Source organism: Frigidibacter sp. (assembly GCF_030695035.1).
GTDB lineage: Bacteria > Pseudomonadota > Alphaproteobacteria > Rhodobacterales > Rhodobacteraceae > Frigidibacter.
Genome location: NZ_JAUYTT010000002.1, coordinates 52,405 through 105,674 on the forward strand (window position 1 = coordinate 52,405; position 53,270 = coordinate 105,674).

At 67.1% G+C, this 53,270-nt stretch carries 58 protein-coding genes (1 of these 58 running past the window's edge); 24 read left to right on the forward strand and 34 right to left on the reverse strand.

All coding sequences use genetic code 11. The features are described from left to right. The 5 genes from Q8S30_RS01375 to Q8S30_RS01395 all read right to left on the reverse strand — a co-directional run. On the reverse strand, window positions 1–177 hold the 5' portion of the coding sequence (locus Q8S30_RS01375; protein ID WP_161344640.1) for a chorismate mutase. 120 nt of this gene lie to the left of the window's left edge; the window shows 177 of its 297 coding nt (coding positions 1–177); the start codon lies at window positions 175–177; the stop codon falls past the left edge of the window. 55 nt (window positions 178–232) lie between these two features. Next, window positions 233–772 (reverse strand): GNAT family N-acetyltransferase, encoded by a 540-nt coding sequence (locus tag Q8S30_RS01380; RefSeq protein WP_305664242.1) that lies wholly within the window; start codon window positions 770–772, stop codon window positions 233–235. Next, window positions 769–1,275: a GNAT family N-acetyltransferase gene (locus Q8S30_RS01385; RefSeq protein WP_305664243.1), complete on the reverse strand. Its 507-nt coding sequence runs from the start codon at window positions 1,273–1,275 to the stop codon at window positions 769–771. Before Q8S30_RS01385 ends, Q8S30_RS01380 begins: the two co-directional genes overlap by 4 nt. Next, complete coding sequence (ffh, locus tag Q8S30_RS01390) at window positions 1,272–2,792, reverse strand: signal recognition particle protein (protein WP_305664244.1); 1,521 nt, start codon at window positions 2,790–2,792, stop codon at window positions 1,272–1,274. The genes Q8S30_RS01385 and ffh overlap by 4 nt, the downstream gene beginning before the upstream one ends. A gap of 495 nt (window positions 2,793–3,287) precedes the next feature. Next, window positions 3,288–3,878 carry an FMN-dependent NADH-azoreductase gene (locus tag Q8S30_RS01395; protein ID WP_305664245.1) on the reverse strand — a complete coding sequence of 197 codons (591 nt, stop codon included), beginning with the start codon at window positions 3,876–3,878 and terminating at the stop codon, window positions 3,288–3,290. Window positions 3,879–3,996: 118 nt separating this feature from the next. Between Q8S30_RS01395 and Q8S30_RS01400 the strand changes: the two genes are divergently transcribed. Beyond that, the gene (locus Q8S30_RS01400; RefSeq protein WP_305664246.1) at window positions 3,997–4,905 is read left to right on the forward strand and encodes a LysR family transcriptional regulator; all 909 of its coding nucleotides are present in this window, start codon (window positions 3,997–3,999) and stop codon (window positions 4,903–4,905) included. Between the two features lies 1 nt (window position 4,906). Here the strand turns inward: Q8S30_RS01400 and Q8S30_RS01405 are convergent, their stop codons facing one another. Continuing rightward, window positions 4,907–5,281 carry a helix-turn-helix transcriptional regulator gene (locus Q8S30_RS01405; protein WP_305664247.1) on the reverse strand — a complete coding sequence of 125 codons (375 nt, stop codon included), beginning with the start codon at window positions 5,279–5,281 and terminating at the stop codon, window positions 4,907–4,909. A gap of 231 nt (window positions 5,282–5,512) precedes the next feature. On the opposite strand from Q8S30_RS01405, the gene Q8S30_RS01410 reads away from it, so the two are divergent. From Q8S30_RS01410 to Q8S30_RS01430, 5 genes are all read left to right on the forward strand, one after another. After that, on the forward strand, window positions 5,513–5,842 hold the full coding sequence (locus Q8S30_RS01410; protein ID WP_161344630.1) for an AtpZ/AtpI family protein: 330 nt from the start codon (window positions 5,513–5,515) through the stop codon (window positions 5,840–5,842). A gap of 44 nt (window positions 5,843–5,886) precedes the next feature. After that, a complete protein-coding gene (locus tag Q8S30_RS01415) occupies window positions 5,887–6,594 on the forward strand; it encodes a F0F1 ATP synthase subunit A (RefSeq protein WP_305664248.1) in 708 nt (235 codons plus the stop codon). A gap of 54 nt (window positions 6,595–6,648) precedes the next feature. Then, entirely contained in the window at window positions 6,649–6,882 is a 234-nt protein-coding gene (locus Q8S30_RS01420; RefSeq protein ID WP_066809443.1) for a F0F1 ATP synthase subunit C, read from the forward strand. Between the two features lie 86 nt (window positions 6,883–6,968). After that, window positions 6,969–7,544 (forward strand): F0F1 ATP synthase subunit B', encoded by a 576-nt coding sequence (locus Q8S30_RS01425; RefSeq protein WP_305664249.1) that lies wholly within the window; start codon window positions 6,969–6,971, stop codon window positions 7,542–7,544. 5 nt (window positions 7,545–7,549) lie between these two features. Further along, on the forward strand, window positions 7,550–8,104 hold the full coding sequence (locus tag Q8S30_RS01430; RefSeq protein WP_305664250.1) for a F0F1 ATP synthase subunit B: 555 nt from the start codon (window positions 7,550–7,552) through the stop codon (window positions 8,102–8,104). Between the two features lie 62 nt (window positions 8,105–8,166). On the opposite strand, the gene Q8S30_RS01435 is transcribed toward Q8S30_RS01430, so the two are convergent. The 3 genes from Q8S30_RS01435 to Q8S30_RS01445 all read right to left on the reverse strand — a co-directional run bounded on the left by Q8S30_RS01435 (window position 8,167) and on the right by Q8S30_RS01445 (window position 10,664). Beyond that, window positions 8,167–8,937, reverse strand: a complete 771-nt coding sequence (locus tag Q8S30_RS01435) for a FadR/GntR family transcriptional regulator (protein WP_305664361.1) — start codon at window positions 8,935–8,937, stop codon at window positions 8,167–8,169. A gap of 121 nt (window positions 8,938–9,058) precedes the next feature. Then, complete coding sequence (locus tag Q8S30_RS01440; RefSeq protein WP_305664251.1) at window positions 9,059–9,718, reverse strand: OmpA family protein; 660 nt, start codon at window positions 9,716–9,718, stop codon at window positions 9,059–9,061. 145 nt (window positions 9,719–9,863) lie between these two features. Then, a complete protein-coding gene (locus tag Q8S30_RS01445; RefSeq protein ID WP_305664362.1) occupies window positions 9,864–10,664 on the reverse strand; it encodes a bifunctional helix-turn-helix domain-containing protein/methylated-DNA--[protein]-cysteine S-methyltransferase in 801 nt (266 codons plus the stop codon). Window positions 10,665–11,073: 409 nt separating this feature from the next. On the opposite strand from Q8S30_RS01445, the gene nth reads away from it, so the two are divergent. Both nth and Q8S30_RS01455 read left to right on the forward strand, forming a co-directional pair. After that, window positions 11,074–11,718, forward strand: a complete 645-nt coding sequence (gene nth, locus Q8S30_RS01450) for an endonuclease III (RefSeq protein WP_305664252.1) — start codon at window positions 11,074–11,076, stop codon at window positions 11,716–11,718. Beyond that, entirely contained in the window at window positions 11,715–12,704 is a 990-nt protein-coding gene (locus Q8S30_RS01455; RefSeq protein ID WP_305664253.1) for an adenosine kinase, read from the forward strand. The genes nth and Q8S30_RS01455 overlap by 4 nt, the downstream gene beginning before the upstream one ends. Window positions 12,705–12,792: 88 nt before the next feature. Here Q8S30_RS01455 and Q8S30_RS01460 read toward each other — a convergent pair whose 3' ends face one another. Next, window positions 12,793–13,536 (reverse strand): phosphatase PAP2 family protein, encoded by a 744-nt coding sequence (locus Q8S30_RS01460; protein WP_305664254.1) that lies wholly within the window; start codon window positions 13,534–13,536, stop codon window positions 12,793–12,795. 15 nt (window positions 13,537–13,551) lie between these two features. Then, complete coding sequence (locus Q8S30_RS01465) at window positions 13,552–14,370, reverse strand: sulfotransferase family protein (RefSeq protein ID WP_305664255.1); 819 nt, start codon at window positions 14,368–14,370, stop codon at window positions 13,552–13,554. A 148-nt stretch (window positions 14,371–14,518) separates the two neighbouring features. Between Q8S30_RS01465 and Q8S30_RS01470 the strand changes: the two genes are divergently transcribed. Together Q8S30_RS01470 and Q8S30_RS01475 are read left to right on the forward strand one after the other, a co-directional pair. After that, window positions 14,519–16,096 (forward strand): DUF5928 domain-containing protein, encoded by a 1,578-nt coding sequence (locus tag Q8S30_RS01470; protein ID WP_305664256.1) that lies wholly within the window; start codon window positions 14,519–14,521, stop codon window positions 16,094–16,096. A 22-nt stretch (window positions 16,097–16,118) separates the two neighbouring features. Continuing rightward, window positions 16,119–16,499, forward strand: coding sequence for an HIT domain-containing protein (locus Q8S30_RS01475; RefSeq protein ID WP_305664257.1), 381 nt, complete (start codon window positions 16,119–16,121; stop codon window positions 16,497–16,499). 81 nt (window positions 16,500–16,580) lie between these two features. Here Q8S30_RS01475 and Q8S30_RS01480 read toward each other — a convergent pair whose 3' ends face one another. After that, window positions 16,581–17,987: a glutamine synthetase family protein gene (locus tag Q8S30_RS01480; protein WP_305664258.1), complete on the reverse strand. Its 1,407-nt coding sequence runs from the start codon at window positions 17,985–17,987 to the stop codon at window positions 16,581–16,583. Window positions 17,988–17,997: 10 nt separating this feature from the next. Continuing rightward, the gene (locus Q8S30_RS01485) at window positions 17,998–19,371 is read right to left on the reverse strand and encodes an aspartate aminotransferase family protein (RefSeq protein ID WP_305664259.1); all 1,374 of its coding nucleotides are present in this window, start codon (window positions 19,369–19,371) and stop codon (window positions 17,998–18,000) included. A 251-nt stretch (window positions 19,372–19,622) separates the two neighbouring features. Between Q8S30_RS01485 and Q8S30_RS01490 the strand changes: the two genes are divergently transcribed. From Q8S30_RS01490 to Q8S30_RS01500, 3 genes are all read left to right on the forward strand, one after another. Then, window positions 19,623–20,159, forward strand: coding sequence for a hypothetical protein (locus Q8S30_RS01490; RefSeq protein ID WP_305664260.1), 537 nt, complete (start codon window positions 19,623–19,625; stop codon window positions 20,157–20,159). Window positions 20,160–20,324: 165 nt separating this feature from the next. Continuing rightward, window positions 20,325–21,431 (forward strand): carboxynorspermidine decarboxylase, encoded by a 1,107-nt coding sequence (nspC, locus tag Q8S30_RS01495; RefSeq protein ID WP_305664261.1) that lies wholly within the window; start codon window positions 20,325–20,327, stop codon window positions 21,429–21,431. Between the two features lie 63 nt (window positions 21,432–21,494). Then, window positions 21,495–22,730: a saccharopine dehydrogenase family protein gene (locus Q8S30_RS01500; protein WP_305664262.1), complete on the forward strand. Its 1,236-nt coding sequence runs from the start codon at window positions 21,495–21,497 to the stop codon at window positions 22,728–22,730. 113 nt (window positions 22,731–22,843) lie between these two features. Here Q8S30_RS01500 and Q8S30_RS01505 read toward each other — a convergent pair whose 3' ends face one another. Next, window positions 22,844–23,350, reverse strand: a complete 507-nt coding sequence (locus tag Q8S30_RS01505; RefSeq protein WP_305664263.1) for a GNAT family N-acetyltransferase — start codon at window positions 23,348–23,350, stop codon at window positions 22,844–22,846. A gap of 481 nt (window positions 23,351–23,831) precedes the next feature. Here Q8S30_RS01505 and ugpB point away from each other — a divergent pair, with 481 nt between their 5' ends. The 4 genes from ugpB to ugpC all read left to right on the forward strand — a co-directional run bounded on the left by ugpB (window position 23,832) and on the right by ugpC (window position 28,068). After that, complete coding sequence (ugpB, locus tag Q8S30_RS01510; RefSeq protein WP_305664264.1) at window positions 23,832–25,151, forward strand: sn-glycerol-3-phosphate ABC transporter substrate-binding protein UgpB; 1,320 nt, start codon at window positions 23,832–23,834, stop codon at window positions 25,149–25,151. Window positions 25,152–25,246: 95 nt separating this feature from the next. After that, window positions 25,247–26,125 carry a sn-glycerol-3-phosphate ABC transporter permease UgpA gene (gene ugpA, locus Q8S30_RS01515; protein WP_305664265.1) on the forward strand — a complete coding sequence of 293 codons (879 nt, stop codon included), beginning with the start codon at window positions 25,247–25,249 and terminating at the stop codon, window positions 26,123–26,125. A 1-nt stretch (window position 26,126) separates the two neighbouring features. After that, window positions 26,127–26,975, forward strand: a complete 849-nt coding sequence (gene ugpE, locus Q8S30_RS01520; protein WP_305664266.1) for a sn-glycerol-3-phosphate ABC transporter permease UgpE — start codon at window positions 26,127–26,129, stop codon at window positions 26,973–26,975. Window positions 26,976–26,991: 16 nt separating this feature from the next. Continuing rightward, window positions 26,992–28,068 carry a sn-glycerol-3-phosphate ABC transporter ATP-binding protein UgpC gene (gene ugpC, locus Q8S30_RS01525; protein ID WP_305664267.1) on the forward strand — a complete coding sequence of 359 codons (1,077 nt, stop codon included), beginning with the start codon at window positions 26,992–26,994 and terminating at the stop codon, window positions 28,066–28,068. 89 nt (window positions 28,069–28,157) lie between these two features. Here the strand turns inward: ugpC and Q8S30_RS01530 are convergent, their stop codons facing one another. The 9 genes from Q8S30_RS01530 to Q8S30_RS01570 all read right to left on the reverse strand — a co-directional run bounded on the left by Q8S30_RS01530 (window position 28,158) and on the right by Q8S30_RS01570 (window position 35,170). Next, window positions 28,158–29,237, reverse strand: a complete 1,080-nt coding sequence (locus Q8S30_RS01530; protein ID WP_305664268.1) for a DUF1513 domain-containing protein — start codon at window positions 29,235–29,237, stop codon at window positions 28,158–28,160. A gap of 13 nt (window positions 29,238–29,250) precedes the next feature. Next, entirely contained in the window at window positions 29,251–30,249 is a 999-nt protein-coding gene (locus Q8S30_RS01535) for an imelysin family protein (RefSeq protein WP_305664269.1), read from the reverse strand. Beyond that, the gene (locus Q8S30_RS01540) at window positions 30,246–31,760 is read right to left on the reverse strand and encodes a di-heme oxidoredictase family protein (RefSeq protein ID WP_305664270.1); all 1,515 of its coding nucleotides are present in this window, start codon (window positions 31,758–31,760) and stop codon (window positions 30,246–30,248) included. The genes Q8S30_RS01535 and Q8S30_RS01540 overlap by 4 nt, the downstream gene beginning before the upstream one ends. Window positions 31,761–31,970: 210 nt before the next feature. Then, on the reverse strand, window positions 31,971–32,456 hold the full coding sequence (gene bfr, locus Q8S30_RS01545; protein WP_305664271.1) for a bacterioferritin: 486 nt from the start codon (window positions 32,454–32,456) through the stop codon (window positions 31,971–31,973). Further along, window positions 32,404–32,697 carry a bacterioferritin-associated ferredoxin gene (locus Q8S30_RS01550; RefSeq protein ID WP_305664272.1) on the reverse strand — a complete coding sequence of 98 codons (294 nt, stop codon included), beginning with the start codon at window positions 32,695–32,697 and terminating at the stop codon, window positions 32,404–32,406. The genes bfr and Q8S30_RS01550 overlap by 53 nt, the downstream gene beginning before the upstream one ends. A gap of 83 nt (window positions 32,698–32,780) precedes the next feature. Continuing rightward, the gene (locus tag Q8S30_RS01555; protein ID WP_305664273.1) at window positions 32,781–34,046 is read right to left on the reverse strand and encodes an imelysin family protein; all 1,266 of its coding nucleotides are present in this window, start codon (window positions 34,044–34,046) and stop codon (window positions 32,781–32,783) included. An 86-nt stretch (window positions 34,047–34,132) separates the two neighbouring features. Then, on the reverse strand, window positions 34,133–34,294 hold the full coding sequence (gene hemP / locus Q8S30_RS01560) for a hemin uptake protein HemP (protein WP_161344570.1): 162 nt from the start codon (window positions 34,292–34,294) through the stop codon (window positions 34,133–34,135). Beyond that, window positions 34,291–34,452, reverse strand: a complete 162-nt coding sequence (locus Q8S30_RS01565; RefSeq protein WP_305664274.1) for a hypothetical protein — start codon at window positions 34,450–34,452, stop codon at window positions 34,291–34,293. Before Q8S30_RS01565 ends, hemP begins: the two co-directional genes overlap by 4 nt. Window positions 34,453–34,645: 193 nt before the next feature. After that, window positions 34,646–35,170, reverse strand: a complete 525-nt coding sequence (locus tag Q8S30_RS01570; protein ID WP_305664275.1) for a GbsR/MarR family transcriptional regulator — start codon at window positions 35,168–35,170, stop codon at window positions 34,646–34,648. Window positions 35,171–35,269: 99 nt separating this feature from the next. Here Q8S30_RS01570 and Q8S30_RS01575 point away from each other — a divergent pair, with 99 nt between their 5' ends. Continuing rightward, window positions 35,270–36,391 carry a DSD1 family PLP-dependent enzyme gene (locus tag Q8S30_RS01575; protein WP_305664276.1) on the forward strand — a complete coding sequence of 374 codons (1,122 nt, stop codon included), beginning with the start codon at window positions 35,270–35,272 and terminating at the stop codon, window positions 36,389–36,391. Between the two features lie 3 nt (window positions 36,392–36,394). On the opposite strand, the gene Q8S30_RS01580 is transcribed toward Q8S30_RS01575, so the two are convergent. The 3 genes from Q8S30_RS01580 to puuE all read right to left on the reverse strand — a co-directional run bounded on the left by Q8S30_RS01580 (window position 36,395) and on the right by puuE (window position 39,269). Beyond that, window positions 36,395–36,886, reverse strand: a complete 492-nt coding sequence (locus Q8S30_RS01580; RefSeq protein ID WP_305664277.1) for an ureidoglycolate lyase — start codon at window positions 36,884–36,886, stop codon at window positions 36,395–36,397. 126 nt (window positions 36,887–37,012) lie between these two features. Further along, window positions 37,013–37,843 (reverse strand): bifunctional allantoicase/(S)-ureidoglycine aminohydrolase, encoded by an 831-nt coding sequence (locus tag Q8S30_RS01585; RefSeq protein ID WP_305664278.1) that lies wholly within the window; start codon window positions 37,841–37,843, stop codon window positions 37,013–37,015. 10 nt (window positions 37,844–37,853) lie between these two features. After that, the gene (gene puuE, locus Q8S30_RS01590; RefSeq protein ID WP_305664279.1) at window positions 37,854–39,269 is read right to left on the reverse strand and encodes an allantoinase PuuE; all 1,416 of its coding nucleotides are present in this window, start codon (window positions 39,267–39,269) and stop codon (window positions 37,854–37,856) included. A gap of 72 nt (window positions 39,270–39,341) precedes the next feature. Here puuE and uraH point away from each other — a divergent pair, with 72 nt between their 5' ends. Together uraH and Q8S30_RS01600 are read left to right on the forward strand one after the other, a co-directional pair. Beyond that, on the forward strand, window positions 39,342–39,701 hold the full coding sequence (gene uraH / locus Q8S30_RS01595) for a hydroxyisourate hydrolase (RefSeq protein ID WP_305664280.1): 360 nt from the start codon (window positions 39,342–39,344) through the stop codon (window positions 39,699–39,701). A 139-nt stretch (window positions 39,702–39,840) separates the two neighbouring features. Continuing rightward, window positions 39,841–41,067 carry a urate hydroxylase PuuD gene (locus Q8S30_RS01600; RefSeq protein WP_305664281.1) on the forward strand — a complete coding sequence of 409 codons (1,227 nt, stop codon included), beginning with the start codon at window positions 39,841–39,843 and terminating at the stop codon, window positions 41,065–41,067. On the opposite strand, the gene Q8S30_RS01605 is transcribed toward Q8S30_RS01600, so the two are convergent. After that, entirely contained in the window at window positions 41,068–42,096 is a 1,029-nt protein-coding gene (locus tag Q8S30_RS01605; RefSeq protein ID WP_305664282.1) for a zinc ABC transporter substrate-binding protein, read from the reverse strand. 85 nt (window positions 42,097–42,181) lie between these two features. Between Q8S30_RS01605 and Q8S30_RS01610 the strand changes: the two genes are divergently transcribed. The 3 genes from Q8S30_RS01610 to Q8S30_RS01620 are packed head-to-tail and all read left to right on the forward strand — an operon-like array spanning window position 42,182 to window position 44,257. Beyond that, entirely contained in the window at window positions 42,182–42,682 is a 501-nt protein-coding gene (locus tag Q8S30_RS01610) for a Fur family transcriptional regulator (RefSeq protein ID WP_305664283.1), read from the forward strand. Then, the gene (locus Q8S30_RS01615; RefSeq protein WP_305664284.1) at window positions 42,679–43,476 is read left to right on the forward strand and encodes a metal ABC transporter ATP-binding protein; all 798 of its coding nucleotides are present in this window, start codon (window positions 42,679–42,681) and stop codon (window positions 43,474–43,476) included. The genes Q8S30_RS01610 and Q8S30_RS01615 overlap by 4 nt, the downstream gene beginning before the upstream one ends. Further along, window positions 43,466–44,257: a metal ABC transporter permease gene (locus Q8S30_RS01620; RefSeq protein ID WP_305664363.1), complete on the forward strand. Its 792-nt coding sequence runs from the start codon at window positions 43,466–43,468 to the stop codon at window positions 44,255–44,257. The genes Q8S30_RS01615 and Q8S30_RS01620 overlap by 11 nt, the downstream gene beginning before the upstream one ends. On the opposite strand, the gene Q8S30_RS01625 is transcribed toward Q8S30_RS01620, so the two are convergent. The 7 genes from Q8S30_RS01625 to Q8S30_RS01655 all read right to left on the reverse strand — a co-directional run bounded on the left by Q8S30_RS01625 (window position 44,254) and on the right by Q8S30_RS01655 (window position 52,102). Further along, window positions 44,254–45,498 carry an FAD-binding oxidoreductase gene (locus Q8S30_RS01625; RefSeq protein WP_305664285.1) on the reverse strand — a complete coding sequence of 415 codons (1,245 nt, stop codon included), beginning with the start codon at window positions 45,496–45,498 and terminating at the stop codon, window positions 44,254–44,256. The genes Q8S30_RS01620 and Q8S30_RS01625 overlap by 4 nt on opposite strands. Next, window positions 45,498–46,652: an iron-containing alcohol dehydrogenase gene (locus Q8S30_RS01630; RefSeq protein WP_305664286.1), complete on the reverse strand. Its 1,155-nt coding sequence runs from the start codon at window positions 46,650–46,652 to the stop codon at window positions 45,498–45,500. The genes Q8S30_RS01625 and Q8S30_RS01630 overlap by 1 nt, the downstream gene beginning before the upstream one ends. Then, window positions 46,649–48,037, reverse strand: a complete 1,389-nt coding sequence (locus Q8S30_RS01635; RefSeq protein WP_305664287.1) for an aldehyde dehydrogenase family protein — start codon at window positions 48,035–48,037, stop codon at window positions 46,649–46,651. Before Q8S30_RS01635 ends, Q8S30_RS01630 begins: the two co-directional genes overlap by 4 nt. 65 nt (window positions 48,038–48,102) lie before the next feature. Beyond that, the gene (locus Q8S30_RS01640; protein ID WP_305664288.1) at window positions 48,103–49,467 is read right to left on the reverse strand and encodes a glutamine synthetase family protein; all 1,365 of its coding nucleotides are present in this window, start codon (window positions 49,465–49,467) and stop codon (window positions 48,103–48,105) included. Between the two features lie 31 nt (window positions 49,468–49,498). After that, on the reverse strand, window positions 49,499–50,824 hold the full coding sequence (locus tag Q8S30_RS01645; RefSeq protein ID WP_305664289.1) for a TRAP transporter large permease subunit: 1,326 nt from the start codon (window positions 50,822–50,824) through the stop codon (window positions 49,499–49,501). Then, window positions 50,824–51,330, reverse strand: coding sequence for a TRAP transporter small permease subunit (locus tag Q8S30_RS01650; RefSeq protein ID WP_305664290.1), 507 nt, complete (start codon window positions 51,328–51,330; stop codon window positions 50,824–50,826). Before Q8S30_RS01650 ends, Q8S30_RS01645 begins: the two co-directional genes overlap by 1 nt. Before the next feature lies 1 nt (window position 51,331). After that, window positions 51,332–52,102, reverse strand: a complete 771-nt coding sequence (locus Q8S30_RS01655) for an N-formylglutamate amidohydrolase (protein WP_305664291.1) — start codon at window positions 52,100–52,102, stop codon at window positions 51,332–51,334. A 169-nt stretch (window positions 52,103–52,271) separates the two neighbouring features. Between Q8S30_RS01655 and Q8S30_RS01660 the strand changes: the two genes are divergently transcribed. Then, complete coding sequence (locus tag Q8S30_RS01660) at window positions 52,272–53,129, forward strand: MurR/RpiR family transcriptional regulator (RefSeq protein WP_305664292.1); 858 nt, start codon at window positions 52,272–52,274, stop codon at window positions 53,127–53,129. Window positions 53,130–53,270: the final 141 nt, after the last annotated feature.

A 53,270-nucleotide genomic window follows, 5' to 3' on the forward strand; every position in this document is an offset into this window, starting at 1 on the left:
GGCCGCTTCCCGGGTAGGATCCGAGGGCGGCAGGTTGTGTTCGGCCTTCAGGCGGCCGACGGATTGGGTGTGCTTGAACCGTTCGGCAAGCGTGTAGAGCAGGATCGCGTCGAGCCGGTCGATGGACTCGCGATGCTCATGCAGCAGGGCTGCGGCGCGGGTGGCGGCGTCGGTCATGCGCTCCTCCGGCATGTGGAAAGCATACAGAACCCATATGCATAGTATGCGCATGTCATAGGACATACTCCGCGCCCGGGACCGGGTGGCGGAACACGAGGCAGGGGTCGGTTCCGGGATGCGCCGCGCTGTCATCGCGCTGCGCGCCGAGGCGTTCGGCCAGCGCGATGGAGCGCGAATTGGCCGGGTCGATGTAGCTGACGGCAGTGTCCCAGCCGAGCGGCCCGAAGGCGTGGCGGGTGGCGGCGCGGGCAGCCTCGAAGGCATAGCCCTTGCCCTCGGCTTCGGGCGACCAGAGGGTCCAGCCGATCTCGCGTTCCGGCCAGCCCTCGGGATACCAGGGGCCGCACATGCCAAGCGCGCTGCCTCCCGCCTTGGGGGCGAAGACGAAGGTGCCAAAGCCGCGCAGCACCCACATGCCGATGACGTGGCCAAAGGCGCGCCAGGCCTTTTCCCGGTCCAGCGGCCCGCCGACGAAGCGCGAGCGCCCGTCCATGGCGAACGCGGCCCATGGCTCCCAGTCGCCCGCTTGCGGCGCGCGCAGGATCAGGCGTTCGGTTTCGATCACCGGAGTGGGGGAGAGGGTCACGGTCATGCGGCCATCCTCGGGTGGCGCCAGACAAGGTCTTCGGGGTCTTGCCGCGGCGCCTCGGGATCAAGGAGCGCGCCAAGCCGCCGGGCGACCGCGATGGAGGCGTGATTGTCCGGATCGGTGTAGGACACGAGGCTGCCGAGCGGCAGGGTTTCGAACGCCCAGTCCCGCAGCCGCGCCGCGGCCTCGGTGGCAAAGCCCTGGCCTTCGCTGCCGTCATAGAGCAGCCAGCCGAGTTCGGGTTCGGGAAACAGCGGGCCCGCATTCAGCCCGACCTGGCCGATGGTTGCCCCGGTGTCGTTGCGTTCGATCATCAGGCCGCCATGCCCGTAGAGCGCCCAACAGGCGACGTCATGGCAAAACACGCCCCAGGCGCGGAAGGTGTCAAACGGCCCGCCCATTCCGGCCGCGCGCGACGACCCCATCAGCGCCGCATAGGCCGGGAAATCGGCCGCGACGATCGGGCGAAGCGTCAGGCGCGCTGTATGGAGGGTGGGTGCGGTCATTTCTTCTTGCCGAATCCCGAAAGCCCGCCGGGCAGGTTCAGGCCGCCGAGGCCGGGAAGGCCGCCGGGCATCTTGCCGCCGATCTGGCCCTGCAGGGCCTTGGCAGCCTCTTCCATCTGCGCCGGGTCCATCTTCGACGGGTCCATGCCGCCCATGCCGCCGGGCATCTTGCCGCCGAACATCTGCATGGCCTGCTTGAGCATCCCGCCTTTGCCCATCTTGCCGATCTTCTTCATCGTGTCGGCCATCTGGCGGTGCATCTTCAGCAGGCGGTTCACCTCGGCAACCTCCAGCCCCGCGCCGGCGGCGATGCGCTTCTTGCGGCTGGCCTGCAGCAGGTCGGGATTGGCCCGTTCCTTCTTGGTCATCGAGTTGATGAGGGCGATCTGGCGGCGCAGGGCCTTGTCGTCAAAGCCCGCGGCCTCGGCCTGTTTGGCCATCTTGCCCATGCCGGGCATCATGCCCATCACGCCCTGCATCCCGCCCATCTTCAGCATCTGGTCAAGCTGGCCCTTCAGGTCGTTCATGTTGAACAGACCCTTCTGGAAGCGCTTCATCATCCGCTCGGCCTGTTCGGCCTCGAAGGTTTCCTGCGCCTTTTCCACCAGGGCAACGATGTCGCCCATGCCCAGGATGCGGCCGGCGACACGTTCTGCCTCGAACGTTTCAAGCGCGTCCATCTTCTCGCCAAGGCCGACGAAGCGGATCGGCTTGCCGGTGATCGCGCGCATCGACAGCGCAGCGCCGCCGCGGCCGTCGCCATCCATCCGGGTGAGCACGACGCCGGTGATGCCGACCTTGCCGTCAAATTCGGTGGCGACGTTGACCGCATCCTGCCCGGTGAGGCCATCGACGACCAGCAGGGTTTCGCGCGGCTGGGCCACGTCACGTACCGCCTGAACCTCGGCCATCAGGGCTTCGTCGATATGGAGCCGGCCGGCGGTGTCGAGCATGTAGACATCGTAGCCGCCAAGCGTCGCCTGTTGCTTGGCGCGTTTGGCGATCTGGACGGCATTCTCGCCCTTGACGATCGGCAGTGTATCGACGCCGATCTGGGTGCCGAGGATCGCCAGCTGTTCCATGGCAGCGGGGCGGTTGGTATCGAGCGAGGCCATCAGCACGCGCTTGCCCTGACGCTCGGTCAGGCGCTTGGCGAGCTTCGCGGTGGTGGTGGTCTTGCCCGAGCCTTGCAGGCCGACCATCAGCATCGCCGCGGGCGGGTTGTCGATCTTCAGGGCGCCGGGATCGCCCTCGCCGCGCAGGGTGCGGATCAGCTCGTCATGGACGATCTTCACGACCTGCTGGCCGGGGGTGACCGATTTGGTGACGGCAGAGCCGGTGGCCTTGGCGCTGACCGCCTTGACGAAGGCGCGGGCGACGGGAAGGGAGACGTCAGCCTCGAGCAGGGCGACGCGCACTTCGCGCAGGGCGGTTTCGACGTCTTCGGCGCTGAGCGCGCCCTGACGGGTCAGCCGGTCGAAGACCCCGGAGAGCCGTTCGGATAGATTCTCGAACATCGCGTCTGGCCCTCCATGGCCCCGATTGCACCTTGCCGGGACCATGTAAGGCCCGGCGCTAAGATCCCCAAAGGTGGTGGTGTGCGCTACGGTCCCGGCGGGTCAATGCGGAATGGCACCCGTGGGCGCAACGCGCTGACGGATGGCGATCCCCCCATGACGGGTTGGGACCGGAAGCAAGCCACTTCCGGGGAATTGGGGCAGGCCGTAGAAGAAATGGGAGTGGGAGTCAAGCGGGGGCGGGGATTGCGGCTGCTCTGTCACCCGCAGATGAGGCACTTCCGGCGCGACAAGGCGGCTTGCCAGTGGCAAGCCGACCGCGACGGTTGCCCGGAGGCGCAAGCCGCAGGGCAAGGGGGTGAAGCTTGGTCTGACGGTGCCAAATTCTGATGGGACCGCCCCGGTGGGCACGACTGTGCCCGCCCTCGCGAGGGCGGGCACAGCAGAATTTCGTCGACGGCCGAAATTCTGCAAATGGCTGATGTCCGGCCTTTATCAGGCAGCCAGAGCGTCCACCTGCCCCTCGGCCTTGGCCAGCGCCTCTTCAGCGCCAAAGACCATCGCGTCGGCGGCGACGAAATCGACATCGGTGATGCCAAGGAAGCCCAGCATGTGGCGCACATAGCCCGAGGCGAAGTCGATTTCCGACCCGAAGCGGGTGCCATCCGAGGACAGGGCGATGATCGCGCGCTTGCCGGTCAGCAGGCCCTGGGGGCCGGCTTCGGTATAGGCGAAGGTTTCCCCCTTGCGGGCGATGTGGTCGAACCAGGTCTTCAGCGAGGCGGGGGTGCCGAAGTTGTAGATCGGCAGGCCGATCACCACGACGTCGGCGGCTTTCACTTCGGCGATCAGCGTGTCGGACACGGCGGCGATGGCGGCCTGCTCGGTGCTGCGGGCGTCGGCCGGGGTGAAGATGGCGCCGATCCAGGCGGCGTCGATGGCCGGCAGGCCGGAGGCAAGGTCACGGCTGGTGACGGTGGCGGCGGGCTGCGCCGCGGTCAGGCGGGCGAGGATACGGTCGGTCAGGCGGCGCGAGATGGAGCCGGCGGGTTTGATCGAAGCGTCGAGGCGGAGGATGTTGGTCATTGGGGCGATCCTTGAATTGCAAAGCGGCGGGGAGGCCGGGCATGTCCTTAAGTTGCGCGTTGCAATTTCGAACGCAACGCCGATACTCGCACCGCATATGTTGATGGGCGCACAGAAAATGTCTTTTCAGAACTGGGACGAGATCCGCACGGCCTATCAGGTGGCGCGGATTGGTACGGTCAGCGGTGCGGCGGATGTGCTGGGGGTGCACCACGCCACGGTGATCCGGCATATCGACGCGCTGGAGGGGCGGCTGGGGGCCAAGCTGTTCCAGCGCCATGCCCGCGGTTATACGCCGACCGAGGCAGGGCAGGAGCTGCTGAAGGTGGCGCAGGCGACCGAGGACCAGTTCGGCCAGCTGGCGGCGCGGATCAATGGTGCCGGGTCGGAAATGGGCGGCGAACTGGTGGTGACCTCCGTCCCCGGCCTGTCGGCGCTGGTGACGCCGGTGGTGGCGGGGCTGATGGCCGAGCATCCCGAGCTGATCGTGCGCTATGTCACCGACCTTCGGATCTTCCGGCTGGAATATGGCGAGGCGCATGTGGCGATCCGGGCCGGGTCTGCGCCGACAGAGCCGGACAATGTGGTGCAGCGGCTGCACGAGCATCAGGTGGCGCTGTTCGGGGCTCCGTCCTATCTGGCGAAGCATGGCACGCCGGTGAAGGATACTGACCTCGTCGCGCATCGGTTCATCGGCAATGAGAACCCGGCCTCGCGCGCGCCGTTCTATCAGTGGCTGGCGGGCGTCGTGCCGCGCTCGCAGGTGGTCTATCGCTGCAACGATGGCGAGGCGACCGAGGATGCGGTGCGCGCCGGGCTGGGGCTTGGCTTCCTGCCGGTGGCGAGTGCGCGGGGCAATCCCGACTTCGTCGAGGTGATGGCGCCGCGCGAGGCCTGGGCGTCACCACTGTGGCTGGTGACGCATGTGGACCTGCACCGCACGACCAAGGTGCAGGCCTTCCTGGCCGCGATCAAGGCGGCGTCGAAGGACTGGCCGGCGATGTGCTCGGGGCACGGGCACCGCTAAATCAGGCGGCCGGCGGGTCCACCTCGATGGCCTGAAGTTCGGCCTCCAGAAACCGCTCGAAGGCGTCGAGGTCCAGCCGCTCGAACTGGCCGAAGCCCTGCATCCAGATGCTGGCCTCGCGCATCGCGTCGGGCTCCAGCTTGCACCACTTCACCCTTCCGCGTTTTTCCTGGCTGATGAGGCCCGCCTCGGCGAGGATCTGCAGGTGCTTGGAAATCGCGGCCAGCGACATCTGGAACGGTTCGGCCACATCGGTCACCGCCATGTCGTCTTCCAGCAGCATCGACAGGATCGCGCGCCGCGTCGGATCGGCGAGGGCCGAGAACACGGCGTCGAGGGCAGGGGAGAGCGCAGGGGCGGGGGCGTGCATGGGCATTCCTAGCGCCCCTGCCGGTAAACGGTCAACCGGACGGTTGAATATCGGTTTTTGCCGCAAAGCGGCGATGGGGAGGAGGCGGGCCTGCGCGGAGTGGGGCTGCCTCGCGAAATGCGCAGCAATTTCAATGCGTTGTAGAATGACTGCCAGCTCCCTAACGCGCTTGACTCACGGGCCCCCGCCCCCTAGGAAGGCGGCAACAGTCCAAGGGGGGCTCCAGAGGGGCGCAACGTGGCCGACGAACCCGATCAGACCCGGCTTTCCGAGCTGGAAAAGCGGATCGAGAAGGTCAAGGCAGCCCACGCGCCCAAGCCCCGCGCGGACGAGCATTTCAGTCAGGCCAATCAGGCCTGGCGCATGGTGATCGAGCTGGTTTCGGGTTTGGGGATCGGCTTTGCTATCGGCTACGGGCTGGATACCCTGTTCGGGACCATGCCTTTCATGCTGGTGCTGTTCATATTCCTGGGCTTCGCGGCCGGAGTGAAGACGATGCTTCGCACCGCGACCGAGATGCAGACGAAACGACAGGCGGAAGACTCCGCCCGGGATGAGGGGAAGTAGACGTGGCGACGGAAGAAGCAGCAGGCGGTCTTGCATTCCACCCGATGGACCAGTTTCTGGTGCGCCCGCTGTTCGGCGGCACCGAGATCAACTGGTACACGCCGACCAACGTGACGCTGTGGATGGGCCTGACGGTTCTGGCCATCGTGCTGGTGCTGGTCGTCGGCTCGCGCGGCCGGGCCATCGTTCCTAGCCGGATGCAGTCCGTCGCGGAACTGACCTTCGGCATGGTCCACAAGATGCTGGAAGACATCACCGGCAAGGAAGGCCTGAAGTACTTCCCCTATGTGATGACCCTGTTCTGCTTCATCGTGTTTGCCAACTTCATCGGCCTGATCCCCACCTCGTTCTCGACCACCTCGCATATCGCGGTGACGGCGGTTCTGGCGATGCTGGTGTTCCTGGGCGTGACCATCCTCGGCTTCGTGAAGAACGGCGCGCATTTCCTCGGCCTCTTCTGGGTTTCGTCGGCGCCGCTGCCGCTGCGCCCGGTGCTGGCGGTGATCGAGGTCATCTCCTACTTCGTGCGCCCGGTCAGCCACTCCATTCGTCTTGCCGGCAACGTCATGGCAGGGCACGCGGTGATCAAGGTGTTCGCGGGTTTCGCGGCCATCGCGGCCATCGCCCCGGTTTCGATCCTGGCTATCACCGCGATGTACGGGCTCGAAGTGCTCGTCGCGCTGATCCAGGCCTATGTGTTCACCATCCTCACCTGCGTCTATCTGAAGGACGCGCTGCATCCGGGGCACTAAGGGCCCGGCCGCAGATCCCAATTACAACCTTTCCAATCCTGAAGGAGCACCTCTATGGAAGGCATCGCACAACTCGGCCAATACCTCGGCGCTGGTCTCGCCTGCATCGGCATGGCCGGGGCTGCAATGGGTGTGGGCAACGTCGCTGGCAACTACTTGGCCGGCGCGCTGCGCAACCCCTCGGCTGCCGCGTCGCAGACCGCCACGCTGTTCATCGGCATGGCCTTTGCCGAAGCCCTGGGCATCTTCTCGTTCCTGGTCGCCCTGCTGCTGCTGTTCGCAGTCTGATCCCTTCCAAAGATCTGAGAGCCGGGCGGGTCCTTTAGGGGGCCTGCCCGCCGGTTTGACGGGTCCTGAAGGGCCGGGGGAACGACATGGCAACAACAACGGAAGAAGCGGCAGGTCACGCGGCGGACGCTGTCCACCCGATGCTGCCGGGAACCGACGCGCATGGCAGCGCGGTCGGGATGCCGCAGCTGGTGTTCGAGACTTTCCCGAACCAGATCTTCTGGCTGCTGGTGACGCTGGTCGTGATCTACCTCGTCCTGTCGCGCATCGCGCTGCCGCGGATTGGCGGCGTGCTGGCGGAACGGGCGGGCACGATCAGCAATGACCTTGCCACCGCCGAAGAGCTGAAGCTGAAGGCGAAGGAGGCCGAGGCAACCTATACGCGCGCCCTGGCCGATGCGAAAACCGAGGCTGGCAAGATCGTTGCCGCTGCCAAGGCCGAGATCCAGGCGGATCTGGACGTGGCGACGGCACATGCCGATGCCGAGATTGCGGCGAAGACCGCCGAGTCGGAAGGCCGGATCGGCGAGATCCGGGCCGGCGCGCTGGAGGCGGTGAACACCGTTGCCCGCGACACGGCGGCGGAGATCGTGGCGGCCTTTGGCGCAAGGGCGGATGCGGGCGCGATCGACGCGGCCGTGGCAGAGCGGATCAAGGGGTGAGCATGATGCGGAAACTATCCCTGCTTCTGGCGCTGGCGGCCACGCCCGCCGCTGCGGCCACCGGCCCGTTCATCTCGCTGCGCAACACCGACTTCATCGTCCTGCTGGCGTTCCTGGTGTTCATCGGGATCCTGCTGTACTTCAAGGTTCCCTCGGCCATCGGCGGGCTCTTGGACAAGCGCGCCGCGACCATCAAGGCCGAGCTGGAAGAAGCCCGGGCGCTGCGTGAAGAAGCGCAGACGATCCTTGCCTCCTACGAGCGCAAGCAGAAGGAGATGATCGAGCAATCCGAGATGATCGTCGCCTCTGCCCGCAAGGAAGCGATGGCGGCGGCCGAGAAGGCCAAGGACGATCTGAAGGTCTCGATCCAGCGCCGGCTGAAGGCGGCGGAAGAGCAGATCGCCTCGGCTGAAAAGTCGGCGGTGAAAGAGGTGCGGGATCGCGCGGTGGTGGTGGCGGTTGCCGCGGCTGGCGAGGTGATCGCCAAGTCGATGCAGGAGGCCGAAAAGGCCGCGCTGATCGACGCGGCGATTGGCGACGTGGAAACCCGGCTGCACTGATCGGCTTTTGCGCATGAAAGTTAGGAAAGCCCGGCCACTGGCCGGGTTTTTCGTTTGTGGAGTCAGCCCCGCTCCTGTTCATGATCGAAGCGCAGGCGCGCCACCGCCTCGTTCCGGTCGGCCTTGATCTGGTCGGCCAGGGCGGCGCGGACGAAGTCCATATGCGCCTCCACCGCCGCCCGCGCCCCCGCCGGATCGCGGGCCAGCAGCGCGACATGGATGGCGCGGTGCTGGTCCAGCAGCGACTCGCGCGTGGTGCGCTGGCGGAACATCACCTGGCGGTTGTAGAACACGCCCTCGCGCAGCAGCTCGAACATCGAGCGCATCATGTGCAGCATCACCACGTTATGGCTCGCCTCGATGATCGCCATGTGGAACTCGGCATCCAGCGCCGCCTCATCCGCCAGGTTGCGCTTGCCGTGGGCGGCCTCCATGCGGCGGAACAGGGTGTCGATGACCTTCAGGTCGGTGTCGGACCCGAGCCGCGCGGCGCGCTCGGCGGCCAGCGCTTCGAGATCGCGGCGGAAGTCGAGATAGTCGAAGACTGCATCGTCATGGCTGGCAAAGAGCCGCGTCAGAGCGGGGGAGAAGGCGGATCCCAGCACATCGGCCACGAAGACCCCGGCACCCGGGCGGGCGACCAGCAGCCCCGCCACCTGCAGATCGGCCAGCGCCTCGCGCAGCGAGGGGCGGGAAACGCCGAGCTTGTCGGCAAGGTCACGCTCGGCCGGCAGCCGCTCGCCGGGCCGCAGGATGCCCTGCAGGATCAACCGCTCTATCTGGCGGATAACGCTGTGCGACAGCTTTTCGGGTTCGACCTTCTGGAAGGGCATGGGCAGGACCGCTCCGGCGAATTGGTCAGTTTGCATGACCGCTTCTAGGCGCGCGTCCCCGCCCCGGCAACGAAAAAGGCCGGGCGAGGGGCCCGGCCTTCTGAATGCCTGACCCGAAGGATCAGTTCGTGGGCGTGATGATGATCTGCACGCGGCGGTTCTGGGCGCGGCCCGATTCCGTCGAGTTGGAGGCGATCGGCTGGTCATAGCCGCGGCCGTAGAAGACCACGCGCTGCGGAGCGACGCCGCCATTGCGGATGACCTGCGCCACCGCAGAGGCCCGGCGCTGCGACAGATCCTGGTTGTAGGCGGCCGAGCCGGTGTTGTCGGTATGGCCGATCACTTCGACGCGGGTGTTCGGGTAGCGGTTGAGGCTCGACGACAGGGCGTAGAGGTCATTGGTCACCGCGCTCGACACGGTGGCACTGTTGGTGGCGAAGAGCACGTCCTGCGGCATGTTCACCACAAGGTTCGAGCCGGTATTGGTGACGGTCGTGCCGTTGCCGCCGATCTCGGATTGCAGTTCGCGCGCCTGGCGGTCCAGCAGGCTGCCGGCAACGCCGCCGATGGCCGCACCGGCAAGGGCACCGGCAGCGGCCTTGGTCAGCCGCTCGTCACCGTCGGCCGTGGCGCCCAGAACGCCGCCGACAACCGCGCCGGCGATGGCCGCGTTGCGGGCGTTGTTGGGCTGGCCTGTGCCGCCATACGGGTCGGATTGCACACAGGCCGTCAGGCCGAGGCTTGCCGAAATGGCAAGGAGAAAGGGGGTCTTCGCGTTCATAATGTGTCGCCTGTTTGTTATATCCGTCCAATGGACGTTGCGCCCTGTATAGCAAAGCTTGGGGTGCCGCGACTAGGCCCGCGCGCGTGCCAGCAGGTTTCCGCCCATCACAAGCGGGAGAGGCGGGTGAAGGAAACGGCCCTGTTCAGGGGACCTGGGGGGCCGAGGGCCCTGCCTCCCACCGCGCCGCCTCCCAGGCCAGCATCGCGCGCTTGACCGGCAGGCCCCAGTGATAGCCGCCAAGCGCGCCGGACCGGGCCAGCGCGCGGTGGCAGGGGATCAGGAAGCTGATCGGGTTGCGCCCGATGGCGGTGCCGACGGCACGGGCGGCCCTGGGCGCGCCGATGGCGGCGGCAATGGCGGAGTAGGTGGTGACCTGACCCGAGGGGATGCGCAGCAGCGCCTCCCAGACCTTGATCTGGAACGGGGCGCCGATCACCTGCAGCGGGGTCTCGCCGTCGCCGCCGAAGGCCGCCGTCACCCAAGGCGTTAGCGGTGCGGCATCCTCGGTGAAGCGCGCCGCGGGCCAGCGCCCGGCGAGATCGGCAAAGGCGGCGTCGAAGCCGGTTTCCTCGGTGAAGGCCAGCCCGCAGAGCCCGCGATCCGTGCCCATCGCCAGCGCGTCGCCAAAGGGCGTGTCGAACCGACCCCAGCGGATCTGCAACCCGTCGCCGCCGCGGGCGAAATCGCCGGGCGTCATCGCCTCCCACCGCAGGAACAGATCATGCAGCCGCCCGGTGCCGGAAAGGCCGGCGCTGGCCGCCGTGTCCAGCAGCGTCTCGCGTTCGGCCAGCAGCTGCTGGGCGAGCCCGAGCGCCAGATATTGCTGGTAGCGCTTGGGCGAGACCCCGACCCAGGCCGAGAACACCCGCTGGAAATGTGCCGCGCTCATCCCCATCCGGCCCGCCAGCGCGTCCAGCGACAGCGCCGGCCCCTCTGCCTCCATCAGCCGCAGCGCGCGGGCGATGACGCGGTAGTGGTAGCGTGGGTCATCGGTGTCGGTGGTGGCGGGTGTGGTGGCAAAGGCGGGGGCGAAGGGATGCTCGGTCATCGGAAAACCTCGGGGAACTGTGGCGGCCAGTCTAGGGGCGGAGTGACCCCCGCGCGACCCGGAACCTGCGCTTGCGAAACGCGCCGCCCCCCTCTCCTTTGCCTTTTCCAAATATCCGCGGGGGGTGCGGGGGGCGGCAAGCCCCCCGTCCGGCGAGGGCACACACGCCGCCAGCTTGTTCGCGCCGCGGATCCGCCGGGCGCGCTTCTCGACCGCGAAAATACTGAAAATCCCGTTGATTTCGGCGCCCGGCCGGCCCTGCGGCGCTTGCCCGGTTCGGCGCGGCAGTGCATACCATCGCGCGATGGCCAGACAGCTTGCATATCATGAGATCCATGAGGTCTTTGCCCGCTTTCAGGCGGTGGAGCCCGAACCGAAGGGCGAGCTCGAGCATGTCAATGCCTTCACCCTGCTGGTCGCGGTGGCGCTGTCGGCGCAGGCGACCGATGCCGGGGTGAACAAGGCGACGCGGGCGCTGTTCGCGGTGGTGGATACGCCCGAGAAGATGCTGGCTTTGGGCGAGGAGGGGCTGACGGAGCATATCCGCACCATCGGCCTTTACCGCCAGAAGGCGCGCAATGTGATCCGCCTCAGCCAGATCCTGGTGGAGAGCTATGGCGGCGAGGTGCCCTCGAGCCGCGCCGCGCTGCAATCGCTGCCGGGGGTCGGGCGCAAGACGGCGAATGTGGTGCTGAGCATGTGGTTTCACCACCCGGCGCAGGCGGTCGATACCCATGTATTCCGCGTCGGCAACCGCACCGGGATCGCGCCCGGGCGCGATGTCGACCAGGTGGAGCGGGCGATCGAGGACCATGTGCCCGCGCCCTTCCAGAAGCATGCCCATCACTGGCTGATCCTGCATGGCCGCTATATCTGCGTGGCGCGAAAACCGAAATGCGGGATCTGCCCGATCCGTGACCTTTGTCTGTATGAGGAGAAAACTCTGTGAGCCGTTATCAGGTTGTCGGCATCGGCAACGCCATCGTGGACGTTCTGTCCCATTCCGACGACCGGTTCCTGGACCATATGGGGATCGAGAAGGGTATCATGCAGCTGATCGAGCGCGAGCGCGCCGAGGTGCTGTATGCGGCCATGCGCGAGCGGGTGGAGGCGCCGGGAGGATCGGTCGCCAACACGCTGGCGGGGCTCGGGAATCTGGGCCTGACCACCGCCTTCATCGGCCGGGTGCGCGATGATGCGCTGGGGCGGTTCTATGCGGCCTCGATGGCGACAGAGGGCACCGAGTTCGTCAACCCGCCGGTGGCGGGAGGGGAGCTTCCAACCTCGCGCAGCATGATCTTCGTGACCGAGGATGGTGAGCGGTCGATGAACACCTACCTTGGCATCTCGGCCGAACTGGGGCCCGAGGACGTGGACGAGGCGGTGACGAGCGCGTCCGAGATGCTGTTCCTCGAGGGTTACCTCTTCGACAAGGACAAGGGCAAGGCGGCCTTCCTGAGGGCGGCGCGGTCTGCGCGGGCGGGCGGCGGCAAGGCCGGGATCGCGCTGTCGGACCCGTTCTGCGTGGACCGGCACCGCGAAAGCTTTCTGGGCCTGATCCGGGGCGAGCTGGATTACGTGATCGGTAATGTCCATGAATGGACCTCGCTCTACCAGACCGAGGATCTGGAGGCGGCGCTGGCACAGGCGCGGGCCGAATGCCCGCTGGTGGTCTGCACAAGGTCGGGGGCCGATGTGGTGCTGATCCGCGGCGAGGAACGGGTGGAGGTGCCGGTGCACCGCGTGGTGCCGGTCGATGCCACGGGTGCTGGCGACCAGTTCGCAGCGGGGTTCCTGTATGGGATGATGACCGGGGATGACCTTTACCGGGCGGGCCGCATGGGTTGCATCGCCGCGGCGGAGGTGATCAGCCATTTCGGCGCGCGGCCGGAAGGGGACATCCAGCGGCTGTTCCGGGGGCAGGGGTTGGTCTGAGGAGAAGAAGGGGGCGCTGCCCCCCGTCTCCTGCGGAGACTCCCCCCGGGATATTTTGGCCAGAACGAAGGGCGGGCGCGGGGGTGTGTCAGCGGGGCGGTGCGGGGGCCGGAACCGGATCTGGGAGCGGGTCCAGCACCTCGGCGAGGGCGCGGCAGATGAGGGCCCAGGCGGCGCCCGCGGCCCAGCCAGCCAGCACGTCGGTGGGCCAGTGCACGCCCAGCCAGACGCGGCTTAAGCCCACCGCCAGCGTCACCGCGACGGCGAGCGCGATCAGGTAGACCTTCAGGGCGCGGCTTGGTTGCATCCGGGCGAGCATCGCCGCCAGCGTCAGCCAGACCACCGCCGCCATCATTGAATGGCCGCTGGGGAAGCTGGCGCTGGTAACCAATGTGCCATGCGGCACGAGGTCGGGGCGGGGGCGGTCGAAGATCGCCTTGGAGACGTTCGAGAAGATCTGCCCGCCGATGATCGCCAGCAAGAGGAGGCCGGCGGCGCGGCGGCGGGACTGGAACCACAGCAGCCCGAGGACCGCCAGCGTCACGAAGCCCAGCACCGTCACCCCGCCAAGCGCGGTGATGTCGCGCATCACCGTTTCCAGCCATGCCGGCCCCAGCGGATCGGCGGGATCGAGCGGGCTGCGGAAGGCCAGCAGCAGCGCCTGGTCGAAATCCTGCGTCTCGCCCTCGAGCATTTCCTCGGCGAGTTCGACGAAGAGCCAGATGGCGGCGAAGAGCACCCCCAGCAGCGCGAGGCTGCGCGCATGCAGATACTGGCGCAGGTGCGCGCGCCTGCGGGGCAGGGCGGGATCGGTCAACGCGCCCATGTCCATGCAGCCGGTCCCGGGTCAGTCACCCAGCTTGGCATGGACCTCATCGAGGTCGATCTCGGCGATGGCATATTTGTTGTCGGGGTTGTCGAAGTCATATTTGAACAGCTGGAAGTCCTTCTTGTAGATCTCCCAGATAAGGTGCCGCGACAGATCGTCAAAATAGGCGCTGACGTCATGGGCGCGCTTCGGCCCATGACCTTCGGATTCGTTGAAGCGCGGGATCGCCTTCAGGTCCACCTTCACCGGCGTCTCGATCTGATCGAGCACCTGCTGCATCCCCTCGTTGAACTTCTCGGTGTAGAAGATGCTGTTGTAGCGCCCGCCATTGACGATGAATGTCGAGACATGGCCCGACATCGCCGACCAGTGGATGTCAGGCTCCATCGGGCGGCGCCAGCGGATGGTGTCGCGCGCGAACAGCAGGAATCGGCGGAAGCTGGCGATCTGGTCGAACTCGAAGCCGTTTTCCGGGCTGCCGACATCAATGCCGTATTTCTGCACCAGCTGCGGCACGAGATTGCCGCGGTAGCGTTTGCCGTTGCGCTGGATGCCGGCGATCTTGTCGAAGAAGGACGACAGGATGCGCGCATAGGGGTTGCGCACGCAGGTGAAGGCAAAGGACTTGTGGGTCTTGACGTTGCTCTCGATCAGCGGCTGGCTCGCCTCCATCGACCATTTGTGCATCCCGGCGGTGGCATCATGGATGTCCCCGTCGAAGAAGCGCCCGTGATCGGAATAGAACATGATCTGCCCGATGGTCGAGCAGGCGCATTTCGGGACGACGCGATAGACGACGCTCTCGCTCTCGGTCATCCAGGTACCGGGAAACCCCATGAAAAACCTTCCTTGGCCATCCTTGGGCGCTTTCACTTGCACCCGCGGAACAATTGCGCATTAAAAAGCAAAGAAACACCGTCATTTCAACGTCTGAAACGCCGCGGCCGCGATCTTCGGTCTTCGGCACCTGAAACGGGTCGATCCGATGGCCAGAATTGCCTTCATCCTGCTGTGCCATAAAGACCCCGAGGGGATCGTGCAACAGGCCGAGCGGCTGACCGCCGCGGGCGACTTCATGTCGATCCATTTCGACGCGCGGGCGCGCAAGGCCGACTATCTGCTGATCCGCCGGGCGCTGGCCGGAAACCCCAACGTGACCTTCGCGCAGCGGCGCATCAAATGCGGCTGGGGCGAATGGAGTCTGGTGGACGCGACGCTGGCGGCGACCGAGGCGGCGGTTGCGGCCTTCCCGCGGGCCACGCATTTCTACATGCTGTCAGGCGATTGCATGTCGATCAAGTCGGCCGAGTTCGCGCATGAGTTCCTCGAGGCGAATGACCGGGACTTCATCGAAAGCTTCGACTTCCTCAGTTCCGACTGGATCAAGACCGGGATGAAGGAAGACCGGCTGATCTACCGCCACTTCTTCAACGAACGCGGCCGGAAATGGTGGTTCTACCAGTCCTATGAGCTGCAGAAGCGGCTGGGGCTGACGCGGCAAGTGCCCGCCGACATTCAGGTGATGATCGGCAGCCAGTGGTGGTGCTTGCGCCGCCGCACGGTGGAGATGGTGCTGGATTTCTGCGCCAAGCGGCGCGACGTGATGCGGTTCTTCAAGACCACCTGGATCCCGGACGAGACCTTCTTCCAGACGTTGGTGCGCCATCTGGTGCCGGATGCCGAGATCGAGACGCGGACGCTGACCTTCCTGATGTTTTCCGACTACGGGATGCCGGTCACCTTCTACAACGACCATTATGATCTGCTGCTGAGCCAGGATTACCTGTTTGCCCGCAAGATCTCGGTCGATGCGGCAGAGCTGAAGGCGCGGCTTGGGGATCTGTGGGCCAGCGAGGCGGTGCGTTTCCCGATCTCGAATGAGGGGCGCAGCCTTTATGGCTTTATCACCGGGCGCGGGCGTATAGGCCGCCGCTTTGCCCCGCGCTTCTGGGAGACCGAGGCGAGCCTTGGGCGCGAGCGGGAATTGCTGCTGGTGGTGTGCAAGAAATGGCATGTCGCCAAGCGGCTGGTCGACCGGGTGCGCCAGCTGACCGACATCCCCGCCATCGAGTATATCTTCAACGAGGAAGCCACGCCGCTGCCCGATCTGGGCGGCATCCAGACCACGCTGGAAAAGCGCACCCGGCACCGGCGGGCGTTGCTGCGGATGCTGTTCGACTATCACGGATCGAACCGGCTGCTGGTCTGCCTGGACCCCGCCGCGATCGACCTGCTGCAGGATTTCTATGCCGACCGCTGTGTCACCCGCACGCTGGAGATCGAATGCGAGTTCACCGATGACTATCTTCTGGGCCATGCCCGGCGCGTCGGTCTGGCCGGGGAGCGCACCCCGCCGGAGGTGCTGAACCGGCTGCTGCCGACGATCCGCTATGACGTGCGCTTTGAAAGCGACAGGCTGCGCGATGCCAATTTTGCCAACCTGACGCGGCTGCGCGAATCCGCCAGCATCGAGGACAACACCGCCCCGCTGGCCCGCTTCCTGTCGCTGCCACCCGAGACCGCGCGCGAGATTGCCGCGACGCATTACCTGTTCACCGACTGACCTTTCCGGACCGAGGACCGCCATGAGCTATGCCTATGACGCCACCAACATCTTCGCCCGCATCCTGCGCGGCGAGATCCCGAACAAGACCGTGCTGGAGACCCCGCACAGCCTTGCCTTCGAGGATATCCGCCCGCAGGCGCCGGTGCATGTGCTGGTGATCCCGAAGGGGCCCTATGTCAGCTATGATCATTTCGCGCGGGAAGCGTCGGAGGCCGAGATCGTCGATTTCACCCGCGCCATTGGCGAGGTCTGCAAGATGACGGGCGTGGCGCTCGACGCGGGCAACGGCTTCCGCGCCGTATCGAATGCCGGCATGGACGGGGTGCAGGAAGTGCCGCATCTGCATGTGCATATCATGGGCGGCCGCGATCTGGGGCGGATGCTGCAGCCGGCGGGCTGAGCGCGTCCCTGCTGCCTTTGCCTTTTCCAAATATCCTGCAGAGGGTCCGGGGGACGCAAAGTCCCCCGGCCTTCGCCCCGTTCACACGGTATGCAGGTAAAGATCGTAATCCACATCCGCGATGGTCCGAGCCACCCGCGCATATTCCGCCGCCTTGATCGCGCAGAAGGTGCGGTGCATGTCAGTCCCAAGCGCCTCCTTCAGAAACGCCGATCCCTGCGCCGCCCGGATCGCCTCGCGCCAGTCGCCGGGCATCGCCGGGGCGCCCCCGCTCTGCCCGCCAGCATCCTCGCCCGCATAGCCGTTGCCGGTGGTCTCGGGCCCCGGGTCGATGCGGTGCGCCAGCCCGTGCCGGATGCCCGCCAGCACCGTCGCCGCCACCAGGTAGGGGTTGGCATCGACGCCCGAGGGCCGATGCTCGATCCGCCGCGCGCGCAGATCACCCGCCGGAATGCGCAGCGCGACGGAGCGGTTGTTGACGCCCCAGGAGGGTGACACCGGCGCATAGCTCTGGTTCGCGAACCGCCGCCAGCTGTTGGCATGGGGCGCGAAGACCAGCATCGATTCCCCCATCGTCTGCCGCAGCCCGCCAAGCGCGTGCAGGATGGTGTCCGTCCACTGGCCTTCCAGCGCCTCGGCAAAGACATTGCGCCCCGCCTCGTCGAGCAGCGAGACGTGGAAGTGCATCCCTGACCCGGCATAATCCTCGATGGGTTTCGCCATGAAGCAGGCCGTCACCCCAAAGCGCCGGGCCTGTAGCCGCACGATGCGCTTCAGGCGGATCAGGTCATCGGCGGCCTGCATCACGTCGGTGCGGTAATGCAGCGTCAGCTCATACTGGCCCGGCGCGTATTCCGAGATGACCGTTTCGGCCCGGATGTCGGCGGCCTGCGCGGCGGCGTAGATGGCCGAGAACAGCGGCTCCATCCCGTGCAGGTGATCGACGGAATAGACCTCTGTCTTCAGACTGCGCCGACCGTCCAGCACCGCGGCGGCGGGTTGGGCGCGGCCGTGGTCGTCGAGCTTGGGATCGAGCAGGAAGAACTCCAGCTCGAACGCGCCCGCCGGGTGCAGCCCCTCGGCCGCCATCGCATCCACCTGCCGCTGCAGCGCGTGGCGCGGGTCCGAGGTCATGATCGCGCCGTCGAGGTGATACATGCTCATCAGCACCTCGCCCCGCGCCGGGCTGGTGCCGTGCAGCGGTTTCAGCGTGCCCGGGATCGGCCAGGCGCGCAGGTCGCCATCGCCCTGATCCCAGATCAGCCCGGTTTCATGCACATCCTCGCCGCAGATATCGAGCCCGAGGATCGACACCGGCAGATGCCGCCCGCCGGTATACAGCCCCGGCAGCTCATGCCGGCGGATGATCTTGCCGCGGCCGATGCCATTGGCATCGGTCAGCACGATGTCGAAGGCCTCGATCTCGGGATGCGCGGCGAGGAAGGCCTCTGCCTCGGCGAGGGTGGAGCCGGAGGGGCTGGGGGTCATGATGGGTCTTTCAGGCAAAGAGTTCGGCCAGCACGGCCTCGAAGGCGGCGATCAGCCGGGCGATCTGCTTGCCGCTGGTGACCGGGCTGACAAGCATCATGTTGTGGAAGGGCGCGATCAGGCAGCCGCGGTTCAGCAGGGCGGCGTGGATTGCGGCCTCCAGCGCCGGGTGATGGGCGGCGGCGGCTTCGGTCCCGTTGCGCAGGGGGGTAGGGTGGCAGATGAACTCCACCCGCGCGCCGACGCGGACCACATGCCAGGGCGCGCCGTGGTGGGCGATGGCCTTTGCCAGCCCCGCCTCCAGCTTCGCGGCGCCGTCCTCCATCCTGGCGAAGGCCTTGGGCGTCATCACCTCGGCCAGCGTGGCGCGCAGGGCGGCGAACTGCATCGGGTTGGCTGACAGGGTGGTGCCCATGCCGGAATGGCCGGGGGGGCGGGTCTGGTGGTAGCGGTGCAAGCGTTCGGCGACCTCTGCCGACATCCCCCAGGCCGCGGCCGGGATGCCGCCTGCGATGCATTTGCCGACCACGAACATGTCGGGCTGAAGCCCGTGGCGGCGGGTATAGCCGCCAAGGCCGGACGATTGGGTATGCGTCTCATCGAGGATCAGCAGCGCGCCGTAATCGCTGGCAAGGCGGCGCAGCGCCTCGTGAAAGCCGGGCTCGGGCAGCACCATGCAGGCATTGGTCATCACCGGTTCTGCCAGAACGGCGGCGATGTCGCCGGCCTTCAGCGCCTCTTCCACCGCCGTCAGGTCGTTGAACTCCACCGCCACCGCGGTCTGCGTCAGGTCTGCGGCCTGACCCACGAGGCCCGGCCGGGGCACCGTCTGCCCGCCCGCCAGTTGCACCATCGCCTCATCGACGGTGCCGTGGTAGCAGCCCGAGAAGACCAGCACCTTCGGCCGTCCCGTCACCGCGCGCGCCACGCGCAGGGCGAAGCGGTTGGCATCGGTGGCGGTGGTGGCGATCTGCCAGAGCATCGGGCCGAACCGCTCTTGCAACAGCACGCCCACCGCCAGCGCATCCTCGCCCGGCAGCATGGTGGTCAGCCCGCGGCGGGCCTGATGGCGGATCGCCTTGGCGACCGGGGCGGGGGAGTGGCCGAACATGGCTCCGGTATCGCCGAGGCAGAAGTCATCCAGCACATTGCCGTCGAGATCCTCGATCTTCGCATCGCGAGCTTTTGCCACCACCATCGGGAAGGGCTGCGGCCAGTCGCGCATCCAGTGCATCGGCACCCCATCGAGCCAGGCGCCAGCGCCAGCGGCCAGCGCCGCGCGGCATTTGGGGCGGGCGGCGGCATAGGTGGCGGCTTCCCACTCGGCAAGCGCCGCAATCCGGGCAGGGGGGACGCCCGCGATCAGCGGGGCACGAACGGGCATGATACAGCACCTGACGGGCAAGAGGCGGGATGCGCTGTCCTATCCCGGCGGGCTTTGCGGCGTCAATCGGGACGAATGGCCCGGGGGCCGGTCTTTCCAATTGCACCGAACCGGCCGGGCAAGAATCGCTGCCGCGGCGCGGGGCGGTAACCCGATATTAGCGCCCTTGCGGCAGCCTTGGGCTTGAGCGCGGGGTGTGGGGCCCCGGCGGTCGCTGCCAGTAGGCGGCTGGTTTATCCGGGGTGGATATCATGACATTCGAAGATCTGACGCGCATGCCGCTGGCATGTGTTGCCAAACTCGCGCGCGCCTTGGGCCGCACTCTTCCCGCGCTGGCCGTTGCGGCGGCTTGCGCTGCGGCCCTTGGCCCGGCGCCGGCGGGGGCGCAAGCAATTCGCGCGCCTCTCAACATTCAGCCGCTGGTGATCCGCGACGATGCCGGCGGCCGGGTGGACTGGCGCGCCGCAGAAATCGCAGAGCTGCGCAGCGCCGGGCGGCTTGTCGAGCTGCGGGGCGAGTGCATGTCGGCCTGCACGATGTATCTGTCGCTGCCGGGGGTCTGCGTGGCCGCCAACACGACCTTTGGCTTTCACGGGCCGTCGTTCTACGGCATCCCGCTGAACGCGCATGATTTCGACTACTGGTCGCAGGTGATTGCCGCCCATTATCCGGCGCCGATTGCCGAATGGTACATGTCCGAGGCGCGGTTTTCCGTGAACCGGACCCGGCGGATCCGCGGCAGCGAGATGATCAAGATGGGCTATCCCGAATGCGGGAGTAACGCCTGAGGGCCAGCGGGCAGGCAGAAGGGCCGGATACGGGCCGCGGGGCTTGCCCCTGCGGCCCGTTTCCATATCTGCCTGCCGCTGCCGCGCCCCGGTTTTTCTTGAAACTGTCACAGGCTGTCCTTATAGCAACCGTTCGCATTCGCGCCCCGGTGCAAGGAGCAGCCCATGTCCGTGTCGATACCCACCCCGCATTACCTGATCGACGCCGCGGCGCTGCGCGCCAACATGGAAAAGGTCGCGCGGCTGCGCGAGCTGTCGGGCGCCAAGGCGCTGCTGGCGCTGAAATGCTTCGCCACCTGGTCGGCCTTCGACTACATGCGCCCGTTCATGGATGGCACCACCTCTTCCTCGCTCTACGAGCTGCGGCTGGGGCGGCAAAAGTTCGGCGGCGAGACCCATGCCTATTCCGTCGCCTGGGCCGAGGATGAGATCGACGAGGCGGTGGGCTATGCCGACAAGATCATCTTCAACTCCATCGGCCAGCTGGAACGCTTTGCGGATCGCGCTTCTGGGATTGCCTGCGGGCTGCGGCTGAATCCGCAAATCTCGACCAGCGGCTTCGATCTGGCTGATCCGGCGCGGCCGTTCAGCCGGCTGGGGGAGTGGGACAGCGAGAAGATCGCAGGTGTGCTGGACAAGATTTCCGGCTTCATGATCCATTACAACTGCGAGAACGAGGATTTTGCCCTGTTCGACCGGCAGTTGACCGATATCGAGAACCGCTTTGGCAACCTTCTGGCACAAGTGAAATGGGTCAGCCTGGGTGGCGGCATCCACTTCACCGGCGAGGGCTATCCGCTGGAGGCGCTGGCGGCGCGGCTGAAGGCCTTTGCGGAACGGTTCGGGGTGCAGGTCTATCTGGAACCGGGCGAGGCGGCGATCACCAGGACCGCGACGCTGGAGGTCACGGTGCTGGATATCTTGCACAACGGCAAGGACCTGGCGGTCGTGGACAGCTCCATCGAGGCGCATCTGCTGGATTTGCTGATCTACCGGCTGCCGGCCAAGATCGCGCCGGACGCAGGCCCGCACAGCTACATGATCTGCGGCAAGTCCTGCCTTGCGGGGGATATCTTCGGCGAGTTCGCCTTTCCGGAGCGGCTGAAGGTCGGCGACCGGATTTCCGTGCAGGACACTGCCGGTTACACGATGGTCAAGAAAAACTGGTTCAACGGCGTGAAGATGCCGGCGATTGCGATCCGCGAAGAGGATGGAACGCTGCGGCTGGTCCGCTCGTTCGGATACGAAGATTACGAAGCCAGCCTCTCCTGAGGCTCCCCTGCCTTGCCGCGCGCAAGGCCCTTTTCCCAGACGGTCAAAAGGAGACGGTAGGAATTGAAACGGAACGTGCTGATCATCGGCGCCGGTGGCGTGGCTCAGGTCGTCGCGCATAAATGCGCGCAGAACAATGACTTGCTGGGCGATCTTCATATCGCCTCGCGGACCCTTGCGAAGTGCGAGGCGGTCATCGCCAGCGTCCATGAGAAGGGCGCGATGAAGGTGGCGGGCAAGTTCGAGGCCCATGCCGTCGACGCGATGGACTCTGCTGCGGTGGCGGCGCTGATCCGCGAGACAGGGGCGCAGATCGTCATCAACGTCGGCAGCGCCTTCGTGAACATGACGGTGCTGCAGGCCTGCATCGACACCGGGGTCGCTTATCTGGATACCGCGATCCATGAGGATCCGGCGAAGATCTGCGAGTCGCCGCCGTGGTACGGCAATTACGAATGGAAGCGCCGCGAGGCCTGTGAGGCGGCGGGGGTGACTGCCATTCTGGGGATCGGGTTCGATCCGGGGGTGGTGAACGCCTATGCGCGGCTGGCGGCAGAGGACTATCTGGACGCGGTCGAAAGCATTGATATCGTTGATATCAATGCCGGCAGCCATGGCCGCTGGTTTGCCACCAACTTCGACCCCGAGATCAACTTCCGGGAGTTTACCGGCACCGTCTACAGCTGGCAGAATGGCGGCTGGCAAGAGAACAGCATGTTCGAGGTCGGCAAGGTCTGGGACCTGCCGGTGGTGGGCGCGCAGAAGGCCTATCTGACCGGGCATGACGAGGTGCATTCGCTGGCGGCGAACTATCCGGATGCCGATGTGCGGTTCTGGATGGGGTTTGGCGATCACTATATCAACGTGTTTACCGTGTTGAAAAACCTCGGACTTTTGTCCGAGAAGCCGGTGAAGACGGCCGAGGGGCAAGAAGTGGTGCCGCTGAAGCTGGTCAAGGCGGTCCTGCCGGATCCGGCGAGCCTGGCGCCTGACTATACGGGCAAAACCTGCATCGGCGATGTGGTGCGCGGGACCAAGGACGGCGCGCCGCGGGAGGTGTTCATCTACAACGTTGCCGACCATGCGGAGGCCTTCCAAGAGGTTGGTTCGCAAGGGATTTCCTACACCGCGGGGGTGCCGCCGGTGGCCGCCGCGATCCTGATCGCGCGGGGGGATTGGGACATTGGCCGGATGGCGAATGTCGAGGAATTGCCGCCGATGGCCTTCCTGACCGAGCTGCACCGGCTGGGTCTGCCGACCCGGATCCGGGAAGGCGAGAGCGATTTGCCGGTTACCTGAACCGGGCGGGAGTGACTTGAAAGGCCGCCCTTCGGGGCGGCCTTTTTTGTTGTCCGGCAGGGATATGGAACCCATGCAGAACCCATGCATATGTCATATGTAAAGTGAAACGCTCAGGAGTTTTCGGGGGCGCCGAGCCGGAACACCTTGGCGATGCGGTCCACCGGGGTTCCGTCCTTGAGCGGGACGCCGGGATAGACCCGGTAATCCTGAAACCCCATCGAGGAATAGAAGGCGAGCCCGCCGGTATTGTCGGCGCGGATGGTGGCGTCGATGGCCTCTATCCCTTCCGCCTCGCACCACGCCCGGCTGGCGGCGAAGAGGGCGCGGCCGGCGCCGGGCAGGCGCGGGTTGCGGCGGGTGAAGGTGCCGATGGAGAGCCAGCCGGTTGGCAGGTTAGGGTCGCGGCCGAGATGCTGGAAGCCGGCGGGGATGCCTTCGGCATCGAGCACGGTGAAGCCGGCGGCGTGGTTCGGGCCGTGGTAGTAGGCGGCGCCGAATTGCTCGGGCGTGAAGGGGCGTTCATGCGCGGTGGTGCCGCCGGCGGCGATGATGTCGTTGAGAATGGCGCGCAGCGGCTCCATGTCGGCGGGATGCATGGGGCGGGTTTCGAGGGTCATGTGAGGGGGCCTTTGCGGGGGGGCGGTTGCGGCGCAAGGTGGGGGAAAGGCGGGGCGGGGGCAAGCGGGGGGCCTCTCTGCAGGGTGCCCAATGGGAAGTTTGGGTGCCACGGTCGCCTTGCAGAATTTCGGCCGTCGACGAAATTCTGCTGTGCCCGCCCCCCCCGAGGGCGGGCACATTCGTGCCCACCGGGGCGGTCCCATCAGAATTTGGCACCCTTCGGACCAAGCTTCACCCCCCTTGCCCTGCGGCTTGCGCCTTCGGGCAACCGACGCGGTCGGCTTGCCACTGGCAAGCCGCCTGATCGCGCCGGGGCGCTGGGCCTGCAACGAGCGGCGATGTGGCTGGTCGATTCCGGGGAGAAGTGCGCTCCCCACCCCCCACTCCTGACCGATTGGTAAACTGTCACAGAACCGCACCCAAACTGTCACATGGCGCGCCTAAACCCCAGCCATCCGATCTAACCCAAGGGGTGACTCCATGATCCGCACCGTGACCGTTTCCAGCCTTGCGCTGATTGCTTCCCTGTCGGCCGCCCAGGCCAAGACCGAAATCCAGTGGTGGCACGCCATGGGCGGCGAGCTGGGCACCAAGCTGGAAGAGATCGTGGCCGGCTACAATGCCAGCCAGGAAGAGTATACCGTGATCCCGTCGTTCAAGGGCACCTATCCCGAAACGATGACCGCCGCGATTGCCGCCTTCCGCGCCAATGAACAGCCGGCCATCGTGCAGGTGTTCGAGGTCGGCACCGGCACGATGATGGCCGCCAAGGGCGCCGTCTATCCGGTGTACGAGCTGATGGCCGATATGGACGAGCCCTTCGACCCGTCGGCTTTCCTGTCCTCGGTCGTGGGCTATTACACCGACACTGAAGGCAACATGCTGTCGATGCCGTTCAACTCTTCGACCCCGATCCTGTATTACAACAAGGACGTGTTCGAGAAGGCCGGCCTTGACCGCAACACCCCGCCGAAAACCTGGGCCGAAGTCGAAGAGTTCGGCACCAAGATCATGGAATCGGGCGCGGCGCCTTGCGGCTTCACCACCGGCTGGATCAGCTGGGTGCAGCTGGAAAACCTGTCGGCCTGGCACAACCAGCCGATCGGCACGCTGGAGAACGGCTTTGGCGGTATCGAGACCGAGCTGACCGTCAACGGCCCCGTGCAGGTGAAGCACTGGGAGAACCTGAAGAAGTGGCAGGACTCGGGCCTGTTCCAATATGGCGGGCCGACCGGCGGTGCCGATGCTCCGCCGAAGTTCTACGCCCAGGAATGCGCGATCTACATGAACTCCTCGGCCAGCCGCGCCGGCGTGGTTGCCAATGCCAAGGATTTCGAAGTCGGTTACGGCATGCTGCCCTATTATGACGATGTCGAAGGCGCGCCGCAGAACTCGATCATCGGCGGGGCGACGCTGTGGGTTCTTCAGGGCCGCGACGAGGCCGAATACAAGGGTGTGGCGAACTTCTTCAGCTACCTCTCCTCGGCCGAAGTGCAGGCTGACTGGCACCAGTTCTCGGGCTACCTGCCGATCACCCAGGCTGCCTGGGATCTGTCGAAAGAGCAGGGCTTCTACGAGGCCAACCCGGGTTCTGACGTGTCGATCCAGCAGATCACGCTGAACGAGCCGACCGAAAACTCCAAGGGTCTGCGCTTTGGCAACTACGTCCAGATCCGCTCGATCATCGACGAAGAGTTCCAGTCGCTGCTGTCGGGCCAGAAAGATGCGCAAGGCGCGCTGGATGACCTGGTGTCGCGCGGCAACGTGCTGATCCGCGAGTTTGAAGCGGCGAACAAGTAAGCCATAGGCGCCCGGCCCGCCCGCGCCAAAGACGGCGCGGGCGGGTTCGTCTTTACTCTCCCATCGGCGCCCGCGCCGTGACCCGGACCCCCCCCATGAAGCGCACGATCTTTGGTAATCAGGGACTGCCCTGGCTGCTGCTGGCCCCGCAGCTGGCGGTGACGCTGGTGTTCTTCCTGTGGCCCGCCGGCCAGGCGGTGTGGCAGAGCTTTCTGCGCGAGGATGCCTTTGGCCTGAAGACCAGTTTCATCGGACTGGAGAATTACGCGGCGCTGTTCCGCGACCCGCAATACCTCAACTCGATGCAGGTGACGGCGGTGTTTTCGATCTCGGTCGCGGTGCTGTCGCTGGGGCTGGCGCTGCTGCTGGCGCTGGCGGTGGACCGGATGCTGGCCTCATCGCGCATCTATACCACGCTGCTGGTCTGGCCCTATGCCGTGGCGCCGGTGGTGGCGGGGATCATGTGGTGGTTCATCTTCAACCCGACCATCGGCATCATGCCCTATGTGCTGCGGCAGATGGGCTATGACTGGAACCACGGGCTAAATGGCAATGACGCGATGGTGCTGGTGGTGATCGCGTCGAGCTGGAAGCAGATCAGCTACAACTTCCTGTTCTTCGTGGCGGGGTTGCAGGCGATCCCGGCCAGCCTGCGCGAGGCGGCGGCCATCGACGGGGCGGGGCCGGTGAAGCGGTTCTTCACCATCACCCTGCCGCTGCTGTCGCCGACCACCTTCTTCCTGCTGGTGGTGACGATCACCTACACGCTCTTCGACACTTTCCCGGTGATCCATGCGACGACCGAAGGCGGGCCGGCGCAATCGACCAACATCCTTGTCTACAAGGTGTTCAATGACGGCTTCCTGGGGCTGAACCTCGGCTCCTCGGCCGCGCAATCGGTGATCCTGATGGCCATCGTGATCGGGCTGACGGTGATCCAGTTCCGCTGGATCGAGCGGCGGGTGGAGTACTGACATGGTTGAAGACCGTCCGATCCTGAACCTTCTGGCGCATCTGGTGCTGATCATGGGTGTGCTGGTCGTGGCCTTTCCGGTGTGGCTGGCCTTCGTCGCCTCCACCCATGAGGCGACGGCCTTCACCTCGGGCGTGATCCCGCTCTGGCCCGGTACGCAGGGGCCCGAGAATTACGCGGTGATGCTGGGGCAGGGCGTTTCTACCTCCGGTGCACCACCCTTGATGCTGATGATGACCAACTCGCTGATCATGGCGCTGATCATCGCCTGCGGGAAGATCGCCATCTCCATCACCTCGGCCTTCGCCATCGTCTATTTCCGCTTCCCGTTCCGCAATCTGGCCTTCTGGGCGATCTTCATCACGCTGATGCTGCCGGTCGAGGTGCGGATCGTGCCGACCTTCAAGGTGGTGGCGGATCTGGGCCTCTTGAACAGCTATGCCGGGCTGACGGTGCCGCTGATCGCCTCGGCCACGGCGACGTTCCTGTTCCGGCAGGTGTTCCTGACCATCCCCGATGAGCTGATGGAGGCGGCGCGGATCGACGGCGCCGGGCCGATGAAGTTCTTCCGCGACATGCTGATCCCGCTGTCGCGCACCAATATCGCGGCGCTGTTCGTGATCCTCTTCATCTATGGCTGGAACCAGTATCTGTGGCCGCTGCTGGTGACGACGGATGCCAAGTTCTACACCGTCGTCGCCGGGATCAAGCGCATGGCCGAAGTGGCCGACGCGATCCCGCAATGGAATTTCGTGATGGCCGCGGTGATGCTTGCCATGCTGCCGCCGGTGGCGGTGGTGGTGTTCATGCAGCGGCTGTTCGTCAAGGGTCTGGTCGAGACCGAGAAGTGAAGCGGAGAGAACGGAAATGGCAGGCATCACGCTGAGGGGCGTCGGCAAGGTCTATGCGGGCGGCACACGGGCGGTGGGCGGCGTCGATATCGAGATCGCGGATGGCGAGTTCCTGGTGCTGGTCGGGCCTTCGGGCTGCGGCAAGTCCACGCTGCTGCGGATGATCGCGGGGCTGGAGACGATCAGCGAGGGCGAGGTGCGCATCGGCGGCCGGGTGGTCAACGAGGTTGAACCGGCCGAGCGCGACATTGCGATGGTGTTCCAGAACTACGCGCTCTACCCGCATATGACCGTGCGCCAGAACCTTGCCTACGGGCTGAAGAACCGCCGCACGCCTGCCGAGGAGATCACCCGGCGGGTGGATGAGGCGGCGGCGCTGTTGCAGATCGGGCCCTATCTCGACCGCAAGCCCCGCGCCTTGTCGGGTGGCCAGCGCCAGCGGGTGGCGATGGGCCGCGCCATCGTGCGCGAACCGGCGGTGTTCCTGTTCGACGAGCCGCTGTCGAACCTCGACGCCAAGCTGCGGGTGCAGATGCGCGGCGAGATCAAGCAGTTGCAGGCGCGGCTGGGGACGACCTCGGTCTATGTGACCCATGACCAGCTGGAGGCGATGACGCTGGCGCATCGCCTGGTGGTGCTGAATGGCGGCAAGGTGGAGCAGATCGGCGCGCCGCTGGAGCTGTATCACCGGCCGGCCTCGGCCTTCGTCGCGGGCTTCATCGGCTCGCCGGCGATGAACCTGCTGGATGGTGAGCTGTCGGGGACAGAGTTGCGGGTGGCGGGCGCGGTGCTGGCGCTGCGGGCGGAAGTGTCGGGCCCGGTGATGGTCGGCCTGCGCCCCGAAGACCTGCGCCGGGTGCCGGAGGGGACGGCGGGGGCGCTGGAGATGAAGATCGCCTATGTCGAGGAACTGGGCGCGCAGCGGCTGGTGCATGGCCATGCCGAGGGCCAGCCGCTCTGCGCGGCGCTGCCAGCGGGGCAGGATCTGGGCGGGCGGCTGACGCTGGCCGCGGCCCCGGGGGGGCTGCACCTCTTCGACCTGGCGAATGGCCGGCGGATCGAGACGACACAGGCGGCACGGGTGGACGCCTGAGCGCCACCCCCTTCCCCTTTGCCGTCGCAAATATCCTCGGGGGGTGCGGGGGGTAGACGGCCCCCCGCCGCCAGCCCATGACGCCAACCTCACCCCCTGAGCGCCACTGCGTGATTGTCCCAGGCCCGCGCCCTTGCGCCAAGCGGGGTCAGCCGCCCCGCCTCCAGCTGCAGCAGCCCGCCCACCCCGTCGGTCAGCACGAAGCCCGCGCCCATCGGCGCGAGGCCGCAGACATCGGCGCGGGGGATGACGTGCAGCAGATTGCCCGCGGTATCGAACACCACCACCCGGCCGCCGCGGGGGCAGGAGACGGCGACCTGCGCCCCGTCCCTGCTGATCGCCACGCTGCCGACATAGCCCTTCATCAGCCGGTGCTCGGCCTCCCCGGCATCGGCCAGCACAGGCTCCGCCCCCCTCCGGTGCAGGCCCAGAAGCGGCGGCGCGGTTTCGGGCTCATCCTCCCATTGCATCGCAAAGGCGACCATCCCGTCCGGACCGATGGCCAGATGGCGGATGGAGTTGCGGTGCCATTCGGTGGGCAGTTCCACCTGTTCCAGCAGCTCGCCGGTCAGGGACAGATAGGAGAGGTTCGGGCGCATCACCGGCAGGTTCAGCTTCTCGCGGCCCTTGGCGGGATTGGTCTCGATCCCGCCATTCGCCACCGCCATCACCTGCCCGCCCGGGAGGAACTGCACGTCATGCGGGCCGATGCCGTGGCTTTCCAGCTCGCCGATGCGCCGCCAGCCATCGCTGCGGGACCACAGGCCGATCTTGCCACGGGTGGTGACGAAATCGTTCTCGGCGGTGTAGAGCAGGGCCCCATCGGGCGAGAACGACCCGTGGCCCATGAAGTGCCGGCCCTCGGGACTGTCGAGCCGCGCCAGCGTCTGCCCCGTCACGCAATCCAGCACCACGGCGAAGGTCCCGGGGCGGCGGGCGAAGGCGACGGCCAGCGGCTCGGTCGGGTGGACGGCCCCGGCATGGCCGCGGGCGGGCAGGGGGATGCGGAAGCGGTCGGCGCCATCGGCGCCCACGCCGTAGAGCGCGAAGCTGCCATCCGCATCGCGGGCGGCGGCGAGGAAGGCGGGATCGCCCGCCGCGGCCCAGCCGAGCTTGGGAACGGTGGAGGCGGCGAGGAGGCTGGCCAGAAATCCGCGGCGGGTGGTCATGGGGAGGCTCCTGTCAGTCGCCGTCAAGGGCGTTGAAGCCGGCGGCGACGCCAAGCTCGGCGGCGAGTTCGGCCGAGGCGGCATCGTGCACGCGCTCGATGGCGGTTTTCAGCTCCTGCACCTTCAGGCGGCCGGTGGGGGTGTCGACCTTGGCGAAGACCGGATCGTCGAGCTTGGCGGCGACGCTTTGGGCGTAGTCGAAATAGTCGAACAGGTACTCGGTGCCGCCCTCCGTCAGCGCCTCGGCCAGCGCGCGGTTGGCGGCGAGCGAGAGGGTGACGTTGTGGAGCGAGCGGCCAGCCCCCCGGCTCTCGGCGCGCAGGGGGCGGGGGCGGGTCAGGCTGCCAAGCGGGCGGCCGAGGCGGACCTCGGCATCGAAGCCAAGCTGGGTGACAAGCTGGGTGAAGACGGCTTGGCGCGCCTCATGCGCTGACAGGAAGCGGGTGTTGCCGGGGGCGCCGGCGGTTTGCAGCAGCGGGGCGAACTCGGTGCGCCAACCGGCTTCGACCTCGGCCGCGAGGGCCGCAAGGTCGGCAGCGGCTGCGCGGGTCAGGGCGCAGCCAGGGTCCGCTTCGGTGTAGGTGTTGAAGGCGGGGTCGTAGAGCATGACTTCCAGCGCATGGAGGCCGCGGGCGGCGACGGAGACCTCGGCATAGGTCTGCCCCGAGGCGAGCGGGGCGCCGCCCCCCGCCAGCAGGGCGGCAAGGGCGCGGTCGGTGGCGCCCTTGGGGTCGGGCCAGAAGGCGATGGCGAGGCCGCGGCCCTTCTGTTCCAGCGGGCCGATGCGGAAGGTGGAGGCGGGGATCCAGGCGTCGAAGGCGGCATTCCAGGCGGCGCGGAGGGTGGCGGATTGCGCAAGGCAATCGGCGGCGGCGGCATCTTCCAGCGCGGCGGCGGCCTGCGCGAAGGCAGCAAAGCGCGGCAGGATGGTGCCGGTGACCACGCGGTCCACCACAGGATCGGCGGCGGCGGGGGCGGCGAGGGCCAGCAGGAGGATGGTGAGGATCTTCATAGGCTCTCCAGAAACCGGATCAGGGCGGCGCGGTCTTCGGGCGGCATGTCCGCAACCCGGTCACGCGCCGGCTGCGCTTCGCCGCCATGCCAGAGCACCGCCTCCAAGAGGCTGCGGGCGCGGCCGTCGTGCAGGTATAGGGTGTGCCCCGAGACTGCCTGCGTCAAGCCGATGCCCCAGAGCGGCGGGGTGCGCCATTCGGTCCCCGAGGCGGTGGCTTCGGGGCGGTGATCGGCCAGCCCCTCGCCCATGTCGTGCAGCAGAAGGTCGGTATAGGGCCAGATCAGCTGAAAGCTGCGGGCGGGATCGTCCGGCAGGCGGGTGGTGACATGTTTGGGCGTGTGGCAGGCGGCGCAGCCGGCGGCGTGGAACATCTCCTTTCCGCGCAGCACCTGGCGGTCCGCGATGCTCCGCCGTTCGGGCACCGCGAGCGCCGCGGCGAAATGGGTGGTGAGCGCGAGGCCGATGCTGTCCAGCTCCAGCCCCTCGCGCAGGTCGGCGTCCTCGCCATGCGGGGCGGTGCGGCAACCCGTCTGCGCCTCGGTGCAATCGCCCCAGCCGCCGGGATAGAGCGGGTTGGAAATGCCGATGTCGATGGCAAAGGCGCTGGCGACCTGATCGGCCAGCGTGGCATGGCCGGCCTTCCAGCCGAAGCGGCCAAGCGCTGGCGCCCCCCGTTCCCGCGACCAGACGGTACCCGCACGGCCCGAGATGCCGTCGCCATCCGCATCATGGGGATCGGCGGCGGCGAGGATGTCGGCGGCCGGGATCGCCTCCAGCAGCCCCAGCCCGATCATCGGCGGGGCGATGCGGGGGCTGGTCAGGGTGCCGGGGGGCAGGGCGGGGCCTACGCTGTAGACCGGCTGGCGCAGGCTGGCGGTTTCGCCTCCGGACAAGGGCACGACGATCTCGGTATAGCGGATCGCCAGCTGGCCTTCGGGGGCTTGGCCGGCAACGGCAAAGTCCTGCAGCTGCTCGCCAAGCTCGGGATGCGGCAGCGTTGCCAGATAGCCCTCGATGGCCGCAAGCTCTGCCGGCGGATCAGCGGCCACTGACAGGCGCAGCACCATGCCGCTGGCCCCGCGGTCCTCAGCCCCGCGCGGCTGGCCGCGGCCATTGCCGGGATGGCAGCCAAGGCAGGAGCGGGCATTGAACAGCGGCCCGAGCCCGTCCGAAGCGCGGGTCGCCGAAGGCGCCGTCACCCAGAGCTTGCCGAAGAGGGCGGAGCCGAGGTGGAAGTCCAGCTCCTGCTCCGGCCCCATCCCCGGCAGCGTCGCCGCAAAGGCCGCCCGGCCGCGCGCCGCCGCGCCGCGGGTGGTGCCGCTGCCGCCGGGCAGGGCCTCGAAGGGCTCGGGTGCGGTGAAATCGGTGGGCGGGGCCAGCACCGCTGCGATCCGCGCCGCCTCCGCCGCGCTGCGGGGCTGCTCTTCCAGCGCCTGCGCGGGTGCGGCTAGCAGCGCCGCCACGAGGGCGGTGCGCAGCAGGGGGAGGCAGGGCTGGGCTGATCGCATGGCAGGGCATCCTTTGCCCATGTGAGTGCCGCGAAATCCCGAGTGTTTCAATCGGAATGTGCGCGCGCCCCACCGCGGCATTCTGCCCTTTCCCCCTCTTCTTTGCGAAAATATCCCGGGGGTGCGGGGGCTGGCCCCCGCTTCGCCCCCGGCAAAGCAAAACCCCCGCCCGAAACGGGGCGGGGGCATCAGCCGCAAGACACTGCGGGATCAGTCGGCTTCGTTCGCCGGCTTGGCGTTCAGCAGCCCATAGCGCTCTTCGCCCAGTTTCTCGTAAAGCCCGATCTGGGTTTCCAGGAAGTCGATATGGCCTTCCTCATCGGCGATCAGCTCTTCGAACAGCGCCTTGGTGGTGTAGTCCTTCACCACCTCGCAATGGTCGCGCGCCTCGATATAGAGCGTGCGGGCCTCATGCTCGGCAGCCAGATCGCATTCCAGCGTTTCGAGCAGGGTTTGGCCGATGCGCAGCGGGTCGAGTTTCTGCAGATTCGGATGGCCTTCGAGAAAGATGATCCGGGTGATCAGCTTGTCGGCATGGTGCATCTCTTCGATGCTCTCGGCGCGGTTCTTGTCGGCCAGACGGCCAAAGCCCCAGTCTTCCTGCAGGCGGTAATGCAGCCAGTACTGGCTGACCGCCGTCAGCTCAGAGCGCAGAGCGGCGTTGAGATACTCGATGACCTTGGGGTCGCCCTTCATTCGTATGGTCCTTTCCTGCCAGGCGGCGCAGGCCGCGCAAGTTGGTTGGCACCCCAAGATTGTCGCAACCCCGCATGGTGGCAAGGAAAAGCGGCATGCAGCCCCCGCAATCGGCACTTTTCCCCAAGGCGTGGTAGATCTTTCCGGGTGTGATGATGGTGTCGGGGTCGGAGGCGCGCATCCAGTCGACGGCGGCGCGGATGTCGTGATCGGCGATGGATTGGCAATGACAGACGATCATGGCGGTTCCCCGAGAGGCTCGACGTGAGGCGTGGTGGGCCGGGGCGATAGGCGCCCCGGCGAGGTTATTGGAAGACGTTGGGGTTACTGGAAGACGGCGGTGGGGTTGTCGAGGCTGTCGGAGCCTTCAAAGGCGAGGCCCGAGACGCCAAGCGCCGTCACCGCGCGTTCGATGGCCTGGGTCTGCTTGACGAGGCCATCCACGGCGGCGGTGATCAGCGCCTCGCCTTCGGCATTGCCGGGGGCGAGCATCATGTCATAGGCCATGCCGCCTTCGGCTGCCGTCACCAGATCGTCCAGTGCGGCGACGGTGGCGTCGAGATCGGTCTTCAGCTCGGCATCCACGGCCGGATCTGCTGCGGCGACGAGGGAGGACAGCGAGGGGCCGGTGACGGTGCTGCCATCGACGCGGGTATAGCTGCCCAGATAGACGTTCCGGATGCCGAGCCCGTCATAGTAATGGCTGTTATGGGTGTTGTCGGAAAAGCAGTCATGCTCCTCCTCGGGGTCGTTCAGCATCAGGCCCAGCTTCATGCGCTCGCCCGCCTGCTCGCCATAGGACAGGCTGCCCATGCCGGTGAGGATCGCCGAGATCCCGGCATCCTCATCGGCCAGCACGGTGGCGCGGCCTGTCCCGCCCTCCGCCCAGGCTGCGGCCATGTATTCAAGGTCCGACACCAGCAGATCGGTGGCGGCGGTCAGGTAGGCGGCGCGGCGGTCACAATTGCCGCCGGTGCAGCCGTCGCCGGTGATGTAGTCGGTATAGGGGCGGGCGCCGGCGCCGGGTTCGGTGCCGTTCAGGTCCTGGCCCCAGAGCAGGAACTCGATGGCGTGATAGCCGGAGGCGACGTTGGCCTCGTTCTCGTCGGCCTCGTGCAGCGTCTCGCCGATCAGTTCGGGAGTGATCTCCGTGGCGTCCACCGGCGTGCCCGACAGATCGAACGTCGGGTTCGCGATGACGTTGAGGATGCGGTATTCGTTCTCCTCGCTGGCCTCGCCATAGGAGGTGTCGACATAGTCGATCAGGCCTTCGTCCAGCGGCCAGGCGTTGACCTTGCCTTCCCAGTCATCGACGATCGCATTGCCGAAGCGGAACACCTCGGTCTGCTGATAGGGCACGCGCGCGGCGAGCCATGCGGTCTTGGCGGCGGCGAGCGTGTCTTCCGAGGGGGCGGCGACCAGAGCCGCGACGGCCTCTTGCAGGGCCTTGGCGGTGAACAGGCTGTCTTCATAGCCCGCAGCGGCGATGTCGGCATAGGTTTCCAGCACCGCGGCCTTGTCGGCGGCAAGGGCGGGCAGGCCGACAAGGGCCGTGCTGGCTAAGGCGAGGGCGAAAAGCCGGGTCTTCATCTGGTGTCCTCTCGGGGTCGGTTCATGTGCTTTGGCCACGCGAAACGCCGGCGGTGTGGTGGGCACTGCCGGCGGGCGCGAGGCGCTTATTTCGTCAGGATCAGCTTGCCGGCCTTGGTGATGCGCAGCGTGTAGATCTGGCCGTTGAGCACGATGCGCGCCTGCGCGCCGCCCTCGGTCAGGCGGGTCGCCTCATGCACGGGCAGGGCGTCTTGCAGGGCGAAGGTATGGGACAGCGTGGCGTTCATGGCATCCTCTCGATCCGGTCGAGCACGAAATCCAGTCCGTGTCCGCCGGGGGGGAGCCCGGCAAGCAGGGTCTGGATCACTTCGCCAAGGCAAAGCTGCGGCTCGATCCTGTTCTGGCCCCGGTCTTGGGTGGGGCTTGTCTCTGTTGCGCGTTTCATCGGGTGCCTCCGGGCGGGGGGAGATTCTGGCTGCCGGAGGTGGCTGGCTGGGGTGAGATGAAGTTGAGCGAAAAGGTAGGTTTTGTCAAACCTGATTTTTATGCTCAGGTATTCGGGCGGCATCCTGTTGCCACGGCGAAGCTCCCCGCGCCGCAGGGCGGCCGGGGCAGGGGCCCGTCGCGCAGACCCGCGGTCAGGACTTGCGGGATTTCTTCTTCTTTTTCTTGTGCTCGCCGGCCCCGGATTCGGCCTCGGCCGGGGCCGTGCCGGAGACCAGCGCCGCCAGATCGGCGGGGTCGAGTTGCGACAGCCGCTCTTGCCATTCTGCCATTGCCTGCAGCGCGTCCGCCAGTTCGGTGATCTCGGGGCCCGCACCGGCGGCCTGCAGGTCGCGCAGCCGGTCCAGCGCCGGCGCCAGCACCCGCCGCTGCCGCTCGGCCAGCACCTGCCGGATCAGCGCCCAGGGGTCGGCGGGGGCCACGAAATATTCGCGCCGGTCGCCGGGCACGCGGGCGATGGAGATGAGGCCCCAGCCGCGCAGCTCTTTCAGCGCGGTGGAGACGTTAGAGCGGGATATGCCCGCCCGCAGCACCAGATCATCGGCGCAGGGTGCCTGCGCCGCGCGCCAGATCGCGGCGAAGCACTGCGCGGCGGGGCGCGACAGGCCGAGGCTTGTCCCAAGCTCGGCGAACAGCGCCCTTGTTGCTTCATCCGGCATCGGCCACCCCCAAGAAATGCAGCAATTCCGGTTCTGCTGGGGCGATGTTAGACAAGGATCAGGCGGCTGTCAGCACGCCGCGATGCAAAAGGAGCGCCGATGGAACCCGGATATGACCTGCCCGCGATGATCGGGATGACCGAGGCCGAGGTGCAGACCCCGGCACTGATTCTGGATCTCGATGCGCTGGAGGCGAATATCGCGCTGCTGGCGGCGGAGGCGCGCAGCATGGGCGTGGCGCTGCGGCCCCATGCCAAGATGCACAAGTCGGCCGATATCGCGCTGATGCAGATGGCGGCGGGGGCGGTGGGGGTCTGCTGCCAGAAGGTCAGCGAGGCGGAGGCGCTGGTGCGGGCCGGGGTGGGCGATGTGCTGATCTCGAACGAGGTGCGGGACGGGGTGAAGCTGGCGCGTCTGGCACGGCTGGCCGGGCGGGCGCGGGTGGCGGTCTGCGTGGACGATGCCGGGGGCGTGGCGGAGCTTGCGGCGGCGGTGGCCGAGGCGGGCACCGAGCTGCGGGTGCTGGTGGAGGTGGATGTGGGCGCGGCACGCTGCGGTGTGGCGCCGGGCGGGGCGGCGTTGGCGCTGGCGCAGGCGATCATTGCCGCGCCGGGACTGCGCTTTGGCGGCCTGCAGGCCTATCACGGCAACGCGCAGCATCTGCGGACGGAAGCCGAGCGGGCGGCGGCGATTGCGGATGTGGTGGGCAAGGTGCGCGAGACGGTTGCCGCGCTGGAGGCGGCGGGGATTGCGGTGCCCTGCGTCACCGGGGCGGGGACGGGGAGCTTCCGACATGAGGGCGCGTCGGGGGTGTATACCGAGCTGCAATGCGGGTCCTATGCCTTCATGGATGCCGATTATGGCCGCAACCTCGATGCGGGCGGTAGGGTGGCCTCGCCCTTCCGCAATGCGATGTTCGTGCTGGCGGGGGTGATGTCGAAGACCCGCCCGGGCCATGCGGTCTGCGATGCCGGGCTGAAGGTGATGACGATGGAGAGCGGGCTGCCGGTCTCGGCGCGGGAGGGTGTGGCCTATGTGGGCGCCTCGGACGAGCATGGCACGCTGGCCGATCCGGGCGATGTGCTGCGCCCGGGGGACCGGCTGCGGCTGATCCCGGGGCATTGCGACCCGACGGTGAACCTGCACGACTGGTATGTGGGGATCCGCGGCGGCGTGGTGGAGTGCCTCTGGCCGGTGACGGCGCGGGGCAAGCACTTCTGAGGGTTATGCCGGGAGCACAGTGAAGGGCTTCGGATAGGTATGCTCCTGCAGGTTCGCGCCGGGGCCGATCCGGTCCACCACCGCGAAGAGGCCCGGCGCGTGCAGCGGGGTGAGGACGCCGTGCCACGTGCCGCGATGCAGGTTGATGCCCTGCCCGGGCGCGGTGAGGAAGGCGAGGGGAGTGCCGGGCGTGCCGCCCTCATCCGGGGCGACGATGACGAGAAAGGGTTGCAGGCTCATCGGGATAAAGGCCTGGCTGCCCTCGGGGTGCCGTTCGACCAGATCGAAGCTGTAGGGCAGCGGTCGGGGCACCGCGTCGAAGATCGAGATGCCGGCGCGGCTGCCGGGCTCGCCGAAGTCGAGCTGCGCCCGGTCATGGAAGCGGCCGCAGAGGCCGGCATTGATGATGCGGTCGGGGGTGCCCGACGCGTCGAGCACATCGCCGAAGGGGGCGAAGGCGGCGGCGGTGAGGGGCTGGGGGCGCAGGAGGGTCATGTGGGGTGCCTTTGGTTGGCGGAGCCGGGGGGCTGTCTGCCCCGCATGAAACGTCAGAACGCGGGGGGCCTTCTGCCCCCCGCGCCCCCCGAGGATATTTGGACCAGAACGAATGTGGGGGCGGGTTCAGCGGGACCACGGGCCGCGGAGTTGGGCGTGGCGGTTGACGTCCTTGTAGAGGAGGTAGCGGAACGGGCCGGGGCCGGCGGCGTAGCAGGCCTGCGGGCAATAGGCGCGGAGCCACATGAAATCGCCGGCCTCGACCTCGACCCAGTCGCGGTTGAGTTTGTAGACGGCCTTGCCTTCGAGCACGTAGAGGCCGTGTTCCATGACATGCGTCTCCTCGAACGGGATCACGCCTCCGGGTTGGAAGGTGACGATGGTGACATGCATGTCATGCGCAAGGTCGGCGGGATCGACGAAGCGGGTGGTGGCCCATTTGCCCTCTGTGTCTGGCATCGGGGTCGGGGCGATCTCGGCCTCGTTGGTGACGAAGGCGGCGGGCGGGGTGAGGCCGGGGGCGGGCTCCCACAGCTTGCGGATCCAGTGGAAGCGGGCGGGATGGTGCGCGCCATTGTGCAGGCGCCAGGCACATCCGGGGGGGATATAGGCGAAGCCGCCGGGGCCGAGCTCGTGTTCCTGGCCGTCGAGCGACAACCAGAGCTCGCCTTCGGTGACGAAGATGGCGCCCTGCGCGCGGGCCTCGGGTTCGGGGCTGTCGGAGCCGCCGCCGGGGGCGACTTCCATGACATATTGGCTGAAGGTTTCGGAGAAGCCGGACATCGGCCTTGCGATTAGCCACATGCGGGTGCCGGTCCAGCCGGGCAGCAGGCTGGTGACGATGTCGCTGAAGACGCCGCGGGGCAGGAAGGCGTAACTTTCGGTGAAGACGGCGCGGCCGGTCATCAGCTGGGTTTGCGGCGGCAGGCCGCCCTTGGGGGCGTAATAGGTGGTCATGGTCGGTCTTTCACGGCAGCAGCGCTTGCAGGCGCAGTTCGGCGATGCGTTCCACCTGGGCGCAGGCGGCGGTGAATTCGGTTTCGGTGTCATGGGCCAGGCGGCGCTGGAAGGCGGCGAGGATGCCGGCCTTGTCATGGTCGCGCACGGCGATGATGAAGGGGAAGCCGTGCTTGGCGACATAGGCGGTGTTGAGGCGCTCGAACTCGGCCCGTTCCGCATCGGTGAGGGCATCGAGCCCGGCGCCGGCCTGTTCGGCGGCGGAATGTTCGGTCAGGCGGCGCGCGGCGGCGAGTTTGCCGGCGAGGTCGGGGTGGGCTTGCAGCACCGCCAGCCTGTCGGAACGGGCGGCGCTGCGGAAGACGCGGGTGAGGGCATTGTGGACGCCGGCGGCGCGGTCATGGGCGGGACCAAGCTCAAGGTTCCAGGCGCGTTCGGCGATCCAAGGGGAATGCTCGAAGATACCGCCGAAGCGGGCGGTGAAATCGGCATGGGTCATCTTGCTGGGACGTTCCACGCGCTGGTGCGGATGCGCCTCGGCCCAGTGGCGGGCGATGTCGATGCGGCGGGGGAACCAGACGCCTTCGTGGCTTTGCGCATAGTCGAGGAAGCGCTTGAGGCCCGCGATCTTGCCGGGGCGGCCGATCAGGCGGCAGTGGAGGCCGATCGAGAACATCTTGGCCGCGCCAGCCTCGCCCTCGGCATAGAGCGTGTCGAAGCTGTCGCGCAGGTAGGTGAAGAACTGCTCGCCCTCGGTGTAGCCGGGCGACGTGGCGAAGCGCATGTCATTGGCTTCGAGCGTGTAGGGGATCACCAGTTGGTCCCGCGTGCCGACCTCGACCCAATAGGGCAGGTCATCGTCATAGGTGTCGGAGATCCAGGCGAAGCCGCCTTCCTCTGCCGTCAGCCGCAGGGTGTTGGTGGAGCAGCGCCCCGTGTACCAGCCAAGCGGGCGCTCCCCCACCACCTCGGTATGCAGGCGGATCGCCTCGGCGATCTGGCGGCGTTCCTCGGCCTCGGGCATGTCCTTGTGCTCGACCCATTTGAGGCCGTGCGAGGCGATTTCCCAGCCTGCAGACCGCATTGCGGCCACCTGTTCGGGGCTGCGGGCGAGGGCGGTGGCGACGCCGTAGACGGTGACGGGGATGGACATGCCGGTGAAGAGGCGGTGCAGGCGCCAGAAGCCGGCGCGGGCGCCGTATTCGTAGATGGATTCCATGTTCCAGTGCCGCTGCCCCGGCCAGGGTGCGGCGCCGGCGATGTCGGACAGGAACGCCTCGGACCCGGCATCGCCGTGCAGGACGTTGTTTTCGCCGCCCTCTTCGTAGTTCAGCACCAGCGAGACGGCGATTTTCGCGCCGCCGGGCCAGGCCGCGTCGGGCGGGGTGGGGCCGTGGCCGATCATGTTGCGGGGGTAGCGGTTCATCTGCATCTCTTGCCGTTGGCGCGGTTCGGGGCCAAGAATGGCGCTGGCACAGCGGAAAGACCAGAGGCAGATATGGCGGGCGGATACCTGACGACCCATGTTCTTGATACGGCGCGGGGCTGCCCGGCGGCGGGGCTGAAGATCGCGCTGTATCGCGTGACCGGCAACAGCCACCGCAAGCTGGTGGAGATGGTGACGAATGCCGACGGGCGGACGGATGCGCCGATCCTGCCGGTGGAGAAATTCGCTGTCGGCACCTATGAGCTGGTGTTCTTTGCGGGCGACTATCTGCGCGAGAGCGGGGGTGCAGGGGAGGAGCCGCTGTTCCTCGATCAGGTGCCGATCCGCTTTGGGATGAGCGATGCCGCGGCGCATTACCATGTGCCGCTGCTGCTGTCGCCCTATGGCTATTCCACCTATCGCGGAAGCTGAGATTGCGCGGAAAAGTGGCAGCCTTGCCCGAAGGGCGGGCAGGGGATGCGGCCTATGGTCGCCGTGCGGCGTGGCGTTGCGCGGGGGCTGGTGCGGCGCGGCCGGCCGGCGATGATGCGGAAAAGGTCCGGGGGACAAGATGAGTGATTTCGCCATATTCATGGACTGGGCCGAGTTCGCGGTGCGCTGGCTGCATGTCATCACCGCCATCGCCTGGATCGGGTCGTCCTTCTACTTCATCGCGTTGGACCTTGGGCTGCGCAAGGATGTGCCGCTGCCCCCCGGTGCGAGCGGCGAGCAATGGCAGGTGCATGGCGGTGGCTTTTACCACATCCAGAAATACATGGTCGCGCCCGACCAGATGCCGGATGACCTGATCTGGTTCAAATGGGAGAGCTATTCGACCTGGCTGTCGGGCTTTGCGCTGCTGGCGCTGGTCTATTACCTCGGCGCCGACCTCTATCTGGTTGATCCGAACGTGCTGGATATCCCGGTCTGGCAGGCGGTGGCGATTTCGGTGGCCTCGCTGGGGCTGGGTTGGCTGATCTATGACGCGATCTGCAAGAGCCGGTTTGGGGATGACAATACGCGGCTGATGGTCGGCCTCTACGTGATCCTGGTGGCGATGGCCTGGGGGTATACGCAGGTGTTCTCGGGTCGGGCGGCGCTGCTGCATCTGGGGGCATTTACCGCCACGATCATGACGGCGAATGTGTTTGCGGTGATCATGCCGAACCAGCGGATTGTGGTGGCGGACCTGATCGCGGGGCGGGTGCCGGATGCGAAATACGGCAAGATCGCCAAGCAGCGCAGCACCCACAACAACTACCTGACGCTGCCGGTCGTGTTCCTGATGCTGTCGAACCACTACCCCCTGGCCTTCGCCAGCGAGATGAACTGGCTGATTGCGTCGCTCGTCTTTCTGATGGGGGTGACGATCCGGCACTGGTTCAACACCCACCATGCGCGCAAGGGCAACCCGCACTGGACCTGGGCGGCGACCGCAATCCTCTTCGTGGTCATCATGTGGCTGTCTTCCGCGCCGATGTTCCAGCCCGATACCGAGGAGGCGGCGCTGCCGCGGGGGGCGGAGCGCTTTGCGGCGGCGGCGGGGTTTGACGAGGTAACCGATATCGTGATGGGCCGCTGCGCGATGTGCCACGCGGCCGAACCTGGCTGGGACGGGATCCATTATGCGCCCAAGGGCGTGCATCTGGAAACCGGCGGACAGATCGCGCTGCAGGCGCGCAAGATCTACCTGCAGGCGGGCGTCACCCATGCGATGCCGCCCGCCAATGTATCGTTCATCGAGCCGGCCGAGCGGGCCAAGATCGTGGCCTGGTATCGCGCGGCGACTGCGGGCTGATCAGTCCTTGAGGCAGCCCTCGAGCGTCTCCGCCATCGTGGTCAGCAGCGCGGGGTAGAGGTCCGGGCCGAAGGGCAGGTTGCTGCCCGACGGATCGAGCGCGGCGCCGAGTTTGACCGGCGTGCCCTCGACCAGCGCCTCGATCTGCTTGGGATCGTGCTGCGCCTCGGGGAAGATGCAAACGGCGGCTTCGTCTTCCAGCAGATGCCGGATCTCGGTCAGCCGTTCCGCGCCGGGGGCGGCGGCATCGCCAAGCGAGACGGTGCCGGCGATGGTCAGGCCGTAGTGACCGGCGAAGTAGCCATAGGCATCGTGGAAGACGACGAAGGGGCGGCCCTGCACCGGCGCGAGAGTCGCCGCGATTTGGGTGTCGAGCGCGGCGATGGCCTCGGAGGCGGCATCGGCATTGGCGCTGTAGGTGGCGGCGTTCTCGGGATCGGCGGCGGCGAGTTCGGCGGCGATCACGCCCAGCCAGGCTTGCGCATTGGCCGGGTCGAGCCAGGCATGGGGATCGGTGCCGCTGTGGTCGTGGTCGTCTTCGGGAACCTCATCGGCGTGGTCGTCATGGCCCTCGTGGTTCTCGCCTTCATGAGCGTGGTCGTCATGCGCATTGTCATCTGCGTGTTCGGGGTGGTCGTCGCCCTCGCCCTCATGCGCGTGCCCCTCGGCGCCGTCGCCGAACTCGCGGCGGAAGGTGCCCTCGGCCTGCAGTAGCGCCACCGGCTTGCCGGACAGCGCCACGCCCTCGATGGCGCGGTCGAGCCAGGGGGTCATCTCGGGCCCGATCCAGAAGATCAGGTCGGCGTTCTGCAGCGCGCGGGCCTGGCTGGGTTTCATCTGGTAGCTATGCGCATTGCCGCCCTGCTCCAGCAGGATCGCGGGCTGCCCGAGCTCGCCCATCACCTGCGCAGCGAGCGAGTGTACGGCGGGAATGTCGGTGACGACGGCGGGAACCTCGGCCTGCGCGGTGGTGGCCAGCATCAGGCAGGCGGGGGTGGCAGTGAGGGTCAGGGCGATGAGGCGGCGCATGGCAATCCTTCGGGGTGGCTTGTGGGGGTGGAGGGCCTTGTCTATGTTATAGCATAACAGGTCAAGCGAAATGTGATAAAGTAACATGACAAGTCCCGAAACCGAAACCGCCCTAGCCTTTGCCGAGCATGACCACGACCATTGCGCCGGGGATACCCTCGCGCGGGCCGAGGCTGTGGCGGCGGAACGCGGCGCGCGGCTGACGCCGGTGCGGCGCCGGGTGCTGGAGATCCTGCTGGAGGCGCACCGGGCGATGGGCGCCTATGAGGTGCTTGACCGGCTGGCGGCCGAGGGCTTCGGCAACCAGCCGCCCGTCGCCTATCGCGCGCTGGAGTTTCTGGTGGAACACGGGCTGGCGCACCGGGTGCGGCGGCTGAACGCCTTCGCCGCCTGCATGCATCCGGGCGAGGATCACAGCCCGGTCTTCCTGATCTGCAAGTCCTGCGACGCGGTGGCCGAGGCGCCCGCCGAGCCGGTACGCGCTGCGCTGGCCAAGGCGGCTGGGGCGGTGGGCTTCACGGTCGAGCGCGCGACGGTCGAGGCCCTGGGCCTCTGCGGCGCCTGCCGCGAGGGCGCCGCGGCATGACAGCCCTGATCGAGGCGCGGGGGCTGACCGTCCGCCATGGCGGGGTGGCTGTGCTGGCAAATGTCGATTTTTCGATAGCGCCGGGCGAGATTGTCACCGTCGTCGGTCCTAATGGGTCGGGAAAGTCTACCTTGATCCGGGCGCTGATCGGGCTGGCGCCGGCAGCTTCGGGTACTGTTCAGCGCGGCCCGGGGCTGCGCATCGGCTATGTGCCGCAGCGGTTGCAGGTCGATGCCGGGCTGCCGATGACGGTGCGGCGCTTCCTGTCGCTGCCGCGCCGGGTAGCGGATGCCGATGCCGCCGCGGCGCTGGCCCGGGTGGGCGTGGCCGATCTGGGAAGGCGGCAGATGTCGGGCCTCTCGGGCGGGCAGTTCCAGCGGGTGCTGCTGGCCCGCGCGCTGCTGGCGCGGCCGGGGATCCTGATGCTGGATGAGCCGACACAGGGCCTCGACCAGCCGGGGGTCGCCGGCTTCTACCGGCTGATCGAGGAGGTGCGGGCCGAGACCGGTGCCGCCATCCTGATGGTCAGCCACGATCTGCATGTGGTGATGAGCGCGACGGACAGGGTGATCTGCCTCAACGGCCATGTCTGCTGCGAGGGCACGCCGCAGGTGGTGACCGACGCGCCGGAATATCGCGCGATGTTCGGGCTGGGGACTGGCGGGGCGCTGGCGCTGTATCGGCACGAGCATGACCACGACCATGACAGCGATCACGGGCATGGCCATGACCCGGCGCATCCGCATCATGTGCATGGGCCGGACTGCCAACATGGAGCCCACGATGCTGGATGATTTCCTCATGCGGGCCGGGCTGGCGGGCATCGGCCTGTCGCTGGCGACCGGGCCGCTTGGCAGTTTTGTGGTCTGGCGGCGCATGGCCTATTTCGGCGATGCGACGGCCCATGCGGCGATCCTCGGCGTGGCGCTGTCCTTTGCCAGCGGCTTGCCGCTTTATGCCGGTACGCTGATCGTGGCGCTTGGGATGGCGGCGACCGTCTCGGCGTTGGCCGGGCGCGGGCACGCGATGGACACGGCGCTTGGGGTGCTGGCGCATTCGGCGCTGGCCTTCGGGTTGGTGGCGGTGTCGTTCCTGCCCAATGTGCGGGTGGACCTGTCGGCCTATCTGTTCGGCGACATTCTGGCGGTCAGCCGGGCCGATCTGCTCTGGGTCTGGGGCGGGGCGCTGGCGGTGCTGGCGCTGCTGGTCTGGCGCTGGCAGGGGCTGCTGACGGCGACGGTGAACGAGGAGCTGGCGCAGGCGGAGGGGATCGACCCGCGGCGGGAGCGGTTGGCGCTGACGCTGGCGCTGGCGCTGGTGGTGGCGGTGTCGATCAAGATCGTGGGCGCGCTGCTGATCGCGGCTCTGCTGATCATCCCCGCCGCCGCGGCGCGGGGCCTGTCGCGCAGTCCCGAGGTGATGGCGGTGCTGGCGGTGGCGCTGTCGATGCTGTCGGTGCTGGCCGGGCTGCAGATGTCGCTGCGGCTGGACACGCCCGCGGGCCCGTCGATCGTGGCGGCGGCGGCGTGCCTGTTCATCGTGGCGCTGCCGCTGGCGCGGCTGCGGCGGGGCTAGAACCGGGCGGGGGAGAGCGGGGCCAGCGGCACTGGCGGCGCTTTCCCGGCGACCAGCGCGGCGACGATGGCGGCGGTGATCGGGGCCAGCGTCAGGCCGATATGGCCGTGGCCATAGGCGTGGATGACGTCGGGCCCCTCGGCCGAGGCGCCGATCACCGGAAGGCTGTCGGGCATCGAGGGGCGGAAGCCCATCCAGTCGCGGCTGGGGGCGCCGAGGCCCGGGAAGATCGCGCGCGCGCCCTCCGTCAGCCGGGCGATGCGGTGGGGCGAGGGTGGGGCGGTCAGCCCGCCAAGCTCTACCGTCCCGGCGACGCGCAGACGGCCCTGCATCGGGCAGAGGTAGAAGCCGCGGGCGGTGGGGCAGACGGGGCGCGAGAGGCGCGGGGCCGGCATGTCCCATTCGACGTGATAGCCGCGCTCGGTATCCAGCGGCACCTTGTCGCCGGCCTGCGCGGCCAGAGCGCGGGAATGGGCGCCGGCGGCGATGATGACGCGGCGGGCATGAAGGCGCAGGTCGGGGCCGGTGAGGTTGAGGCCGTTGAGGTTGCGCAGCAGATGGTCGGCGCGTGCGGGGATCAGCGTGGCCCCGGCATCTGTCGCGGTCTTGGCCAGCAGCGCAACCATCTGGCCGGGATCGGTCATGAACATCGCCTGCGGGAAGAAGGCGCCGCCGCCTTCGGCCATGGGCAGGGCGGGTTCCAGTGCGGCGAGTTCGCCCGGGGTCAGCAGCTCCACCGTCACGCCAAGCGTCTTGCGGAAGGCGATGTCGGCCTCGGCGGCGCGGCGGTCGGCGGCGCGCTCGTAGAGGTAGATGCAGCCCTTGTGCTGCAGGATTGCCTCGCCGCCGATCTCCGCCGCCAGATCGGACCAGCGCGGGGCTGCGTCGGACAGCAGACCCGCCAGCACCCGGGCGTTCCGTTCCGCCGCACCCGGCAGCGACTGGCGGGCGAAGCGCAGCAGCCACGGGGCCAGCGAGGGCAGGGCGGCGCGGCGGATGGCCAGTGGGGAGTTGCGGTCGAAGAGCAGGGACGGCAGGGCGCGCAGCACGGCCGGGGTGCCGACCGGTTGCACGGCGTAATCGGCGACGGTGCCGGCATTGCCGTGGCTGGCGCCCGAGCCGGGCAGGGCGGGGTCGAGGATCACCACCTCATGCCCCGCCCGGGCCAGTCGCAGCGCGATGGTGAGCCCGACCACGCCGGCGCCGATCACGGCAATCTCGGTGCGGACGGACTCTGGCATCACATGCAGGCGGCGAAGAGGGCGCGGGTATTCTCTCGCGTCATCTCGATGGGGTTGCCGCCGCAGGAGGGATCCTCCAGCGCCATCTCGGTCAGCTCATCCAGCCGCAAGGGATCGACGCCCATGGCGGTGAGGGTCTCGGGGATCGCCAGCAGCGCCCGCAGGTCCATGATGCGCGCGCGGAAGCCGTCGAACCCGCCCTCGATGCCCAGATAGGCGGCGGCGCGGGTGATGCGCTCTTCAATCGCGGCGCGGTTGAAGTCGAGCACCATCGGCATCACCACGGCATTGGTGGTGCCGTGATGGGTGCCGTAGACCGCGCCGATCGGGTGGCTGAGCGAATGGATCGCGCCGAGGCCCTTCTGGAACGCCACCGCGCCCATGGCGGCGGCGGACATCATCTCGGCGCGGGCGGCGAGGTTGCCGGGTTCGGCATAGGCGGTGGGCAGGTTTTCCAGCACCAGGCGCATCCCCTCCAGCGCGATGCCCTGGCTCATCGGGTGGTAGAAGGGCGAGCAATAGGCCTCGAGGCAATGCGCGAGGGCATCCATGCCGGTGCCGGCGGTGATGAACTTGGGCATCCCGACCGTGAGTTCGGGGTCGCAGATCGTGACCACGGGCAGCAGCTTGGGGTGGAAGATGATCTTCTTCTTGTGGGTGACGGAGTTGGTCAGCACGCCCGCGCGGCCAACCTCCGAGCCCGTGCCCGCGGTGGTGGGCACCGCGACGATGGGGGCGATCTTCGCGGCATCGGCGCGGGTCCACCAGTCACCGATATCCTCCAGATCCCAGACCGAGAGCGCTTCCGGCTGGCCGGCCATCAGCGCGATCATCTTGCCAAGGTCGAGCGCCGAGCCACCGCCGAAGCACACCACGCCATCATGCCCGCCGGCAAGATAGACCGCGATGCCGGCGGCCATGTTGTGCTCGTTGGGGTTAGGGTCCACGTCCGAAAACACGGCGCGGCCGAGGCCCGCAGCCTCCAGGATGTCCAGCGCCTGCGCGGTGATCGGCAGGCTGGCAAGGGCCTTGTCGGTGACCAGCAGCGGCCGGGTCAGGCCCGCCGCCTTGCAATGCTCAGCCAGTTCCGCAATCCGGCCCGCGCCGAATTTCACCGCGGTCGGGTAGGACCAGTTCGCCTTGGGCGTCGTCATTTCGTCACCTTCTTGAGATGGTAGGATTTCGGGCGGGTCACGGCGTGGAAGCCGAGGACCGACAGGCTGCCGCCGCGGCCGGTATCCTTGCAGCCGGTCCAGCACAAGGCCGGGTCGAGATAGTCGCAGCGGTTCATGAACACGGTGCCGGTGTCGAGTTGGTCGCCGATGGCGGCCGCGCGGTCCGCGCTCGCCGTCCAGATCGAGGCGGTAAGGCCGTAGGGCGAGTCGTTCATCAGCGCGATGGCCTCGGCATCGTCCTTGACGGGCATGATCCCGACGACGGGGCCGAAACTCTCCTCGCGCATGACCCGCATCTGGTGGGTGACGTTCGTCAGCACCTGCGGGGCCAGATAGGCGCCGCCATCATCGGCGGGGAAGAGCGCGGGGTCGATCAGCGGGGTCGCGCCTTCGGCAACGGCCTCGGCAACCTGCGCACGGACCACGGCGGCGAAACGGGCATTGGCCATTGGGCCAAGGGTGCTGTCGGCGTCGAAGGGATTGCCAAGCTTCAGCGTCTTCACCCAGGCCACGGCCTTTTCCACGAAAGCGTCATAGAGGCTTTCATGGACATAGATCCGCTCGATCCCGCAGCAGCACTGGCCAGCGTTGAACATCGCGCCGTCCATCAGGCTGTCGACCGCGGCATCGAGGTCGGCATCGGCGGCGACATAGCCCGGATCCTTGCCGCCAAGCTCCAGCCCCAGCCCGGTGAAGGTGCCGGCAGCGGCGCGCTCCATCGCGGCGCCGCCAGCGACGGAGCCTGTGAAGTTGATGAAGTTGAAGGCGCGGGCGGCGATCAGGGCTTCGGTGGTGTCATGGTCCAGCACCACGTTCTGGAATACATCCGCCGGGACGCCGCCCGCGTGCAACGCCTCGGCCAGCCGTTCGCCGACCAGAAGCGTCTGGCTGGCATGTTTCAGCACGACCGCGTTGCCGGCGATCAGCGCCGGGACGATGGTGTTGATCGCGGTCAGGTAGGGGTAGTTCCAGGGGGCCAGCACGAAGACCACGCCGACCGGCGCGCGTTCGATCCGGCGTTCGAACTTGTCCGAGGCTTCGACGACAATGGGGGCCAGCGCCTCTGCCGCGATGTCCGACATATAGGCGGTGCGGTCATTGACGCCGCCGAACTCGCCGCCGAAACGCGTGGGGCGGCCCATCTGCCAGGCCAGCTCCTCGACGATGCGGTCCTTCATGCCATTCAGCGCCTCGACGCCGGCCTTCACCTTTTCGATGCGGGTGGCCAGCGGAAGTGCGGCCCAGTCCTTCTGCGCGGCGCGGGCGCGGGCCACGGCGGCCTCAGCTTCTGCAAGCGGCAGGGCAGGGCGCTCGGCATAGGTGCTGCCGTCCACCGGCGAGATACATTGGATCATTCTGGTCATGTCATCCTCTGCGCCTATCCCGGCGCCTGTTGCGCGCCGCTGGGGCGCGAAAATCCGTTGCGCCTTCAGGCGCGTTCAAAGCCCCGCGCGACCTCCCAGTCGGTGACCACGCGGTTCTGTTCCTCGATCTCCCACAGCGCGGCGCGGTGGTAATGGTCGACCACATCGGGGCCGAAGGCGGCGCGCAGCATCTCGCTGCCTTGCATCAGCGCGGCGGCCTCGCCAAGGGTTTTCGGCACCTCGCGCAGCGCACCGGCCTGATAGATGTCGCCCGAGATGGCCGGCTCCAGCTCCATCTGCTTCTCGATCCCGTCCAGCCCCGCGGCCAGCAGCGCCGCCATCGCAAGATAGGGGTTCAGATCGGCACCGCCGATGCGACATTCCACCCGCACGCCCTTCGTGCCCTCGCCGCAGACGCGGAAGCCGGCGGTGCGGTTGTCGAGGCTCCAGACCGCCTTGGTGGGCGCGAACATGCCGACCACGAAGCGCTTGTAGCTGTTGACATAGGGCGCGAGGCAAAGGGTCAGGTCGCGGGCATGGGCGAGTTGCCCGGCGATGTAGCTGCGCATCAGCGCCGACATGCCATGCTCTGCCTCGGGGTCGTGGAAGGCATTCTTGCCACCCGCCCAGAGCGACTGGTGGACATGGCTGGAAGACCCGGCGCGGGCATGGTCGTATTTCGCCATGAAGGTCACGGCATGGCCCGCGGCATGCGCGATTTCCTTGATGCCATTCTTGACGATGGAATGCATGTCGGCGGTGTCGAGCGCGTCCGAATACTTGACGTTGATCTCTTCCTGCCCCGCCTCGGCTTCGCCCTTGGAGTTCTCGATGGGGATGCCGGCACCATAGAGGCCATTGCGGATGGCGCGCATCACCGCTTCTTCCTTGGTCGTGGCGAAGATCGCGTAATCGGCATTGTGGCGGCCCAGAGTCTGCAGCCCGCGATAGCCGCGGTCGAAGAGCGCATCGAAGCTGTCCTGGAACAGGAAGAACTCCAGTTCCGTCGCCATGTAGGGGGTGAAGCCCATCGCCTCGGCCCGGGCGATCTGGCGTTTCAGGATCGACCGGGGGGCATGGAGCACGAGGTCATGGGTGTGGTGGTCCAAGAGGTCGCACATCACCATCGCCGTGCCGGGCAACCAGGGGACAAGGCGCAGCGTGGCGAGGTCGGGCTTGATGACATAGTCGCCATAGCCCGCGGCCCAGCTGGTGGCCTTGTAGCCCTGCACCGTGACCATCTCGATATCCGTCGCCACGAGGTAGTTGCAGCAATGGGTCTCGTCATAGCCTGAGTCGATGAAATGCTGCGCGTGGAAGCGCTTGCCCATCAGCCGGCCCTGCATGTCGACGATGCAGGTCAGCACTGTGTCGATCTCGCCACTGCTGACAGCAGCCTTCAGCGTGTCGAAGGTCATGTTTGCGGGCATCGGCAGGTCTCCATCACAAAGGGCGGGGGCGTCATCGCCCGTAGATCGTCTCTGGTAGCCACAGCGCGATCTGCGGGAAGATCATCAGCAGCACCAGCGTCAGCAGCATCACCAGCACGAAGGGGATCACGGATCGGTAGATCACCGGCAGGTCGAACTCTGGCGGGGCAAGGGCACGCATCAGGAACAGGTTGTAGCCGAAAGGCGGGGTCAGATAGGCGATCTGGCAGGTGATGGTGTAGAGGATGCCATACCAGATCAGGTCGAACTCCAGCTCTTTCGCCAGCATCACATAGACCGGCGCGACGATGACCAGCATCGCGGTATCGTCAAGGAACATGCCCATCACCAGGAAGGACAGCTGCATCAGGATCAGCACTTCCCAGCGGGAAAGGCCCAGATCCTCCAGGAACACCCCGCGGATGGCGCGGCCGGCGCCGAGGCCGTCGAACACCGCGCCAAAGGACAGCGCGGCCATGATGATCAGCATGAACATCGTGGTGATGGCGAGCGTGTTGCGGGTGGCGACCTCGAACACCTCGCGCGTGAAGCGGCCCTTCAGCATCGCCGCCCCCACCGTCGTCAACGCGCCGATGACAGAGCTTTCGGTCAGGCTGGTCCAGCCCTTGACGAAAGGCACCATCATCGCGGCGAAGATCAGCAGCGGCAGCAGGCCGGCGCGCAGCAGGGCGAATTTCTCGCCGCGGGTGATGGTCGCGCGCTCCTCGGCCGAGATCGGCGGGGCGAGGGCGGGGTTCAGCCATGACCGGATGGCGATATAGGCGATGAACAGGGTGGCCATCAGCAGGCCGGGGAAGATCCCCGCCAGCCACAGCTGGCTGACCGGCTGGCGCGCGATCAGCGCGAAGAGCACCAGCACCACGGAAGGCGGGATCAGGATGCCAAGGCTGGACCCGGCCTGGATCACGCCCGAGATCATCAGCTTGTCATAGTTGCGCCGCACCAGTTCGGGCAGCGCGATGGTGGCGCCAATGGCCATGCCTGCGACCGACAGCCCGTTCATCGCCGAGATCAGCACCATCAGCAGGATGGTCCCGATCGCAAGGCCCCCCGGCATCGGCCCGAACCAGACGTGGAACATGCGGTAAAGGTCCGAGGCAAGGCGGCTCTCGCTCATCACATAGCCCATGAACACGAACATCGGCAGCGTCAGCAGCGCGTTCCACTTCATCAGCTTCATGATCGAGGAAAAGCCCATGTCGGTGCCGCCCTCGCCCCAGAGCAGCATGGCGAAGACGACGGCGACGAAGCCGACGGCGCCGAACACCCGCTGCCCGGTGATCATCATCAGCAGCATGGTCGAGAACATCAGCGCGGCGATCAGTTCGTAGGACATCACAGCTCCTCGCCCCGCAGGACCGCGATGTCGCGGAAGAGGTGGACGAAGGCCTGAAGGATCATCAGCACGAAGGCGGCGCAGATCATGGTCTTGAACGGCCACAGATAGGGGCGCCAGGGCGAGGGGCTGCGCTCGCCAACCTCGACCGCGTAGATGGTGCTTTCGACCGCGCCATAGAGCATCACGCCCAGATAGAAGATCAGCGCGAAGATGGTGAAGGCATCCCAGAGCGCCTGGGTGCGGGGGCGCATCCGGCTGTAGAGCAGGTCCATCCGCACGTTGCTGCCAAGCTGCATCGAATAGGGCGCGCCAAGAAGGTAATAGGCGACGAGCGTGAACTGCGCCATTTCCAGCGTCCACATCGCCGGCATCCGGATCGCCTTGGTGACCGAGGACCAGATCAGGATCGCCATGATGACAAACAGCAGATACATGGCGAAGCGGCCGACGCGGTAGTTTACCGCCTCGACCGTCTTCACATAGGTTTTCATCCAGTTGGGCATGTCAGGCGGCAGTCCCGGCTTGGTCGGTTTCGGTCTGGTGCAGCACGGGGGCGAGCGTCTCCGCCATCGCCTCCTGCGCGGCGGACGAGGCGATCAGGTCGTTGCGGATCTCCAGCATGACATTGGCAAGGCCGAGAGGCGAGGCCTGAAGGCGCAGGGTATGCGTCACCTCGTCGGCGGCGGAATAGGGCTGGTTCAGCTCGGCGCGCAGGCCCGTCTTGCGGGCGGCGGCGACGGTGGCGAGGGCCAGCGACGGATCGGCATCATGGATCACGCCGAACTCCACACTGCGGGGGGTGCCGTGCCAGATCGGGGTGAAGCTGTGGACGGTCACGATAACCGGGGGACGGCCACGGGCCAGCCGCCGGGCGATTTCTGCCCGCAGCGCGGCGTGGAAGGGAAGGTAGATCGCTTCGGTCCGGGCCAGCCGGTCCGCGTCGGTCAGGCCCGCGTTGCCGGGAATGTCATGGGTTTCGCTGCGGGCGGGCATTGCGCCAGCAGAGTGCGGCGGGCGGTTCAGGTCGTAGATCAGCCTTGAGACGCGGGCGGCCACCAGCGGCGCCCCCAGCCGCGCCGCAAGCCCGCGGGCAAGGCCAAGCGCGCCCGGATCCCAGGCGATATGGGCCAGCTGCTGCGCCTCGGTCAGGCCGAGGCTGCCGAAGGGCGCGGGGAAGGCGTTGGAGGCATGTTCGCAGACGATCAGGAACGGCCCCGCCGCACCCGGATTTTCCACGGTGACCACGTCTTCCGGCTGAAGCAGAGTTGCCGTCATCCCACCATCCCAGTCGAGTCTTGCGCGATTCTTGCCCTTGTCGCCGGTGGAGGCTCACCGCCGAGTTGGTTTCTGTCAATATCATTTCAAAGTTCCGCGCTCTGTTACAAACTGTTCTTGGCCCCCTCGAGTCGGGCCGCAGCAGGGGGTGCCCGTTTTGGCGGCAGCAGTGACCATCGAAGAGCAGATCCGGGCCGCCTTTGACGGGCTGACCCGGGCTGAACGGCAATTGGCGAGCCATATCCAGCGCAACTATCCGGTCGCCGCGCTTGGGTCGATCACTGCGCTGGCGCGGGCGGCCGAGGTGTCTTCGCCGACAGTCGTGCGGTTGGCGCAGAAGCTGGGATTCAGGGGGTATCCCGATCTGCAATCCAGCCTGCGGGCAGAGCTGGAAGAGCGGCTGATCTCTCCGCTCGCCAAGCATGACCGTTGGGCGGGGGGCGTGCCGGACACCCATGTGTTGAACCGCTTTGCGGATGCGGTTCTGGGCAATCTGCAAGCGACGCTGGCGCAGATCGACCATGCCGAGTTCGACGCGGTGGCGGCGCTGATGGCCGACCCGCAGCGGCGGCTGTTTGCGATGGGCGGGCGCATCACCCATGCGATGGCCGATTACTTCGTGACGCATATGAAGGTGATCCGGCCCGGGGTGACGCTGATCTCTGACATGTCGAACGCCTGGCCGCCGGCGCTGCTGGACATGGGGCCGGGGGACATCCTGCTGGCCTTCGATATCCGTCGCTATGAGAACGCGGTGCTGCAGGTCGTCGAGATGGCGGCGGAGCAAGGGGCAGAAGTGGTGCTGATCACCGACCCCTGGGTTTCGCCTGCCGCCGCCCATGCCCGCTACCGCTTTTCGGCGCAGGTGGAGGTGCCGTCCGCCTGGGATTCCACCGTCGCCATTCAGGTGCTGGTGGAGACGCTGCTGGCGAGCGTGCAGAGCCTGACATGGGACAGCACCCAGACCCGGATGAAGCGGCTGGAAGAGCTTTATGCCCGCTCGCGCTTTTTCCGGCGCGGAAAATAGACATCCAAGATACCGCGATTCGACGTTTTGGCCCGCTTCGGCCGCGTGCCGTTTCACTGCTGCCGCAATTTTTCGCACTTGCCGAAGATTTCACGCCGCGCGTGCGAAAGCATCCCCGATGCTGGCCGAAACACTTGCGAG

Excerpts from the sequence above, each read along its gene's own strand:
- Q8S30_RS01380 (WP_305664242.1), bottom strand. The coding sequence starts at position 772 with ATGACCGTGACCCTCTCCCCCACTCCGGTGATCGAAACCGAACGCCTG.
- Q8S30_RS01385 (WP_305664243.1), bottom strand. The coding sequence starts at position 1,275 with ATGACCGCACCCACCCTCCATACAGCGCGCCTGACGCTTCGCCCGATC.
- ffh (WP_305664244.1), bottom strand. The coding sequence starts at position 2,792 with ATGTTCGAGAATCTATCCGAACGGCTCTCCGGGGTCTTCGACCGGCTG.
- Q8S30_RS01395 (WP_305664245.1), bottom strand. The coding sequence starts at position 3,878 with ATGACCAACATCCTCCGCCTCGACGCTTCGATCAAACCCGCCGGCTCC.
- Q8S30_RS01400 (WP_305664246.1), top strand. The coding sequence starts at position 3,997 with ATGTCTTTTCAGAACTGGGACGAGATCCGCACGGCCTATCAGGTGGCG.
- Q8S30_RS01405 (WP_305664247.1), bottom strand. The coding sequence starts at position 5,281 with ATGCCCATGCACGCCCCCGCCCCTGCGCTCTCCCCTGCCCTCGACGCC.
- Q8S30_RS01415 (WP_305664248.1), top strand. The coding sequence starts at position 5,887 with ATGGACCAGTTTCTGGTGCGCCCGCTGTTCGGCGGCACCGAGATCAAC.
- Q8S30_RS01420 (WP_066809443.1), top strand. The coding sequence starts at position 6,649 with ATGGAAGGCATCGCACAACTCGGCCAATACCTCGGCGCTGGTCTCGCC.
- Q8S30_RS01425 (WP_305664249.1), top strand. The coding sequence starts at position 6,969 with ATGGCAACAACAACGGAAGAAGCGGCAGGTCACGCGGCGGACGCTGTC.
- Q8S30_RS01430 (WP_305664250.1), top strand. The coding sequence starts at position 7,550 with ATGCGGAAACTATCCCTGCTTCTGGCGCTGGCGGCCACGCCCGCCGCT.
- Q8S30_RS01435 (WP_305664361.1), bottom strand. The coding sequence starts at position 8,937 with ATGCCCTTCCAGAAGGTCGAACCCGAAAAGCTGTCGCACAGCGTTATC.
- Q8S30_RS01440 (WP_305664251.1), bottom strand. The coding sequence starts at position 9,718 with ATGAACGCGAAGACCCCCTTTCTCCTTGCCATTTCGGCAAGCCTCGGC.
- Q8S30_RS01445 (WP_305664362.1), bottom strand. The coding sequence starts at position 10,664 with ATGGAGGCAGAGGGGCCGGCGCTGTCGCTGGACGCGCTGGCGGGCCGG.
- nth (WP_305664252.1), top strand. The coding sequence starts at position 11,074 with ATGGCCAGACAGCTTGCATATCATGAGATCCATGAGGTCTTTGCCCGC.
- Q8S30_RS01460 (WP_305664254.1), bottom strand. The coding sequence starts at position 13,536 with ATGGACATGGGCGCGTTGACCGATCCCGCCCTGCCCCGCAGGCGCGCG.
- Q8S30_RS01465 (WP_305664255.1), bottom strand. The coding sequence starts at position 14,370 with ATGGGGTTTCCCGGTACCTGGATGACCGAGAGCGAGAGCGTCGTCTAT.
- Q8S30_RS01470 (WP_305664256.1), top strand. The coding sequence starts at position 14,519 with ATGGCCAGAATTGCCTTCATCCTGCTGTGCCATAAAGACCCCGAGGGG.
- Q8S30_RS01475 (WP_305664257.1), top strand. The coding sequence starts at position 16,119 with ATGAGCTATGCCTATGACGCCACCAACATCTTCGCCCGCATCCTGCGC.
- Q8S30_RS01480 (WP_305664258.1), bottom strand. The coding sequence starts at position 17,987 with ATGACCCCCAGCCCCTCCGGCTCCACCCTCGCCGAGGCAGAGGCCTTC.
- Q8S30_RS01485 (WP_305664259.1), bottom strand. The coding sequence starts at position 19,371 with ATGCCCGTTCGTGCCCCGCTGATCGCGGGCGTCCCCCCTGCCCGGATT.
- Q8S30_RS01490 (WP_305664260.1), top strand. The coding sequence starts at position 19,623 with ATGACATTCGAAGATCTGACGCGCATGCCGCTGGCATGTGTTGCCAAA.
- nspC (WP_305664261.1), top strand. The coding sequence starts at position 20,325 with ATGTCCGTGTCGATACCCACCCCGCATTACCTGATCGACGCCGCGGCG.
- Q8S30_RS01505 (WP_305664263.1), bottom strand. The coding sequence starts at position 23,350 with ATGACCCTCGAAACCCGCCCCATGCATCCCGCCGACATGGAGCCGCTG.
- ugpB (WP_305664264.1), top strand. The coding sequence starts at position 23,832 with ATGATCCGCACCGTGACCGTTTCCAGCCTTGCGCTGATTGCTTCCCTG.
- ugpA (WP_305664265.1), top strand. The coding sequence starts at position 25,247 with ATGAAGCGCACGATCTTTGGTAATCAGGGACTGCCCTGGCTGCTGCTG.
- ugpE (WP_305664266.1), top strand. The coding sequence starts at position 26,127 with ATGGTTGAAGACCGTCCGATCCTGAACCTTCTGGCGCATCTGGTGCTG.
- ugpC (WP_305664267.1), top strand. The coding sequence starts at position 26,992 with ATGGCAGGCATCACGCTGAGGGGCGTCGGCAAGGTCTATGCGGGCGGC.
- Q8S30_RS01530 (WP_305664268.1), bottom strand. The coding sequence starts at position 29,237 with ATGACCACCCGCCGCGGATTTCTGGCCAGCCTCCTCGCCGCCTCCACC.
- Q8S30_RS01535 (WP_305664269.1), bottom strand. The coding sequence starts at position 30,249 with ATGAAGATCCTCACCATCCTCCTGCTGGCCCTCGCCGCCCCCGCCGCC.
- Q8S30_RS01540 (WP_305664270.1), bottom strand. The coding sequence starts at position 31,760 with ATGCGATCAGCCCAGCCCTGCCTCCCCCTGCTGCGCACCGCCCTCGTG.
- bfr (WP_305664271.1), bottom strand. The coding sequence starts at position 32,456 with ATGAAGGGCGACCCCAAGGTCATCGAGTATCTCAACGCCGCTCTGCGC.
- Q8S30_RS01550 (WP_305664272.1), bottom strand. The coding sequence starts at position 32,697 with ATGATCGTCTGTCATTGCCAATCCATCGCCGATCACGACATCCGCGCC.
- Q8S30_RS01555 (WP_305664273.1), bottom strand. The coding sequence starts at position 34,046 with ATGAAGACCCGGCTTTTCGCCCTCGCCTTAGCCAGCACGGCCCTTGTC.
- hemP (WP_161344570.1), bottom strand. The coding sequence starts at position 34,294 with ATGAACGCCACGCTGTCCCATACCTTCGCCCTGCAAGACGCCCTGCCC.
- Q8S30_RS01565 (WP_305664274.1), bottom strand. The coding sequence starts at position 34,452 with ATGAAACGCGCAACAGAGACAAGCCCCACCCAAGACCGGGGCCAGAAC.
- Q8S30_RS01570 (WP_305664275.1), bottom strand. The coding sequence starts at position 35,170 with ATGCCGGATGAAGCAACAAGGGCGCTGTTCGCCGAGCTTGGGACAAGC.
- Q8S30_RS01575 (WP_305664276.1), top strand. The coding sequence starts at position 35,270 with ATGGAACCCGGATATGACCTGCCCGCGATGATCGGGATGACCGAGGCC.
- Q8S30_RS01580 (WP_305664277.1), bottom strand. The coding sequence starts at position 36,886 with ATGACCCTCCTGCGCCCCCAGCCCCTCACCGCCGCCGCCTTCGCCCCC.
- Q8S30_RS01585 (WP_305664278.1), bottom strand. The coding sequence starts at position 37,843 with ATGACCACCTATTACGCCCCCAAGGGCGGCCTGCCGCCGCAAACCCAG.
- puuE (WP_305664279.1), bottom strand. The coding sequence starts at position 39,269 with ATGAACCGCTACCCCCGCAACATGATCGGCCACGGCCCCACCCCGCCC.
- uraH (WP_305664280.1), top strand. The coding sequence starts at position 39,342 with ATGGCGGGCGGATACCTGACGACCCATGTTCTTGATACGGCGCGGGGC.
- Q8S30_RS01600 (WP_305664281.1), top strand. The coding sequence starts at position 39,841 with ATGAGTGATTTCGCCATATTCATGGACTGGGCCGAGTTCGCGGTGCGC.
- Q8S30_RS01605 (WP_305664282.1), bottom strand. The coding sequence starts at position 42,096 with ATGCGCCGCCTCATCGCCCTGACCCTCACTGCCACCCCCGCCTGCCTG.
- Q8S30_RS01610 (WP_305664283.1), top strand. The coding sequence starts at position 42,182 with ATGACAAGTCCCGAAACCGAAACCGCCCTAGCCTTTGCCGAGCATGAC.
- Q8S30_RS01615 (WP_305664284.1), top strand. The coding sequence starts at position 42,679 with ATGACAGCCCTGATCGAGGCGCGGGGGCTGACCGTCCGCCATGGCGGG.
- Q8S30_RS01620 (WP_305664363.1), top strand. The coding sequence starts at position 43,466 with ATGCTGGATGATTTCCTCATGCGGGCCGGGCTGGCGGGCATCGGCCTG.
- Q8S30_RS01625 (WP_305664285.1), bottom strand. The coding sequence starts at position 45,498 with ATGCCAGAGTCCGTCCGCACCGAGATTGCCGTGATCGGCGCCGGCGTG.
- Q8S30_RS01630 (WP_305664286.1), bottom strand. The coding sequence starts at position 46,652 with ATGACGACGCCCAAGGCGAACTGGTCCTACCCGACCGCGGTGAAATTC.
- Q8S30_RS01635 (WP_305664287.1), bottom strand. The coding sequence starts at position 48,037 with ATGACCAGAATGATCCAATGTATCTCGCCGGTGGACGGCAGCACCTAT.
- Q8S30_RS01640 (WP_305664288.1), bottom strand. The coding sequence starts at position 49,467 with ATGCCCGCAAACATGACCTTCGACACGCTGAAGGCTGCTGTCAGCAGT.
- Q8S30_RS01645 (WP_305664289.1), bottom strand. The coding sequence starts at position 50,824 with ATGTCCTACGAACTGATCGCCGCGCTGATGTTCTCGACCATGCTGCTG.
- Q8S30_RS01650 (WP_305664290.1), bottom strand. The coding sequence starts at position 51,330 with ATGCCCAACTGGATGAAAACCTATGTGAAGACGGTCGAGGCGGTAAAC.
- Q8S30_RS01655 (WP_305664291.1), bottom strand. The coding sequence starts at position 52,102 with ATGACGGCAACTCTGCTTCAGCCGGAAGACGTGGTCACCGTGGAAAAT.